At 25.3% G+C, this 57,671-nt stretch carries 54 protein-coding genes and 2 pseudogenes (1 of these 56 only partly in view); 43 read left to right on the top strand and 13 right to left on the bottom strand.

Features of this window, described 5'->3' with window-relative positions:
- The 4 genes from NSA50_RS09870 to NSA50_RS09855 all read right to left on the bottom strand — a co-directional run.
- Window positions 1–23: the start of an alpha/beta-type small acid-soluble spore protein gene (locus NSA50_RS09870; RefSeq protein ID WP_257444810.1), read on the bottom strand. 166 nt of this gene lie to the left of the window's left edge; 23 of the gene's 189 nt are visible here — the first part of the coding sequence; it begins with the start codon at window positions 21–23; its stop codon lies off the left edge, out of view.
- Window positions 24–59: 36 nt separating this feature from the next.
- Entirely contained in the window at window positions 60–248 is a 189-nt protein-coding gene (locus NSA50_RS09865; RefSeq protein WP_257444810.1) for an alpha/beta-type small acid-soluble spore protein, read from the bottom strand.
- Window positions 249–285: 37 nt separating this feature from the next.
- Window positions 286–474: an alpha/beta-type small acid-soluble spore protein gene (locus NSA50_RS09860; RefSeq protein WP_008676833.1), complete on the bottom strand. Its 189-nt coding sequence runs from the start codon at window positions 472–474 to the stop codon at window positions 286–288.
- A 212-nt stretch (window positions 475–686) separates the two neighbouring features.
- Window positions 687–1,313 (bottom strand): ECF transporter S component, encoded by a 627-nt coding sequence (locus tag NSA50_RS09855; RefSeq protein WP_257444806.1) that lies wholly within the window; start codon window positions 1,311–1,313, stop codon window positions 687–689.
- Between the two features lie 261 nt (window positions 1,314–1,574).
- Between NSA50_RS09855 and NSA50_RS09850 the strand changes: the two genes are divergently transcribed.
- Together NSA50_RS09850 and NSA50_RS09845 are read left to right on the top strand one after the other, a co-directional pair.
- Entirely contained in the window at window positions 1,575–2,288 is a 714-nt protein-coding gene (locus NSA50_RS09850) for an ABC transporter ATP-binding protein (protein WP_257444804.1), read from the top strand.
- Window positions 2,281–3,882 carry an ABC transporter permease gene (locus NSA50_RS09845; RefSeq protein ID WP_257444802.1) on the top strand — a complete coding sequence of 534 codons (1,602 nt, stop codon included), beginning with the start codon at window positions 2,281–2,283 and terminating at the stop codon, window positions 3,880–3,882. The genes NSA50_RS09850 and NSA50_RS09845 overlap by 8 nt, the downstream gene beginning before the upstream one ends.
- Window positions 3,883–4,051: 169 nt before the next feature.
- On the opposite strand, the gene NSA50_RS09840 is transcribed toward NSA50_RS09845, so the two are convergent.
- Window positions 4,052–4,249: a PspC domain-containing protein gene (locus tag NSA50_RS09840; protein ID WP_195262628.1), complete on the bottom strand. Its 198-nt coding sequence runs from the start codon at window positions 4,247–4,249 to the stop codon at window positions 4,052–4,054.
- 183 nt (window positions 4,250–4,432) lie between these two features.
- Between NSA50_RS09840 and NSA50_RS09835 the strand changes: the two genes are divergently transcribed.
- The 6 genes from NSA50_RS09835 to NSA50_RS09810 all read left to right on the top strand — a co-directional run bounded on the left by NSA50_RS09835 (window position 4,433) and on the right by NSA50_RS09810 (window position 9,086).
- Entirely contained in the window at window positions 4,433–4,822 is a 390-nt protein-coding gene (locus NSA50_RS09835) for a GntR family transcriptional regulator (RefSeq protein WP_195262627.1), read from the top strand.
- 2 nt (window positions 4,823–4,824) lie between these two features.
- Window positions 4,825–5,955, top strand: a complete 1,131-nt coding sequence (locus NSA50_RS09830; RefSeq protein WP_257444792.1) for a DUF1648 domain-containing protein — start codon at window positions 4,825–4,827, stop codon at window positions 5,953–5,955.
- 28 nt (window positions 5,956–5,983) lie between these two features.
- Window positions 5,984–7,066 carry a DUF5808 domain-containing protein gene (locus NSA50_RS09825; protein ID WP_257444790.1) on the top strand — a complete coding sequence of 361 codons (1,083 nt, stop codon included), beginning with the start codon at window positions 5,984–5,986 and terminating at the stop codon, window positions 7,064–7,066.
- 20 nt (window positions 7,067–7,086) lie between these two features.
- Window positions 7,087–7,887 (top strand): YhfC family intramembrane metalloprotease, encoded by an 801-nt coding sequence (locus NSA50_RS09820; RefSeq protein ID WP_257444788.1) that lies wholly within the window; start codon window positions 7,087–7,089, stop codon window positions 7,885–7,887.
- Between the two features lie 197 nt (window positions 7,888–8,084).
- On the top strand, window positions 8,085–8,549 hold the full coding sequence (locus NSA50_RS09815; protein ID WP_257444786.1) for a GNAT family N-acetyltransferase: 465 nt from the start codon (window positions 8,085–8,087) through the stop codon (window positions 8,547–8,549).
- A gap of 33 nt (window positions 8,550–8,582) precedes the next feature.
- Window positions 8,583–9,086, top strand: coding sequence for a GNAT family N-acetyltransferase (locus NSA50_RS09810; RefSeq protein WP_257444784.1), 504 nt, complete (start codon window positions 8,583–8,585; stop codon window positions 9,084–9,086).
- 130 nt (window positions 9,087–9,216) lie between these two features.
- On the opposite strand, the gene NSA50_RS09805 is transcribed toward NSA50_RS09810, so the two are convergent.
- Complete coding sequence (locus tag NSA50_RS09805) at window positions 9,217–9,984, bottom strand: histidinol phosphate phosphatase (RefSeq protein ID WP_195262621.1); 768 nt, start codon at window positions 9,982–9,984, stop codon at window positions 9,217–9,219.
- Between the two features lie 140 nt (window positions 9,985–10,124).
- Here NSA50_RS09805 and NSA50_RS09800 point away from each other — a divergent pair, with 140 nt between their 5' ends.
- The 14 genes from NSA50_RS09800 to NSA50_RS09735 all read left to right on the top strand — a co-directional run bounded on the left by NSA50_RS09800 (window position 10,125) and on the right by NSA50_RS09735 (window position 24,669).
- Complete coding sequence (locus NSA50_RS09800) at window positions 10,125–10,466, top strand: hypothetical protein (protein ID WP_257444782.1); 342 nt, start codon at window positions 10,125–10,127, stop codon at window positions 10,464–10,466.
- 15 nt (window positions 10,467–10,481) lie between these two features.
- Window positions 10,482–11,729 (top strand): TcaA 3rd/4th domain-containing protein, encoded by a 1,248-nt coding sequence (locus NSA50_RS09795; RefSeq protein WP_257444780.1) that lies wholly within the window; start codon window positions 10,482–10,484, stop codon window positions 11,727–11,729.
- Window positions 11,730–11,746: 17 nt separating this feature from the next.
- Complete coding sequence (locus NSA50_RS09790) at window positions 11,747–13,075, top strand: murein hydrolase activator EnvC family protein (RefSeq protein ID WP_257444778.1); 1,329 nt, start codon at window positions 11,747–11,749, stop codon at window positions 13,073–13,075.
- Between the two features lie 481 nt (window positions 13,076–13,556).
- Window positions 13,557–13,736 (top strand): hypothetical protein, encoded by a 180-nt coding sequence (locus tag NSA50_RS09785; protein WP_195262617.1) that lies wholly within the window; start codon window positions 13,557–13,559, stop codon window positions 13,734–13,736.
- A 77-nt stretch (window positions 13,737–13,813) separates the two neighbouring features.
- Window positions 13,814–14,614, top strand: a complete 801-nt coding sequence (locus NSA50_RS09780; protein ID WP_257444775.1) for a hypothetical protein — start codon at window positions 13,814–13,816, stop codon at window positions 14,612–14,614.
- Between the two features lie 107 nt (window positions 14,615–14,721).
- Window positions 14,722–16,005, top strand: a complete 1,284-nt coding sequence (gene tig / locus NSA50_RS09775; RefSeq protein ID WP_257444773.1) for a trigger factor — start codon at window positions 14,722–14,724, stop codon at window positions 16,003–16,005.
- A gap of 156 nt (window positions 16,006–16,161) precedes the next feature.
- Window positions 16,162–16,758, top strand: coding sequence for an ATP-dependent Clp endopeptidase proteolytic subunit ClpP (gene clpP, locus NSA50_RS09770; RefSeq protein WP_257444771.1), 597 nt, complete (start codon window positions 16,162–16,164; stop codon window positions 16,756–16,758).
- Window positions 16,759–16,793: 35 nt separating this feature from the next.
- A complete protein-coding gene (clpX, locus tag NSA50_RS09765; RefSeq protein ID WP_257444769.1) occupies window positions 16,794–18,089 on the top strand; it encodes an ATP-dependent Clp protease ATP-binding subunit ClpX in 1,296 nt (431 codons plus the stop codon).
- Between the two features lie 193 nt (window positions 18,090–18,282).
- Window positions 18,283–19,971, top strand: coding sequence for an ATP-dependent protease LonB (gene lonB / locus NSA50_RS09760; protein ID WP_257444767.1), 1,689 nt, complete (start codon window positions 18,283–18,285; stop codon window positions 19,969–19,971).
- A gap of 326 nt (window positions 19,972–20,297) precedes the next feature.
- Entirely contained in the window at window positions 20,298–22,628 is a 2,331-nt protein-coding gene (gene lon / locus NSA50_RS09755) for an endopeptidase La (RefSeq protein ID WP_257444765.1), read from the top strand.
- Window positions 22,624–23,229 carry a ribosome biogenesis GTP-binding protein YihA/YsxC gene (gene yihA / locus NSA50_RS09750; RefSeq protein WP_195262785.1) on the top strand — a complete coding sequence of 202 codons (606 nt, stop codon included), beginning with the start codon at window positions 22,624–22,626 and terminating at the stop codon, window positions 23,227–23,229. Before lon ends, yihA begins: the two co-directional genes overlap by 5 nt.
- A gap of 153 nt (window positions 23,230–23,382) precedes the next feature.
- Window positions 23,383–23,739 (top strand): hypothetical protein, encoded by a 357-nt coding sequence (locus NSA50_RS09745; protein WP_195262610.1) that lies wholly within the window; start codon window positions 23,383–23,385, stop codon window positions 23,737–23,739.
- A 25-nt stretch (window positions 23,740–23,764) separates the two neighbouring features.
- Window positions 23,765–24,010 (top strand): hypothetical protein, encoded by a 246-nt coding sequence (locus NSA50_RS09740; RefSeq protein ID WP_195262609.1) that lies wholly within the window; start codon window positions 23,765–23,767, stop codon window positions 24,008–24,010.
- 107 nt (window positions 24,011–24,117) lie between these two features.
- Window positions 24,118–24,669, top strand: coding sequence for a hypothetical protein (locus tag NSA50_RS09735; RefSeq protein ID WP_257444762.1), 552 nt, complete (start codon window positions 24,118–24,120; stop codon window positions 24,667–24,669).
- A 158-nt stretch (window positions 24,670–24,827) separates the two neighbouring features.
- Here the strand turns inward: NSA50_RS09735 and NSA50_RS09730 are convergent, their stop codons facing one another.
- The gene (locus NSA50_RS09730) at window positions 24,828–25,757 is read right to left on the bottom strand and encodes a hypothetical protein (protein ID WP_257444760.1); all 930 of its coding nucleotides are present in this window, start codon (window positions 25,755–25,757) and stop codon (window positions 24,828–24,830) included.
- Window positions 25,758–26,156: 399 nt separating this feature from the next.
- Window positions 26,157–26,357, bottom strand: coding sequence for an ATP-binding protein (locus tag NSA50_RS09725; protein WP_257444891.1), 201 nt, complete (start codon window positions 26,355–26,357; stop codon window positions 26,157–26,159).
- 2,734 nt (window positions 26,358–29,091) lie between these two features.
- Here NSA50_RS09725 and NSA50_RS09720 point away from each other — a divergent pair.
- The gene (locus NSA50_RS09720) at window positions 29,092–29,250 is read left to right on the top strand and encodes a hypothetical protein (RefSeq protein WP_257444758.1); all 159 of its coding nucleotides are present in this window, start codon (window positions 29,092–29,094) and stop codon (window positions 29,248–29,250) included.
- Window positions 29,251–29,865: 615 nt separating this feature from the next.
- Here the strand turns inward: NSA50_RS09720 and NSA50_RS19935 are convergent.
- Window positions 29,866–30,322: pseudogene (locus NSA50_RS19935) on the bottom strand (transposase); the annotation flags it as partial.
- 484 nt (window positions 30,323–30,806) lie between these two features.
- A complete protein-coding gene (locus tag NSA50_RS09710; protein WP_257444754.1) occupies window positions 30,807–30,962 on the bottom strand; it encodes a Spo0E family sporulation regulatory protein-aspartic acid phosphatase in 156 nt (51 codons plus the stop codon).
- A 1,572-nt stretch (window positions 30,963–32,534) separates the two neighbouring features.
- Here NSA50_RS09710 and NSA50_RS09705 point away from each other — a divergent pair.
- From NSA50_RS09705 to NSA50_RS09695, 3 genes are all read left to right on the top strand, one after another.
- Window positions 32,535–33,302 (top strand): tyrosine-protein phosphatase, encoded by a 768-nt coding sequence (locus NSA50_RS09705; protein ID WP_257444753.1) that lies wholly within the window; start codon window positions 32,535–32,537, stop codon window positions 33,300–33,302.
- A gap of 488 nt (window positions 33,303–33,790) precedes the next feature.
- Complete coding sequence (locus NSA50_RS09700) at window positions 33,791–34,567, top strand: EAL domain-containing protein (RefSeq protein ID WP_257444751.1); 777 nt, start codon at window positions 33,791–33,793, stop codon at window positions 34,565–34,567.
- A 348-nt stretch (window positions 34,568–34,915) separates the two neighbouring features.
- A complete protein-coding gene (locus NSA50_RS09695; protein WP_257444749.1) occupies window positions 34,916–35,251 on the top strand; it encodes a hypothetical protein in 336 nt (111 codons plus the stop codon).
- A 701-nt stretch (window positions 35,252–35,952) separates the two neighbouring features.
- Here the strand turns inward: NSA50_RS09695 and NSA50_RS09690 are convergent.
- A pseudogene (locus NSA50_RS09690) lies at window positions 35,953–36,036 on the bottom strand (IS200/IS605 family transposase); the annotation flags it as partial.
- A gap of 764 nt (window positions 36,037–36,800) precedes the next feature.
- Between NSA50_RS09690 and NSA50_RS09685 the strand changes: the two are divergent.
- A complete protein-coding gene (locus NSA50_RS09685; RefSeq protein WP_257444747.1) occupies window positions 36,801–36,962 on the top strand; it encodes a hypothetical protein in 162 nt (53 codons plus the stop codon).
- Between the two features lie 1,263 nt (window positions 36,963–38,225).
- Here the strand turns inward: NSA50_RS09685 and NSA50_RS09680 are convergent.
- Window positions 38,226–38,387, bottom strand: coding sequence for an aspartyl-phosphate phosphatase Spo0E family protein (locus tag NSA50_RS09680; RefSeq protein ID WP_257444745.1), 162 nt, complete (start codon window positions 38,385–38,387; stop codon window positions 38,226–38,228).
- A gap of 588 nt (window positions 38,388–38,975) precedes the next feature.
- On the opposite strand from NSA50_RS09680, the gene NSA50_RS09675 reads away from it, so the two are divergent.
- The 11 genes from NSA50_RS09675 (at window position 38,976) to NSA50_RS09625 (ending at window position 49,695) form a co-directional block, all read left to right on the top strand.
- A complete protein-coding gene (locus NSA50_RS09675; RefSeq protein WP_257444743.1) occupies window positions 38,976–39,596 on the top strand; it encodes a sugar transferase in 621 nt (206 codons plus the stop codon).
- A gap of 173 nt (window positions 39,597–39,769) precedes the next feature.
- Window positions 39,770–40,780, top strand: a complete 1,011-nt coding sequence (locus NSA50_RS09670) for an SDR family NAD(P)-dependent oxidoreductase (protein WP_257444741.1) — start codon at window positions 39,770–39,772, stop codon at window positions 40,778–40,780.
- Between the two features lie 28 nt (window positions 40,781–40,808).
- The gene (locus tag NSA50_RS09665) at window positions 40,809–41,975 is read left to right on the top strand and encodes a nucleotide sugar dehydrogenase (protein WP_257444739.1); all 1,167 of its coding nucleotides are present in this window, start codon (window positions 40,809–40,811) and stop codon (window positions 41,973–41,975) included.
- Window positions 41,976–42,126: 151 nt separating this feature from the next.
- Entirely contained in the window at window positions 42,127–42,846 is a 720-nt protein-coding gene (locus NSA50_RS09660) for a YveK family protein (protein ID WP_257444729.1), read from the top strand.
- Between the two features lie 3 nt (window positions 42,847–42,849).
- Complete coding sequence (locus tag NSA50_RS09655) at window positions 42,850–43,536, top strand: CpsD/CapB family tyrosine-protein kinase (protein ID WP_257444727.1); 687 nt, start codon at window positions 42,850–42,852, stop codon at window positions 43,534–43,536.
- A gap of 9 nt (window positions 43,537–43,545) precedes the next feature.
- Entirely contained in the window at window positions 43,546–44,736 is a 1,191-nt protein-coding gene (locus NSA50_RS09650; RefSeq protein ID WP_257444725.1) for an O-antigen ligase family protein, read from the top strand.
- Between the two features lie 102 nt (window positions 44,737–44,838).
- On the top strand, window positions 44,839–45,372 hold the full coding sequence (locus tag NSA50_RS09645; RefSeq protein WP_257444723.1) for an acyltransferase: 534 nt from the start codon (window positions 44,839–44,841) through the stop codon (window positions 45,370–45,372).
- A gap of 30 nt (window positions 45,373–45,402) precedes the next feature.
- Complete coding sequence (locus tag NSA50_RS09640) at window positions 45,403–46,518, top strand: glycosyltransferase (protein WP_257444721.1); 1,116 nt, start codon at window positions 45,403–45,405, stop codon at window positions 46,516–46,518.
- A 28-nt stretch (window positions 46,519–46,546) separates the two neighbouring features.
- Window positions 46,547–47,650, top strand: coding sequence for a glycosyltransferase (locus tag NSA50_RS09635; protein WP_257444719.1), 1,104 nt, complete (start codon window positions 46,547–46,549; stop codon window positions 47,648–47,650).
- 77 nt (window positions 47,651–47,727) lie between these two features.
- Entirely contained in the window at window positions 47,728–48,975 is a 1,248-nt protein-coding gene (locus NSA50_RS09630) for a sensor histidine kinase (protein ID WP_257444716.1), read from the top strand.
- Between the two features lie 12 nt (window positions 48,976–48,987).
- Window positions 48,988–49,695: a LytR/AlgR family response regulator transcription factor gene (locus NSA50_RS09625; protein WP_257444715.1), complete on the top strand. Its 708-nt coding sequence runs from the start codon at window positions 48,988–48,990 to the stop codon at window positions 49,693–49,695.
- Between the two features lie 312 nt (window positions 49,696–50,007).
- Here NSA50_RS09625 and secA read toward each other — a convergent pair whose 3' ends face one another.
- Window positions 50,008–52,365, bottom strand: coding sequence for a preprotein translocase subunit SecA (secA, locus tag NSA50_RS09620; protein ID WP_257444713.1), 2,358 nt, complete (start codon window positions 52,363–52,365; stop codon window positions 50,008–50,010).
- Between the two features lie 223 nt (window positions 52,366–52,588).
- On the opposite strand from secA, the gene NSA50_RS09615 reads away from it, so the two are divergent.
- The 5 genes from NSA50_RS09615 to NSA50_RS09595 all read left to right on the top strand — a co-directional run bounded on the left by NSA50_RS09615 (window position 52,589) and on the right by NSA50_RS09595 (window position 56,959).
- Window positions 52,589–53,233: a hypothetical protein gene (locus NSA50_RS09615; protein WP_257444711.1), complete on the top strand. Its 645-nt coding sequence runs from the start codon at window positions 52,589–52,591 to the stop codon at window positions 53,231–53,233.
- Between the two features lie 23 nt (window positions 53,234–53,256).
- On the top strand, window positions 53,257–54,009 hold the full coding sequence (locus NSA50_RS09610) for a hypothetical protein (protein WP_257444709.1): 753 nt from the start codon (window positions 53,257–53,259) through the stop codon (window positions 54,007–54,009).
- Between the two features lie 59 nt (window positions 54,010–54,068).
- On the top strand, window positions 54,069–55,034 hold the full coding sequence (locus NSA50_RS09605) for an SDR family oxidoreductase (protein ID WP_257444707.1): 966 nt from the start codon (window positions 54,069–54,071) through the stop codon (window positions 55,032–55,034).
- A gap of 138 nt (window positions 55,035–55,172) precedes the next feature.
- On the top strand, window positions 55,173–56,207 hold the full coding sequence (gene mreB / locus NSA50_RS09600) for a rod shape-determining protein (protein WP_257444705.1): 1,035 nt from the start codon (window positions 55,173–55,175) through the stop codon (window positions 56,205–56,207).
- Between the two features lie 47 nt (window positions 56,208–56,254).
- Window positions 56,255–56,959: a LytR/AlgR family response regulator transcription factor gene (locus tag NSA50_RS09595; RefSeq protein WP_257444703.1), complete on the top strand. Its 705-nt coding sequence runs from the start codon at window positions 56,255–56,257 to the stop codon at window positions 56,957–56,959.
- Window positions 56,960–57,671: the final 712 nt, after the last annotated feature.

Raw genomic sequence — 57,671 nt, 5'->3', positions numbered from 1 at the left:
ACTAATTTTCTGTTACTTGCCATAACAAATCCCTCCTAATATTTGGTTATAAGAATATATTATTTAATTTTTGATTCGTATTGTTCAACCATTCTCTTAACCATTTCTCCACCAACGCTACCGCATTGTTTTGAAGTAAGGTCTCCATTATAGTCTGAGAAAGGCACTCCCATTTCATTAGCTACTTCATTTTTGAATTTAGCTAATCCTTGTTTAGCTTCTGGAACTAGTTTTCTATTACTTGCCATAATAAATCCCTCCTTGTAAATATATCAGATTAAAGTTTTACTTTAATCCAGATTCGTATTGTTCAACCATTCTCTTAACCATTTCTCCACCAACGCTACCGCATTGTTTTGAAGTAAGGTCTCCATTATAGTCTGAGAAAGGTACTCCCATTTCGTTAGCTACTTCATTTTTGAATTTAGCTAATCCTTGTTTAGCTTCTGGAATCAATTGTCTATTACTTGCCATAATAAATCCCTCCTTGAAAACATATAAAATTTTTTATTGGGTTTTCTTTTACAAAGCTTGTTTGACTTTGTACTATTATATTGTGCAGATAAAATGTTAATAAACTATAAAAATTAATACAGTAGAGGAAAAGTGATCTTTATAAAGAATATATTGGTACAAACTATAAAAAAAGGTTATTTGAAAATATTTTTCAAATAACCTTTTATAAATTAATTATTTCTCTTTTGCATTTTTAATATTGCTATAATAACTGGAATTGCAACAAGTGCTGATAAAGCTGCCTCTGCCATACCATTAGTACCTATTATAGATAAGAGTGCAACTGTGACTGCGTTTCTTGATCCAGTTGAAATGGTTCCATTACTAACAAGAATTGATGCATAATCCTTAAAATAAATTAAGTATATACTTCCAAGAACCCCAATAGTATTGGTTAAAGATCCACAAACAGCAGCAATACCTATAGATAGTTTCTTATTTTTAATTTTTGTTTTTAAGAGTTTATAAACATAATAAGATATTACCCCTATCAGTACTCTAGGCAATATAGAAACTATTGGGTTATAAAAAAATGGAGACATTGGAGTTGGAGCAGTTATGTTTTGATAAATTGAGAAAATCCCAAATATGAATCCAATTGTAGCCCCAACTATAGGACCTTCAATTATTGCTCCAATTATTACAGGTAAATGTAAAATTGTTAGTTTAAAGAGTGGTAATGGTATAAAACCAAGACCTGTTAGTCCTAAGAATAAACAAATACCCGATAGCATTGCAACTACTACCATTTTTCTTACATTTTGACGAGAGTTTCCCATCCCTCTAGCATTTAACATTTTAATTCCTCCGTTCTTATTCCTTATAGGATATAATTCGGCAAAAAATGAATTTTTGCGTGAAGTTCGGTTTCTTAAGAATACCGACCAATATTATTTTATCATATAAGAAAAAACTGTAAAGTAAAATATTATATCAACAACAAATAAACAATTTAATCTTGTATTTATGAAATTTAATATAAAAATTGAAAAAGACTTGTCAACTTATTATACTTGTTATAGTATATATATAACAAGTATAATAAGAGAGGTAATAATATGTTAGAGATAATAAACTTTTCAAAGTCATATAAAAATGGAAAAAAAGCTGTGAATAATGTATCGATTAAAGTTAATAGTGGAGAAATATTTGCCTTTATTGGTCATAATGGAGCAGGAAAGACTACAACTATAAAAGCTATTGTAGGAATTTTAGAATTTGAAGAAGGAGATATATTAATTGATGGAGATTCAATTAAAAATAATCCTATTGAGTGTAAGAAAAAAATAGCGTATATACCTGATAATCCTGATATTTATGAAGCTTTAACTGGGATTCAATATTTAAATTTTATTGCAGATATATATAAGGTTTCAAAAGAAGAAAGAGAAAAATTAATAAAGTTATATTCAGAAAAATTTGAAATAACATCAGCTCTTGGAGATTTAATATCATCATATTCTCACGGAATGAAACAAAAGTTAGTTATAATTTCTGCACTAATTCATAAACCTAAGCTTTTAATTTTAGATGAACCATTTGTTGGATTAGATCCTAAAGCATCACATATATTAAAAGAAGAAATGAAAAAGCTTTGTAATGAAGGTGTAGCAATATTTTTCTCAACTCATGTTTTAGAAGTAGCAGAAAAGTTATGCGATAAGGTAGCAATTATAAAAGATGGAAATATAGTATCTCAAGGTAAGATGGATGAAGTTAAAGGAAATAGTTCATTAGAAGATATATTTATGGAGTTGATAGATAATGAGTAATTTATGGAGTTTATTTAAAACAACATTTATTAATTCTATAGGAATTAATAAGATATTTAAGGAAAAGTCAAATGGCGAAAAGTTTAGAAGTATATTAATAGTACCAACAATATTAATTACCCTAATAGTATTTGAAGTTTTAGCAATAGAATATTCTAAGTTACTAGCTGATGGATTAAAGAGTATTGGGTTTATTGATTTATTATTGGTTATGAGCTTTATTTTAAGTGTGGTTATTATATTTTTTACTTCTATGTATAAAGCTCAAGGAATTTTATTTTCTGCAAGAGATTATGATTTACTTATGAGTTTACCTATAAAGAGTAGTACTATTTTGATTAATAGGATGATACAACTATTAGGAATTAATTATTTATTTTTAATAGTTGTATTTATATCTCCAGCTTGCATCTATTTTAGTAGGGTTGAGATTTCTTATTTATTTTTTATATATTTATTTATAGTATTTTTGTTATTACCATTAATTCCTGTAGTAGTAGCATCTATTATTGCATTCGTAATTAGTTATATATCTTCAAGAATGAAGCATAAAAATTTAATTATAAATTCTGCAACATTAATATTTATTTTATTAATAATGATTGCTTCATCTAAAAGTGGAGACTTAGTTCAAAAGATAATAGTAAATAGTGATTCTATAACTTTAGGTATATCAAAATTATATCCTCCAACAATATATGTAGTTAATGCTTTAATAAATTTAAACTTTAAAGATTTACTTATATTTGTAGCTTTATCAGTTTCAATTTTTTCAATATTTATTTTTATATTTAACAAGTCCTTTAAGAAAATAAACTCAAAATTACAAGAGAGTTTTAAAAAGTCAAATTATAAAATAAATGAAATGAATGTATCGTCACAAATAATTGCATTAACTAAAAAAGAAATAAAACGATATTTTTCTTCGCCTGTATATGTGTTGAATACAATTATAGGGCCTGTATTAATATTGATAGCTGCTATATCAACTTTATTTATGGGAAAAGAGATTTTATTTAAGATTATGGAAATAGAAGTTGTTGATAGTATGATTCCTTTATTTATCATTGCTGTGATATGTGGTATTTTATCAATATCTTGTACAACTAATTCATCTATATCAATGGAAGGAAAGAACTTATGGATATTAAAATCTACTCCTATAAGAACAATAGATATATTTAAAGGAAAGATAATTTTAAATCTAATATTAATTATGCCAACAGTTTTAATAAGTGATATTATTTTCTTCTTTTCATTGAAATTATCAATAATTGAATTAATATGGTTAATTATCATAACAACAATATATTGCTTTATAGTATCAATTTTAGGAATAATAGTTAACAATTTCTTTCCTAATTTAAATTGGACTTCAGAAACTGTTGTAGTAAAACAAAGCATAAGTGTCATAATTCAAATGATTATTTCAGTAATAATCATTGGAGTACCAATATTATTATTTATAAAATTAGAAATATTAAATATAGCTTTATTTATTACACTTGTAATATTATATTTAACTCTAATTCTAACTGCGCTATTAATTCTTTTAAATACAGTTAGTATAAAGCTATTTAATAAGCTAAATTAAAAGAAGTTATCATACAAATAAGAGTTGAAAATTAAAATGCAAAATGAAGGTAGCAAACTCTTAAAAGTAGTTTTAAAATAATATAAATTAGATAATTAAGTACGAAATATTACTACAATTTAAAATCTTAAGTTCTAGATTAAGGGGTGTCTTATAGACATCCCCTTATCTACATTATTTCAGATTTATCAGGCATTATAAGAGCACAACCGATATAGAAGATTAATCCTAATGAAAATGAACAAAGTATAAGTAGTAAAGCTAGAACTCTGATTAGAGTTACATCAGCATTAAGATATTCAGCAAATCCAGCACATACTCCAGCTACTCTTTTTTGAGATGATATTTTATAAAGTTTTTTATTCATTATAAACCTCCTATTTATTAATTAATATAATTATATTTTAAATTATAAAGTTAAGAATTATAAATTTTAATATATAATGTAATTATATTATAAGTGTTTTAGGTGAATTTTATATTAATTAAAGCTTAAACAATTCTTAATCTTATATATTGGTTTCTATAAAAGTTAAAACGAGGTGATAAAGTGATTTTAAGGATAGATTTTGATTCTGATACTCCAATATATGTGCAAATAAAAAATCAAGTTATTGAAGGAATTGCTAAATCAGAAATTGAAATAGGCGAGGAATTACCTTCGGTAAGAGGATTAGCAGAAGATATAGGGGTAAACATGCATACTGTTAATAAAGCATATAATATGCTTAAGGATGAAGGATATATTAAAATTGATAGAAGAAAAGGTGCAGTGGTTTCATTAAATTTAAATCAATCAATGGAAAAGTTCAAAGAAGATTTAGATGAAAATTTATATTTTTATATGGCTCAGTGCTTTAATAGAAATATTAGTAAGGATGAAATTAAGTTATATATAGATAAGGTATTTTTAGAGTTTAATAATAAGGAGAATAGTTAATTATGGAAAGAATAATTGTGTGTTCTATGATTATTTTTATAAGTTTAATTTCATTTTTTAGCGGTTTATATGTTAATAAGTTATCTAATAATGGGATTATATTTGGAGTGAGAGTTCCGAAGGAATATGAAAAAGATAATGATATAATTAAATTAGAAAAAAAATATAAAAAATTTTACTTAATATTTAGCATACCAGTTATTTTAATTATTAATGTTATAGTATTTTTCTATCCTAAAGTATCTTTATTTACTTTATTAGTATTAATGTTGTTGGTAATTACAAACATTCCTATTTTTATGTACTGGAAAAAGATGACTAGATTAAAAGAAGAAAAGGGATGGAGAAAATTAGGTAAGAACGTAGTTGTTGTAGATACATCTATAAGAAAACCTAAGAAGAATGACGATTTTGTAGGAGTAAGAAGCAAAAGTTATTTATTACTATTAATTATTCCTGCAATAACACTTATACTAACTCTTTTGTCATATAAGGAGGTTCCAGAACTATTCCCAATTCATTATAATGCCCAGGGGATTGCGGATAGTTTTGTAGAAAAAAGTGGCTTTCAAGGTTTCTTTTATTTAGCTTTATTTCCAGTTTTAATTCAAGTAGGAATGATTTTGTTTTTACTTGCTATGAACAAATTTGCTATTAATGGAAAAAGTGAAATAAATAGTGGGACTTTAGAAGAAATAAAAAAACAAAGAAGAATATTTAAAAGATTTAATTCAATATTTTTATTTATTATTGCATTAGAAATTATTATCTTATTTGCGTTAATGCAATTTTGTACGTTGTATGGATGGAGTATTAATAAAGTAAATATAATTAGCTTAACAGTTATATTTATTACTGTAATTGTTTTTTTAGTAATAAGTTATAAGATAGGGCAAGGCGGAAAGAATATAAAAATCAAAAGTAATGATGAGGAAATATATAGGGATGACGATAAGTGTTGGGTATTAGGAAGCTTTTATTACAATAAAAATGATCCAAGTATCTTTATAGAAAAGAGAATAGGTATTGGATGGGATATTAATTTAGGAAATCCAATAGGAATGATTATCATGGTATTACCTATAATTTTAATATTAATAGTAATAATATATTTAGCTATAAGAGGAATATAATAAAATACAGATGGGAGGTGAATTTATTTTGCAAAACTTTATGATTATATTAACTTCAAATATAGTTATAATAACTATGGTTCTTTTATCATATTATTTAAATAATACTTCTAATAAAGGAATATATTTTGGAGTTAGAATTCCTAAAAAATATCAAGAGTCAAGTGAAATAAAAGCCTTAGATAAAGATTATAAAAGAAAGGTACTTTTTATATTTGTAATTTATTTTGTAATAAATAATATACTAATGATTTTGAATTTAAAAGTTAGTGAATTTATATTATCTATGATAATGACAATATCATTAATAGGAGCTCTTTTAATTCATGCAATTTTATTTGCTATTTACTATAAAATAACAAGGAAGTTAAAAGAAAAAAATAATTGGAGTTATAAAACTAATAATGTTGTTATAGTAGATACTACATTAAGAAAGCCAAAGAAAAATGAAAGATATAAAGCATTAAATGAAAAGTTTTTTTTAGTTCCAATATTAATTTCTATTATAATTTTAGTATTAACTATATATAGAAGAGAATATATTTTAAATATGAATTCTTATGTTATTTATAAAATTCCTATATATCAAATTATAATGTGCTTAGCAATGTATTTGTTAACGAAAATAACTTTAACTTCAAAAGTTGATTTAAATAGTGGAAATATAGAAACAGCTGTAAAAAGAAAGAAAAAATTTAAAAGATTAATTTCTATATTTTTATTTATAACAGAGATAGAAATGGTTGCATTATACTCAGTAATACAGCTAGGTATAATTTATAATTTTTATACTAACTCATTAGAGAATTTTATTAATGTTTTTATATCCATTAGTATGACTTTATTCATAATAATATTCATATTAATAGGTCAAGGTGGACGGAATATAGAAGAAGAAAATGAAGGTGATGACCTATATAAGAATGATGATGACAAATGGATATGGGGAATGTTTTATTATAATAAGAATGATCCAGCATGGATGGTGGAGAAAAGGGTAGGAATAGGGTATACGATTAATTTTGCAAATAAAAAAGCAACAATATTATTAATTTTACTTATATTGTTGATAATTTTATTTGCTATATATGATACAAATTTTAATGTTTAAATTATAAGGGAGGATTATTTATGGTTAGTAGCTTATCAATTGTATTTATGGTATTTAGCTTATTAGTAAGTGTGATAGTACCTATAGGAGGAATTATATTTTTAAAAAGAAAATATAATGTAAGTTTAAAAACATTCTTTATAGGTGCAGCAGCATTTTTTATTTTTGCACAAATTTTAGAAGCTCCTATACATTCATATTTCTTGAAGTTAAATAGTACAACATCAGGATTTTTGTTAAGTACTCCAATAGCTTATATGTTATATGGTGGTCTTATGGCTGGAATATTTGAAGAAACAGCAAGATTTCTATGTTTCAAGTTTATAATAAAAGATAGAGATGTAATGAGCGGGGTAACATATGGACTTGGACATGGTGGAATGGAAGCTATTTTAATCGGGGCAATAAGCAGTATAAATTCTTTAGTTTATTCTAATTTAATAAATAAAGGTGGATTCCAATCTATAATGGAGGGATTATCAGTACCAAAGGAAGTTATTAGTGCTACGTATGACCAATTTGTAAATAGCAGTTCCATCATGTGGGCCATGCCTGGAATAGAAAGAATATTTGCTATGGTGATTCATATATCATTATCAATTATAGTTTTGTATGCAGTTAAAGAAAGAAAATATATCTACTATGTATTAGCTATATTAATTCATGCTGTAATAGATTTTCCTGCAGCCCTATATCAAGTTGGTGTTATAAAAAATATATTTTTAGTTGAAGGAGTTATATTTATAACTGTATTAATTTTGGCAATGTATGTATTTAAGATTTTTGTAAAAAAATTCCGCAATTATAATGAAATATTATAAAAAAACCTTTATAATGTTAATAAATTAATAAATTTTATAAAGGACACTACTAGATGCTTATTTTCTTTCATTTAATCTTAAGTGGATATATATAATTTTGAGTTGCCTTTAAGTGAAGTGACTGAATAAGCAACATTATATATGTCCTCTTTTTTATAAAGATTTATTAATTTACGTATAGATAAGGGGGAAAGTTTATGGAGAATATTTTAGTAAGAAAAGCTAGAAATGGAGACGAAGTAGAAATACTAAATTTAGTAGGGGAGGTACTGAATCTCTATGGATTAGATTTAAATTCAGAAGTAGAAGATTTAGATATAACGGATATATCTAAGTATTATATTCAAAATAATGGGGATTTTGAAGTTATAGAGTTCAATGGAGAGATAATAGGAACATATGGTATTTATAAAATAAATGATGAAACCTGTGAATTAAGAAAAATGTATTTAAAGCAAGATTTCCAAGGGATGGGGCTTGGAAATGTTATGATAGAAAATTCTTTTAAAATCGCTAAGTCACTTAATTATAAAAGAATTACTTTGCAGACTAATTCAGTTTTATATAAGGCTATAAAACTTTATAAAAAATATGGGTTTGAAGAATTTAATGAAGAAGTATGTGATAGATGTGATGTAGCAATGGTAAAGGAAATAGCTTAAATTATTTAGGTGTCTAAAGATAAGGGGGATTTTATGAAATATTATGATACTAACATAAGAAATTTTAAAATAAGAGAAACTTCCCAAGAGGATATTCCATTAATTTTATCCTTAATAAATGAAATATCAGAGTATGAAAAAATGTCAGATGAAGTTATTGCAACAGAGGAACCATTAAGAAACTCTATTTTTGAAAATAATAGAGCAGAAGTTGTAATATTGGAGTTAGATGAAAATCCAGTTGGATATGCATTATATTTTTATAATTTCTCTACTTTTATAGGTAGAAGTGGTTTTTATTTAGAAGATATATTCATAAAAAAGGAATTTAGAGGAAATGGATTAGGAAAAGAAGTATTTAAGTTCTTAGGGAAGAAAGCAAGAGAAGAAGGCTGTAAGAGAATGGAGTGGACATGCCTTAATTGGAATGAACCATCAATAAAATTTTATAAGTCTTTAGGGGCAGTACCTATGGATGAATGGACGATATATAGACTTAAAGAAAAAGAGATAATAAATTTAAGTGAAATGAAATAATGTAAAAAAAGTGTAGTATCAGAAATCTATTTAATATAAAAATTATTCAATTTCAAATATGTTTTATTGCCTTAAAAATTTAATATCTTATTTTTATAAAGGGGCTCGCGAAACGCGAGCCCCTTTCATATTAGAAATACTGAAGTTCTCTTTTACTAAAATAAACTCCTTTTAAACCAATTGAGTCTATAAAGTCTAATGCTATATCAAAATTTCTATAAATACTTTTATGGTTATGAGCATCAGAGCCTAAAGTAACATATTTACCGCCTAAGTCTTTATATAGACTATATATATCAAATAAAGATTCCTTAGCTGAATTTATGTGAAGTCTACTTGAGTTTAATTCTAAAACTTTTTCTTTATTTATTAAAGTAATAAATATTTCAGAAAGAATATCTTTAAAGTCTTGAATTGGTATTTCTTTATTTTCAAAAGAGCAATAACGACAAGGATAATCTATGTGTGATAAGGAATCAAAATTATTATATAATTTTACACAAGACAACATATCTTCTAGATAGTAAGAAAAGAAGTCATGTTTATCATAACCTTGATATATATAATCACAGTATATATCAAGATTTTTAACTGCATGTATAGAACCTAATATAAAATCGAAGTCATGACTAGAAGCTATTTTTTCATTTTGAGCAAAGGTATTCTGTGTTAATCCAATTTCTATTCCTAACTTTAAACTTTCAGATCTGTATTTTTCATATTCTTTAAAGTAAGTAGGAACATCAAACTTGAAATCTTCTTTTACTGGATAGTCTAAATCCATATGATCAGTTATTATAATGCCAATATTTTTTTCTTTACTAGCAGATATTGCATCTAATATCATCATATCACTATCTGTAGAAAATTTTGAATGCATATGGCTATCAAATATCATACAATCCCTCCCCAATAATATAGTCTTATTTTAAAATTATATCATAGATTTATAAATAGTTCCTTATTATGCAAAATATCTTGATAAATAGTATTATTAAATATAAAATTAAATTAAAATATAAATAAAGGTGTGTTTTTATGAAAAAATTATTCGAAATAAAAGATTTAGTATTTTACAAGGAAGAATTTTTAGATAATTTAGATGAATTTGAAGATATATTACCTATAATAGAAGAACTTAGCAAAGATCTTACATACGAGGAAATAGAAGTAGTAGGAGAAAATGAATGTTGTGAAAAGACAAATAAGAATTATATAGTTGAAATACCAGGATTTTTAGACGAAAATGATGAGTTTTTAACACAAGCAGAAGTGAAAGCATTAGCAAGTTCAGGAAAGCAAAAAATGCTAGATTTATTTGTGATAAGAATATATAAATGTGTAGAATGTAAAAAATGGATAATAGATATTTTGGAGTAAAGAGGGTTGATAAATTTGAAGAAATTTGATAGATTATTAAAAAACTTAAAAGAATATATTTGCCTCTTAAAAGAAGACATAAATGGTTTAAGTTTTAATAATATTAAAGAATTTCTAATTAAGCGAAAAATACTACTTAGTACAATTTTAGTTTTTTTTATTTTAATTGGTTTTGGGGTAGGAAGATATAAAGCTTCAAAAGATATTGTTTTGAAGAAGCTAGAGATAGCTTTGAAAGAAAATAAACCTGGAGAAATATATAGAAAGATTAGAGTTGATGATAAAAAAATAAGTAGAAAGGATTTTCAACCTTTATCAGAATATTATTCAGAAAATACTACACAAGTAGATAACATAATAAGGGGGTTAAAAAGTAGTGAAAAAAGTAGATTCTTCACTTTAAAGAATGATAGAGTACTATTTTTTAATAACTATAAAATACAAATAGAACCTATTGATATAAAGGTTAATACAAATTTTAATGAGGCTAAGATTTATGTTGATAACATTCCTATAGATGCGACAAATATAAAAACCGGTCTAATTCCCGGGAAATATATAATAAAAGGGGAATTAGATACGTTATATGGAAAAGTTATTGAGGAACAAGAAATATTTTTGATGCAAAATGAAGAATTTACATTGAATTTGAAGGCTATTAATATAAGTTTATCATCAAACTATAATGATGCAGATGTATTTATAAATGACAAAAAAATAGATGGAAAAGTAAAAGATATAAAAAACTATGGTCCAATACCTATGAATAAAGATATAGATATATATTTGCAAAGAGAATTTCCTTGGGGAGTGTTGGAAAGCGAAAAAGTTAATGTGGGAGACTTACCTAATATAAATATAGATATAAACATGGTTAATGATAATTTATTAACTCAAATAGATAGTTGTACTAATAAGTTTTACAGTAGTGTTTTTAATGCTTTAAATTTAAATGACTATTCTTTAATAGAAAATGCACAAGATTATGCAAAAAATAAAATTTATAACAGTATAAGAAGAGAAAGTTTATTTTTAAAAAATAATTATGAGCTTACCGAATTAGAAACAAAGGTAAAGAGTAGTGAGTTTTATTATGAAGATGAGACTTATAAAGCTAACATAGTTATAGATTTAAATTATAGTGTAAGTAAAAAACTTATCTCGTTTATCAAAAATAATGTTAATGAAATGTTTTTAACTCAAATGGAATATGTTGATGGGAAATGGCAAATAGTCGGTGTACAAAAGTTTAATTTAGAATAAGGGTAGGTGTAAAACTTATGAATAAGAAATTAAGAGCAGTAACCTTAGCTGTTGTAGTAATTTTTTCAAGTAACACATTGGTGTTAGCAGAAAGTAGTAGTTCCTTACAAGATAAAATTGAACAAAATCAAAATGATATAAGTAATTTAGAGAATGAAAAAGATAAAGTTAATGGAGAAATAGAAGATCAATCAAGTGAACTTCAAGGGATTTTGAATCAAATTGATGAAAAAGGTAAGGATTTAGAAAGTGCAAAAGCAGAAGTTGATTCATATCAGGCTAAAATAGATGAGGTACAAAGTGAAATTGATAGAATAAATTCAGAGATAACAAGTGCTGAAAATGAAATTTCTACAAAAGAAGCCCTTATTACAGAAAAAGAAGAAGAAGGTAGAAAGATAAAAGAAGCATTAGATCAGAGAGTAAGAAATTACTATAAAATGGATGTAACTGCAAATTATATTTATATGATATTGAGAAGTGAAAGTATAGTTTCTTTATTTAACAATATTCAAAATGTGTTTAGAATAATGACTTTAGATAAAGGGCTAATGGAATCAGCGAAAGAGATTCAAAAACAATTAGAAAACGAAAAAGTTGAAATTTCAAAAAAATTAGAAAAAATAGAAGCTGATAAAAATGAAGTAATAGCAAAGCAAGATGAGTTGAAAGAAGCTCAAAAGGAATTCATAGTAAAACAAGAATTCCATCAAAGCAAAATGGACGAGCTATATGGATTAGAATCACAAAAGTCAGGATTGATAGCATCTTTATCAGATAAAGAAAAAGAATTAGAAGAACAAATTGGTGATTTAGTTTCATATAATCAAGAGTTGCAAGCAGCTTTAGATAGTATATTTAATGAAATAAATAATGGCTCTAATAATGGTGGAAGTAATTCGGGCGGAGGTAACTCTGGAGGAGATAATTCAGGAGGAAATATAATTCCTGGAGATCCAAGTGGCGAGACGTTTTTAAGACCTGGATATGGTATTGTAACAGATCCGTATGGACCAAGAATTAATCCAGTTACTGGAGAAGCAGGATTCCATACTGGGGTAGATTTAGGCGATCCTTATGGTGCTCCTGTTGCTGCATCAAAAAGTGGTGTAGTTGCATATTCAGGTTGGATATCTGGATATGGAAATACAATTATTATAGATCATGGTAGCGGAGTTCAAACATTATATGGACATAATAGTGAACTTCTAGTAAGTGTTGGACAAACAGTAGCAAGAGGGCAAACCATTGCATATGTTGGATCAACAGGAATGAGTACTGGACCTCATATCCATTGGGAAATAAGAATTAATGGACAACATGTAGATCCTATGGGATATGTTTAAAAAGGCCGAAAGGACTTTTTTTACAATGGACAATTGAAAATGGACAGTTTATAATTAATGAATAAATTCTGAAAAATTTGATTCTTGATTTTCCATTACATATTGCCTATCAATTATTTATTATAAATAATAAATAACCTGTACAAAATTGCACAGGTTAAAGGGGGGCTATGTTCATTTAAGAAAGGGAGTAAATGAACATACGTGGGGTTTTATTAAAACTGATAATAAAAAATTATTATCAGTAATATAGGCTAATCATGTAATGAAAAAAATATGTAATTTATAAAATAATTGTAAAATTTATATATTTATTATATTATATTTTGTCAAAAAATCCAATAGTTTTTAGAAAATTTATCGAAAATAATATTTTTTCAGAAAATATTAGCATTTTATAAAATAAAAATATATAAAAATATATAAAATATATATAGAATTCGGTGAAATACGTTATATAATATAATTTGAGGTGATTTAAATGAAAAATTTTAGAAATGAAGATATATTAAAGTCAACACCTGACTATGAAGATTATACAGAAAATGAAGCTAAGCTATCAGTACAAGAAATGAGAGATCTTGGCTTATTAAAATGTGGTGGATGTTGTAGTAGTAAGGGAAGCGGTTCAGGCTGTGGTTGCAAAAGCAAAGGTAAATAATACTATATGATGTATTTTATAATAAATAAATGTAAAAGCTTTTAATATAAAATATAAATTATGGGGAGGTATTAGGTGTGAGAAAACCTAGCATATTCAGTAGAGATTATGAGAGGAAGATGAAAAAACGTAGAAGACGAATAGCAGCTATTTCGGTTATAGGGGTTTTACTTATAGGTAGTCTTTTTATTAAGATAGCTATAGGTAGTATAAATACGGATACATTAAAAAATAAACTTCAAATGTGGATTGTTGAAGATAAATCTTTTGATAATACAGATAAAGATATTGATGACTTAGAAAACAATGAAAACAAAGAAGTTATTGAAGAAGCACCTAAAGAACCTGAAAGTAAAATTATGGAATTTAAAATTAATGAAAATTCTATATTAAAAGCGGAATATGAAGATATAAATGGAACGATAAAATTTAAAGGTGTAAAAGAAGTTCCAAGTAATATGTATTATACTATAAACCAAGCGAAAAATTTAATTTTAGTTATAGATGAAAATCAAAATATGAAGATTTTTAATTCAAATAAAAAAGAAGCTAATATAACAAAAGATAAATATACAGCTCCAAATGGAGAAATATTTAATAAAGATTCAGTTCTTCAAACATATAATGGATATTTGTGGAATGTGGAAGCTAAGTTTGTAACAGATACAAAGGTTGCATACATTAGCAATGTACCTTACTTTGGATATGATTTAAATAAATATATATGGGTTGTAGATCTAAATAATAATACCCATAGTACTTTATGGAATTCTAAGGGGAGGGAAATAAAATTTGGAGATTTGAAAGAAAAAGGATTAGAAGTTGTAATTGATGGCAATGTTAAATATGTAAATCAAAATAGCTATTTAGTCGATTAAGATAAAATTAAATAAACAAATATTTGAAAGTGTTTGATATAGTATGGTATAATAACCTAGTTATATCAATTATGATAGTATCTTACTATTTTAGGAGGAAGAGTACAATGGAAGCTAAAATGGAAAAAATAGAGAAAAACGTTGTTAAGTTTGAAATAAAGGTTGAGGCTGAAAAATTTCAAGAATCTATAAAAAGAGCTTATAATAAAAACGTTAAGAATTTTAATGTACCAGGATTTAGAAAAGGAAAGGTTCCTATGGCAATAGTTAAAAAATACTATGGTATGGGAGTTTTAATTGAAGATGCAGTTAATTTTGCTATAGATGCATCATATTCAAAAGCAGTAGAAGAAAACAACATAATTCCTGTTGATTATCCAAAGATAGACATAGTGACAGCAGAAGAAGGAAAAGAATTTGTATATACTGCAGAAGTTACAGTTTATCCTGAAGTTGAATTAGGAGAATACAAAGGATTAAAAGTTGAAAAGCCATCTTATGAAGTTACAGAAGATGCAATAAATGAAAAATTAAAAGAAATGCAACAAAAAAATGCTAGAATCGAAACTAAGGAAGATGGAGAAGTAGCTACTGGAGATACAGCAGTTATTGATTTCAAAGGATTTATCGATGATGTAGCATTTGAAGGTGGAGAAGGTAAAGACTATTCACTTGAAATAGGATCAGGTACTTTCATAGATAATTTTGAAGATCAATTAGTTGGAGCGAAAGTTGGAGATAAAGTAGAAGTTAACGTAACTTTCCCAGAAAACTATGGAAGAGAAGAATTAAATAATAAGCAAGCTAAATTCGAAGTTTTAGTAAAAGAAATAAAGATAAAAGAATTACCAGAAATTGATGATGAATTTGCTAAAGAAGTTTCAGAATTTGATACATTAGCAGAATTAAAAGAAGATATTGCTAAGAAAATGGAAGAAGAAAACAACAATAGAGCAGAAAGAGAATATGAAGATGCAATTATAAAAGCTGTTGTTGAAAATGCTAAAATTGATGTTCCAGAAGTTATGGTTGAAAAAGAAATTGATACAATGGTAAGCAACTTAGAACAAAGACTTCAATATCAAGGCTTAAATCTAGAACAATATTTCCAATTTACTGGTACAGACGAAACAAAAATGAGAGAATACATGAAAGAAAATGCAGAAGTCAAAGTAAAGACGGATTTAGTTTTAGAAGCTGTAGAAAAGGCTGAAAATATTGATGTAACAGAAGAAGAATTAAAAGAAAAAGCTAAGGAAGTTGCAAAAATGTACGCAGCTCAAGAAGATGAAAAAATGGTTGATTTATTAATGAATGGCCAAAGAGCAGCACTTCTTGCAGATGTTAAAGTATCAAAGACTATAAAATTCTTAGTTGAAAATAATAAATAGTATATAAATAATAATTGCCAGAATAAAATTCTGGCAATTATTTCAAATATTCATTAACAAAACAAATAAAATTTTATATAATTTAATATAATTAGTTTTTTTAGAATATGGATATATTATAAAAGAAGGTAGATAATAGAGAAGGAGGGAATAAAAATGAGTTTAGTTCCTATGGTTGTAGAGCAAACTAGTAGAGGAGAAAGATCTTATGATATCTTCTCAAGATTATTAAAAGATAGAATAATTATGTTAAGTGGAGAAATTGATGATAACATTTCTAATTTAGTGGTATCACAATTATTATTCTTAGAAAGTGAAGATCCAGATAAGGATATCCATCTTTACATAAATAGTCCAGGAGGATCAATAACCGCAGGTATGGCTATTTATGATACAATGAAATATATTAAGCCAGATGTATCTACTATATGTATAGGGATGGCAGCTTCAATGGGATCATTTTTACTTTCATCAGGAGCAAAAGGAAAAAGGTTTGTATTACCAAATAGTGAAATTATGATTCATCAACCTCTAGGTGGCTTCCAAGGTCAAGCAACTGATTTCGATATACACGCAAAGAGAATATTAAAGATTAAAGAATCATTAAATAAAATATTAAGTGAAAATACTAATCAGCCTCTAGAAAAGATAAAAGTAGATGTTGAGAGAGATTACTTTATGACAGCGGAAGAAGCTATGAATTATGGGTTAGTAGATAAGGTAATTACGAAAAATGATAAAGGTAGCAACTAAGCAAAGTTCTATCTTAATCTAAGCGAGGTGAATTTATGGCTAAGTACGATGAGAAGAAACAACTTAAGTGTTCTTTCTGTGGAAAGAATCAAGAGCAAGTTAAAAGATTAATAGCTGGACCTGGTGTATATATTTGTGATGAATGTATAGATTTATGTTCAGAAATAATAGCAGATGAATTTGAAGACAGCATTGAATTAGATACAACAAGTGTTCCAAAACCAAATGAAATAAAAAATTATTTAGACCAATATGTAATTGGTCAAGAAAAAGCTAAAAAATCATTATCTGTTGCCGTTTATAATCACTATAAGAGAATAAACTCTAACTTAATAGATGATGATATTGAATTACAAAAGAGTAATATACTTTTATTAGGACCTACAGGATCAGGTAAAACACTTCTAGCTCAAACATTAGCAAAGTTTTTAAATGTTCCATTTGCAATTGCTGATGCAACAACATTAACAGAAGCAGGATACGTAGGAGAAGACGTTGAAAATATTCTATTAAAATTAATCCAAAATGCTGATTACGATATAGAAAGAGCAGAAAAAGGAATAATTTATATAGATGAAATAGATAAAATTGCAAGAAAATCTGAAAATCCATCTATTACTAGGGATGTTTCAGGAGAAGGAGTTCAACAAGCGTTATTAAAAATACTTGAAGGAACAACAGCTTCAGTTCCACCACAAGGTGGTAGAAAACATCCACATCAAGAATTCTTACAAATAAATACATCAAATATCTTATTTATTTGTGGAGGAGCATTTGATGGTGTAGATAAAATAATAGAAAAAAGGACTGAAAAGAGTTCTATAGGATTTGGCGCAAATATAACATCTAGACATACTAAAGATGTTGGTAAATTACTTAAAGATATAATGCCAAGTGATTTATTAAAGTTTGGACTTATACCTGAATTCGTTGGTAGATTACCAGTTGTAGTAACTCTAGAATCATTAGATAATGATGCATTAGTGAATATATTAACTCAGCCTAAAAATGCTTTAGTTAAGCAATATAGAAAGCTTTTTGAGATTGATAATGTTGAGTTAGAATTTACTGATGATGCATTAAAGGAAATAGCAAATGAAGCTATTGAAAGAAAAACTGGTGCTAGAGGTTTAAGATCTATAGTTGAGGAAATGATGACAGAAGTTATGTTTGATATTCCTTCTGACGAAACAATTTCTAAAGTTATTATAAATGAAGATTGCATAAAAGAAAAAAATAATCCAGAAATTATTAAATTAGCAGAAGGTGAGGTAAGACCTCAATTAAAGGCTAAGAAAACTAAAAAAAGAAAAGGTATAGAAACTGCATAATAAAAAGACATCTTATTGTTATATTTAACTATAAGATGTCTTTTATTTTTAAATATAACAATAAGATAGCTTCAAGAAAAATAATGGTAATTCCCCCTTTTTTATGGAATATTAACCTTTGATTAAGTTAATAATATTGATATGACTAAAAGAAGGGAGGGAGCATTAACTTTTAAAAAGTAATGCAAAATTTATGACTGAAGTATTAGTGGTATTGCAAATAACGACTATGATAGTATTTATTTATTATATGGTAAATAATAATAAAGCACATAGTAATAATAAAGTTGTTATTGAAAGAGAAAATGTTAAGGAAATGGATAAGTTAAACAGAATGAGGAGCATTCAATTAACCCAACCATTAACTGAAAAAAGTAGACCAACTAAATTTGAAGAAATAATAGGGCAAGAAGATGGAATAAAAGCCTTAAAAGCTGCTTTATGTGGACCTAACCCACAGCACGTTATTATATACGGGCCTCCAGGAGTAGGAAAAACCGCCGCTGCGAGGCTAGTATTAGAAGAAGCTAAGAAGAGGGAGAAATCTCCTTTTAAGAAAGAGGCGAAATTTATAGAAATTGATGCAACAACAATAAGATTTGACGAGAGAGGAATAGCCGACCCTTTAATAGGTTCAGTACATGATCCAATTTATCAAGGGGCTGGCTCTCTAGGAGTTGCAGGAATACCACAACCTAAACCGGGTGCTGTCACAAAGGCACACGGAGGGATGTTATTTATGGATGAAATAGGTGAATTGCATCCTATAGAACTAAATAAGTTACTTAAAGTACTAGAAGATAGAAAAGTATTTTTGGATAGTTCATATTATAGTAGTGAAAATCCTAATATGCCAGATTATATAAAAGAAATCTTTGATAATGGATTACCAGCAGATTTTAGATTAATAGGAGCTACTACAAGAAGTCCAGAAGAAATAGTTCCAGCTATAAGATCAAGGTGTGTAGAAATATTTTTTAGATCATTACATCCTGAAGAAATTAAAACAATAGGTAAAAATGCAGCTAATAAGGTTGGGCTAGAAATAGATGATAAATGTTTAGATTTAATTTCAAAGTATTGTACTAATGGAAGAGATGTTGTAAATTTAATACAGCTTTCTTCAGGAGTAGCAATAAATGAAAATAGAAGCGATATAAATATAGATGATATACAGTGGGTCATAGAAAATGGAAATTATACTCAAATTCCTGATAAAAAAATTAAAGATAAAGCAGAAATAGGAGTAGTTAATGGATTAGCAGTGCATGGAGCTAATATAGGTATATTAATGGAAATAGAAGCAACTGCAAAGAAAGTGGCGCATAGAATAGGAAACTTAAAGGTTACAGGTATTGTTGAAGAAGAAGAAATAAGTAGTAACAATAGAAAAATTAAAAGAAAAAGTACAGCATATTCATCAATCCAAAATGTGCTTACAGTTTTAAATAATATTTTTAATTTGGAATGTGAAAATTATGATATACATATAAACATTCCAGGGGGAATGCCAGTTGATGGACCATCAGCAGGAATAACAATTGCAACTGCTATATATAGTGCTATAAATAAAGTTAAAGTAAATAATAAAGTTGCTATGACCGGAGAAATAAGTCTTTTAGGAGAAGTTAAGCCTATTGGAGGGGTAAATGCAAAAATAAATGCAGCACAAAAGTCTGGTGCAACAAAAGTCATTATACCAATTGAAAATTGGAAGGACGGTTTTAATGATATAGAAGGAATTGAAGTTGTAGCTGTTAAAAGCCTAAATGAAGTGATAAATGAAGCACTATTAAAAGATGTAATTGTTGAAGATATGGCTGTGGAAGATATAGTTGTTAATAACAACATAGATATATTATCAGCCAAAGGAGAGGAGTAAAAATATATATTTAATGATTCAGAAAAAATTATATTAATAAATTTATATTTATATTTTTAATGGGCTGTCGTAAGACGGCTCTTTTAATTATAAAGTGAACCAGTATAAGTAGATTTAATAGTATTACTCATTACTAATATTGTCCATTGCTAAATTTCAAGTTTATATTATAATTATAATAATAAATATAAAATAATAATTAATATTACTTATTTTATATATAAATTTAAGTATTATGTATTGTATAGATTAAAATAGATTGAAAAATAATAATTTTATGTGTATACTATAAAAGTTACATAATAATGTAAGGAGGATGGGAATAAATGAGTGAAAAATTAGTGGCTCTACCTTTGATTCCTCTAAGGGGAATTAGTATTTTTCCTAATATGATAATACATTTTGATGTAGGAAGAGAAAAGTCTAAGGCAGCTATAGAAGCAGCGATGGAAAATCAAACAGATATATTCTTAGCAACTCAAAAGGATTATGAAATAGAGGAACCGGAAATTGGTGATATTTATAATATAGGAGCTATATGTAAGGTTAAACAAATAATAAAACTACCAAATGATGTAATAAGAGTGTTAGTTGAAGGATTAGATAGAGGAGAAATTAAAGAATTAGATTCAAGTGAAGGATATTTAAAAGTATCAGTAGAAAGAATCGAAGAGCCTTCAAATGAAGAATATGAAAATATTGAGGCTTATATAAATTCTTTAAAAAAGAGTTTTAGTAGATATATTAAAGCTTCAGGAAATATGAAAAATAATATTATATCTATATTTGATACAATAGAAAACTATAGTGAGCTTGTAGATGTAGTTGCGTCATATGTAATTGTAGATGAATATAAAAAGCAAGAAATACTACAAGAGGTTAATTGTATTAACAGGATAGAAAAACTACTTGTTATATTAGAAAATGAAATAGATATAATAAATGTTGAAAAGAAAATAGGTAAGAAACTTAAAGAGAGTGTTGATAAATCTCAGCGTGAATATTATATAAGAGAACAAATAAGAGTACTCCAAGAGGAAATTGGAGAAGATGATGAAGATAAAAAAGAAATATCTAAATACGAGGAAAGAATTAAAAAGGCTAAATTACCTAAACATGTTAGAGAAAAAGCTGAAAGTGAACTTTCAAGATTGAAATCAGCATCTGGTCAAGGATCTGAAAGTAATGTAATAAGAAGTTATTTAGATTGGATACTTGATATACCTTGGAGTAAATCAACAAAGGATACTTTTGATGTAAATGAAGCTGAAAAAATACTTAATAATGAACATTATGGACTAGAAGAAGTAAAGGAAAGAATAGTAGAATACTTAGCTGTAAAGCAATATACAAATAGCTTGAAAGGGCCAATATTATGTTTAGTTGGACCTCCAGGAGTAGGTAAAACATCAATAGCTAAATCAATAGCAAATGCAACTAATAGAAAGTACACAAGAATGTCTCTAGGAGGCGTTAGAGATGAAGCTGAAATCAGAGGACATAGGAAAACTTATGTTGGAGCTATTCCAGGTAGATTAGCATATGCTTTAAAAGAAGCTAAAGTTAATAATCCTCTTATTTTATTAGATGAAATAGATAAATTAGGATATGATAACAGAGGGAATGTGGCAGATGCTCTTTTAGAAGTATTAGATAGTGAACAAAACAATACATTTAGAGATCATTACTTAGAATTAGATATGGATTTATCTAAAGTATTATTTATAACCACAGCTAATTCATTAGATACAATACCAGCACCATTATTAGATAGAATGGAGATTATAGATGTATCTGGTTATACTTATGAAGAGAAATATTATATAGCCAGAGATTATCTAATACCAAAATTATTAAAAGATCATAAGTTAACAAATGATCAATTTAAGATATCTGAAAGTGCTATAAAGGAAATAATAAACTCTTATACTAGGGAAGCTGGAGTAAGAAGTTTAGAAAGAGTTTTAGGAAAGCTAATAAGAAAATCTCTTACAGAGATGATAAAGAATGATAAGAAATCAATATCAATATCTTCTAATAGAATTGAGAAGTATTTAGGAAACAAGATATATAGTTTTGATATAAAAGAAAAAGAAGATAGAGTAGGAGTAGTAAAAGGAATGGCATGGACTGCTGCTGGTGGAGATACATTACCAGTAGAATCTGTTACTATGAAGGGAACAGGTAAATTAGTTCTTACAGGACAATTAGGTGATGTTATGCAAGAATCAGCTAAGATTGCATTTGGATTTGTAAGAGCTAATGCAGTAAGATATGGTATAGATGAAGAATTTTATAAGAATACTGATATTCACATACATTTCCCTGAAGGTTCTATAAAGAAAGATGGTCCTTCTGCAGGTGTTACTATAATAACTTCTATTATTTCAGCTTTAACTCAAAAAAAGGTAAGAAGTAATGTTGCAATGACTGGAGAAGTTACTTTAACTGGTAGAGTGCTTGCAATAGGAGGATTAAAAGAAAAATCAATTGCTGCTTATAGAGCTGGGATTGATACTATTATAATACCAAAGGAAAATGAGAAAGATATAATTAAGATACCAAGTACAGTAAAAAATAAGCTTAATATCATTACAGTTGATCATGTTAATGAAGTATTAAATAAAGCTATAATTGGAGTTGATACTATTGATTAAAATTAAAAATTCAGATTTTGTTATATCTGCAGTTAAAAAAGAGCAGTACCCTGTGACAGGATTACCAGAAATAGCATTTGTGGGACGTTCTAATGTTGGGAAAAGTTCTATAATAAACGCTTTAACTAATAGGAAAAAACTTGCAAAGGTTAGTCAAACACCAGGAAAAACAAGATTAATAAATTTCTTCATTATAAATGGTGATGAGTTTTATCTAGTTGACTTACCTGGATATGGATATGCTAAAGTATCTAAAACTGAAAAAGCAAGTTGGGGAAAAACTATAGAAACGTACTTAAATGGAAGAGAAGAATTAAAAAGAGTAGTACTTTTAGTAGATTCTAGACATAAGCCTACAGCAGATGATATACAAATGCACGAATGGATTAAGTTTTATGGGTATGATGAGGTAGTTATAGCAACTAAAAGCGATAAACTGTCTAATAATGAATTAAGGAAAAGTGAAAAAGTAATAAGAGAGACATTAAATTTATCAAAGGAAGATAAATTATATTTCTTTTCTTCAGTTCATAAAAAGGGGAAGGATGAGCTGATAGATAACCTTTTTGGGCCTATAATTGATAATATTGAAGTAGAATAATATATTAAAGAACTTGTAGTGAATACTATAAGTTCTTTTTTTATTTATAAAAATTTAAAATATTACAATAAAAAACAGTGGCAATTATTATTCGAGAGAATAGTATATACTATAAAACAAAAAAAAACTAAAAATCCTAAGGAGGAGTAAGTTATGGAAATGAATGAAATTCTAAATGGTTTAAATTCATGCGGTTGTAGTGATAATATTGCACCCCAATGTTCAAACCAAGGCCCATTTAATAATATAGGATGTGGCTGTGGATTTGGAAGTTGGATATGGATACTATTAATACTATTCTATAGTGGAGGATTCGGCGGAGGATACAATAATAGCTGTTGCTGTAGAAAAGAACGTAAACACGATTGTTGCTGTGATGGCGGATATGGTGGATATGGAGCTGGAAACTGCTCATCTTATCTATTCTTATTAGTAATTCTATTCCTTTGCAACGGTTGCTCAGGATTTGGTAACTGTGGAAACGGAAATATATTTGGCGGATGCTGTTAATTTAAATTAGAAAGGAGAGATAGTTATGTCAAGGAAACATTCCCATAAAAAAGATTATGATGATTGCTGCTGCTGCTGTGAACCAATGCCATGTTGTGGAACTGGAAATATATTTGGTGGAATGAATAGTTGTATTACACCTATAATATTCTTATTAATTGCATGTGGATCAGGGCTTTTAAATAATAACTGTTCAGTTTTAATAATTTTATTATTCTTACTATGCGGAGGCTGTTTAGGAAGCTTATTTGGCGGAGACGCTTGCTGTTAGTATAGAGGATGGAGGGCTTAGCCCTCCAAAAAAATGCCTAAAAGTATAAACATATTTAATTTTTTTACATATAATAAAGCAACAGGAATATAATAGGAGGAACCTAAATGTCAAAAAAGAAACATAGACATAAAGGGGAGAGAGAAATTAATAATAACTCCGGTAATAGGGTGAATAATAATGCGCCATTTGGCATAAACCCTGCTCAACTTATGAGTATGTTTGGCGGAAATATGGATATGGGTCAAATCGGAAATGTGCTTTCATCTATGAAGATGGATGGATTAGATTTAAATAACTTTAATTTAGGGCAGTTTGGAAATAATCAACAGGGGAGAAGTGGGATAAATAATAGAAGTGGATTTGACTTAGGAGCTTTACAAGGTATGATGAATAATTTAGGGATGGGAAACTTTAATTTAGGAAATAATAATACTAATTTAGACAGCAATTCAAATTTTGCTTCTTCTAATGATAATAATTTTGACATAACTGATATAAAGAGTGACACTTCTGATAATAGCTTACTAGATGATGATTTACTAGATGATGAGAACATACAAATGTTAATAGCTATAAAAAGTATAGTTGATTCAAAAAAAGCTAAATTTATAGATAAAGTTATAGAAGCTTACAATAATGGATATTTTAAGGAATAATGAAATTTATTAAGGAAATGTATAAAAAGGTAAGTCTATGTAAATAATATTATTGTACCGGAGAAGTATTCTCCTATAGCAAGCGATGAGAAATCTTCGTTTAAGCTAAAACCCCCCCCCATCCCCCTTTTAAGGCCGCTTATAGCGGCCTTTTAATTTTATATTTTCTTTATTGAAGATATTTTAAGAGAACCATATCCATCATCTTCTACTGATAAATACAATAATAGCTCTTTATCAGGAGAAGAATCATTTGTATTTTTTACAGATTCAAATGATAATGTCCAATTTACCCCTAATATATTTCCATTTGCATCCCATTTAAAATCTGAAAAATAACCAGTTTGGAAGGAATATCTTGTATTATCCTTATCTAATCCCCATAATATTGCAAGTTCAGTACTATCTATATTAGGAGTGAAAATGTTAGGTGCCTCAGATAATTCGTAAGGAGCTTCAATTACATCTATAAATCCTTGAATTGCAGATAATCCAGGAACTTTTATTTTTGAAAATGTTATATCTTTTATGTTATCTCCTAGGAAAAGAATACTTTTGGTAGAACTATCACCTTTGCTCGAAGAAAGAGAGAGCAGTTTAGGCGTCTTGTTATTGTTGGAATCAAGTATCCCTATTATATTATCACTTGAAAAAAATGTATTTACAAATTTAGATCCATTCCATGAAAATACATAATTTACAGGAGATTTATCTTTGGATAACTGTACAATTATTTCTGGAAGGTTATTTCTGGATAAATCTATAATATTCACTTTGATAGGCCATTTAATAAGTGAATCTCCAAGCAAATTTGATTCGTCATTATTAACAAGAGGATAAGTTTTATCTTTACTTTTTATATTTAATATGTAGTTATTATTTTCCTTGGATATTTCAATCTTATCATTTTCACCATCTCCATTTAAGTCAAAATCATTATAATTTTTTGAAGTAATTGGTGTGAGTGTTTCTATAGAATTATTATTAGTAAGAAAAAAATAAGTAGATAATATAAACACAAAAAATATAAGGAAAGCTATTATATAAGAGAGTACAACATTCTTTTTTATAATTATAAATCTTGACATATAATCACCTCAATTTATTATATGAGTCTTATTAGCGATTAATACAAAATAAATAAAAAGGAGCTGTATCAAAATAACTTTTGATACTAGCCGTTAAAAAGGAATATTCGAATTTTAATCCTCCTTTTTGCAGTTGCCTAGCATGGGCACCTACTAATCGGTGAAAGTTAGTAATGGGGGCTTAGAGTACCAACCATTTAGCTGATGCCAAGGGTGTCCATCGTGAGGTTGAATCTGAAGGAAGTCTAATGTAAAACCTTGGTATGAAGGATACGAATCACATTCGAGGTTCAAAACTATGAGTAAGCTTGCCGTACAAAGTAAAGCTCAATAACTATCCGAAACTATTAATGTCAAGATTTTTTGAACAATTGTGCCAATATTTTTATGTACAATTGTTCAGCTATTTTTATCAGCTATTTTGGATAATGCAGTAGCTGTTCTATAAGAGTTTCCTAGAATATTAACAATAGTAGAAGGATGGATAAGTCTATTCAAAATAGCACTAGATAACATATTATTTACAAATATTTGATTCCAATCGGACAGGTGTATATTTTTAGTAATTATTGTACTTTTCTTTTCATAGGGCTTATCTATAGAATATAAGGAAGATACGTTAAATAGTATTTAAGAATTGAGTAAAAGTAGATATAATTTAAATATACTACTAAATATTTATGGAATCAATTATATTACTATGTAATAGCACTCAGTTTATACTGGGTGCTATTTTTGTATATTGAATTCGTGAAATAATAATATAAGTACGCTAAAGGTTATTTCAGGAAGTAGGAAATTTGGTTATAATTAAGTTATAATGTTTATTAACTAATTATAAAGCAATAATGATTTATATTGACTCAATATATCATTCATACATATTCTCAATTATAACTTAAATATACAGACATTAATTGTTAATAAGTATTATAGAGATCTTAACATTTATAACTTTTATCACGTAGCACTCAGTTTATACTGGGTGCTTTTCCATGTCTAAAGGCAATGAGAAGCAACGTACAATTAAGTATGTTGCTAAAGGAAAAATGGATATAAAATTATATTATTTCAATTAATACTTCTATATTAATAGTATTTCCAAAAAGTAAATTTAATATGCATATATATCTAAAAAAAGCAACATATCAATATAAATATGTTGCTGATGACAAGGGGTGAAAGAAAAATACTTTTCACAGTAATAGTATGTCTTAAAAATAAGCTGATATACATATAATTTATTTCAAAAGAAAAAAAGCCATCATAAGACGGCTTTAAATGATTGTAAGAATTTATTTTCAAACAAAAGGTTAACAAAAGACCAATGATTAATATAAGGTTAACATAGGATTTAATATATGTCAATAATATATTTAGTATCATTATTATTTAAAACATGCAAGATATCCAGTAAAAAGAGAAATAACAATTTAATCGAAAAAATGATAAAAAAATATATTTATACATTTTAGCAATAATACTATTATCTTAAGATAGTATATTATACATATAATTTATTCAGAAAGTTAATTAATGTGAAGGATATTATTTAATTTGTGAGAAGGTAAGAAAGATACGTAAAATAGTATTTAAAAGTTGAATAAAAGTAGATATAATTAAGAGGAAAATACATCGTAGTAAAGATTATTTCATTTTTACTAGCACCATTTGTTATGTATAGAATAGCACTCAGGTTAACTGGGTGCTATTCTTGTATATTGAATTCGTGAAACAATAATATAAGTACGCTAAAGATTATTTCAAGAAGTAGGAAATTTGTTTATAATTAAATTGTAATACTTATTAACACATTATAAAGTAAGAATGATTTATGTGAATTTAATATATTGCTCATACATACTTTCAACCATAATTTAAATTATAGATATTAATTGTTAATAAGTATTATAAAGTTACTTAACATTTATCATGTAGCACTTAGTTTAAACTAAGTGCTATTTTCGTATTATAGTTTAAAATATACGTTAAATGGTATTTTAGAAATGAATAAAAGCAATTATAATTAAAGAAGACTTATCATTATATTTTGTTGAATTAAACTTATTATTGTGGAATGGCACTCAGTTTATACTGGGTGTTATTTTTATGTCTAAATATAATGAAAAGCAACATACAATTAAGTAAGTTGCTAATGATAATGTTAAAAATAATAGAATGCCTTTACAATAAAAGTATGTCTTAAAAATAAGATGATATACATATAATTTATTTCAAAAAATATAGTACCTATTGAAAATACATCTTTTTAGACACTCGGTATACAAAGAAATTAGGTATCTTTATTTGCCTAAAAATTGAGATGGTGTTAAAATAGTACGTGTATAGAATTGATTTTAAATTATTTAGAATTTATAATTTAGTTAGTTTCTCAGTAATACTATATCAATATAGGGTAATAGTGTTATCTCCTCTAATGATTTTAGAATAGAGAAGAATAGAACTTAGATTAATCGGGGTTCTATTTTTTGTCTAAATATAATAAAAATTAATATATAATTAAGTATATTGCTAATGATAAACAAATTTAAAAAATATATTAATTTCAGCAATGCTTCATATAATAGTTTTTCTAAAATAATATATCAATACAAAGAAAAGTTATTAAAATAAATTTAACAATATGTGAAGTATATTGATTTTTAAATTTATAGAATTTATAATTATTATGCTGATACTTAATAAAATAGGTGTGAGATATTTTTTGATAAGTATTTAAAGTGTTTGACCATGAGCAGAACCTCATAAAAATTTTTATAGCAGTTAGAATAATAACTGCTCTTTTTTTGTAATTATAAAGTAAAATATTTAAAATATAAAAGTATCAAAATAAACTTTTTAAAAGGTAAGCATGAACTACAATCTATATATATAATTATTTAGAATTAATTTATTAGATTATATATTAGTTAATGTAAACGTAAATATAGGAATGTTGAAAAATTCCAACATGAAAATGCATAATTATTTGATAGTTATTTATTTTCTTGTTGGATCATTTCATATACATCCTTTGTTCTTTAAAATGTAAAAAAAGAGGTTGCTACAAAATTATTTAAAATCATTTTGCGACACCCTCATATTTATTGTAAAGAAAAATAAAAAAGGCAATACATAATTAAATATATTGCTAATGATAAGGATTAAAATAATAAAATATTTTGAATGTACTTTACACTAATAGTAGGTATTAAAAATAATGTAGTAAGTGCTGTGAAGCACCAAAAAACGCAATAGACTTATTAATTTACTATATATTTTATATATAATAAATTTAACATATGATTCAAGTTTTAAATTGCAAGGTTTATAAGTGATAATAAATTTTATATTACAGAATTTATTTGATGATTCAGGATGTCAGAATATAAAAACAACTCTAGTAGAGCTAAATAGAATAAAGAACTTTGAACTTATAGGAATTAAAATGGCAAGTATAGTTGGTGTGGTGAGTTTTATAGAAGCTATATAGATGTAGAACTATATAAAAATTAAGATATGATAAAATAGAAACAACGATAGTTGAAGAGTAGTAATAAAAATAGAAGTAAAGGTGAACTATGATATGCTATGATATGAAGAATTATTAACTTATTAAGAAGATGAAGGTTTATTTTCAACAGGAATGATATCATAATAAATAGTTATCATTTAATTAAAGTATAAGATTATAAAGTAAGTGAAATTAAAGCAGATTAAGTAATACAAATAAATGATAAACAAGAAGAAAAAGGTGTTTATGATTATGTCAAAGAGAGTAGTTTTATAGTATCTAGGTATTATAGTACCTAAAAATAGAAAATATATTAAAATAATGCGTTAATATAGTTGATTTAGTATATATTAAAATTTATAATTATTTTGTGCTTACATAGTAATACATGCTAGCAGTGTTATTACGAAATATATAATTTCAAAAGTAGCTGTATAAATTGAATTAGTAAATTCAATTTAAATATAGCTACTTTTTAATTTTAAAAATTCTTATACAATAATTTTTATGTAAATATTTATATTAATTTTATTTTTTTACATGACAAAAAGAAGATTAGATGTCTTCGGCTATAATTTTTATATAAAGTTTTTATTATGTACCTTTCGGTTCATGTAATAGCTCTCTGTTTCGAATTTGCAAAATTTTATTGTGTAATTTATTAACATTATCGGCAAATGAGATTATCAATAGTTCTATTCTTATTTTTTATTTCCTCTCATTAAAAATCTTCTAAATCTATAATCTTGTTTAATTACTGCAAATGCACCTTCACATTGAATTGCTCTATTTATTCTTATACTCATAATCTAAATAGAGTTCGCATTCGTAGATATTTATAATTGATTTAAAGTTTGATTTTGACTTTTTTGTAGTAGATTCATTAGGAAACGATTTCTTGCTAGCAACACAAATATAGTAATCTTTATCTAGGTTATATTTCATATTTTCCCTTTTGCTAATATTATTTTTAAACTTTTTAGTTTTTGATTTTTCATATATTTGAGGTTTAATAAAAAGCTTTTTGATTATTATTCGTATAATTTAAGTGTAAATTATTATATTAACTTTATGTATTAGGTTAATTAGTTTGAAGGAGCTTTCAATTTAATAGGTGGATATTTTCGTATATTGATACAAAAGATACGTTAAATAGTATTTTAGAAATGTATAAAATTAAGTATAATTAAATTATAATACTTATTGATGAATGATTTGTTTTCAATAATTTCTTGAGATTACATATATATTTATGTTTGATAATTTGGGATGGATTTAAAGAATAGTATAATAAGCGATAAGTAGTATATTAATAGTTATCTTTTATCATGTAGCACTCGGCTTAACTGGGTGCTATTTTGTGATTAATAAAAATGAGAGGTATATTATTATTAAATTAGATAATAATACTTATTGATAAGTTGATTTAGTACAGAGTTACTATAAAGATGTTTTGTAATTTTTGTTTGATAATTAAAAGCAGCTATCTTTTTATCAAGGAACACTTGCTTAATTGGGGCTATTTTATAATAATATTAGTCTTTATTTTTTTTTAGGTCATTTAGTTTTTCTTGTTGAAGTTTTACAATTTCTAAATCTAGTTCTCTACTAAGTTCTAAAACTTTGTCTGTAAGCCCTTCAAGTATAAAAAGTTCTTCAAGTTTTTGTTTTAATTTGTTTATTTTATCCATAAATACCTCCTTATAAGTATTATAGAATGGAAAAGAATTAAAACAATAGAAAGAAAATGAAAATAATAAAAACTTAAGGTGAAATGAGTAAATTTAGAAATTGAATATGATTATAATAATGATTACATTAAAATATATTTAATTTAAATTAATTTTATAATCGGCTATAATTTTATAAATATTATTTTTTAAAAGCTAGTAGTTGATGTTAATATATAAATAGTTACTTTTATATGAGATATTCGTTTTATATAGAGTGTTTTTGTTCGTAAAATTGAATTAAAAGAGCGTTAAAGATATTGAACTAGATTTTAATAGAAGCTATAATGATTTAAAGATTTATTAAGAAGTAGCTGAGTTTATTTCTTAATAATGAGAATTGTTTTTTATTTCAATTATGGTGTAGGGTTGTATAAAATTTTTGAGTGAGTACTTAGAATTTTCTAAGTACTCTTTTTACTTAAAAATATGGAAAAATCGTTTATATATATTTTAGAGCTTACGAGTAAATTAACATAGTTACGTTTGAGGAAAGTAAAGGAGAATGAAATTATATATAATTTAACAAAGTATAATGTATATATTTAATTCGATAATAGTGGAGATATTTAATAAAAAATTAATAATAGTCATTCACATTATATTTAATAATTGTTAAATTTTTTTTCAAACAACAATATTAATAATCATCTTCTTTTACGTCAGAATATCTAGTAAGATTAGGTTTATCATTGGATATATGAAAAAAAGATCTATAAGCTTTTTTTAATAATCAAGCTTTTTTAAAGCTAAATAAAGATTTTTATTTATGCTACTTTAATAGAATTATATTCATTATAGTATAGTCTATGGATACTATCACCAAAGACATACTCCTGCTCAATGATTTTATTTAGGCAAGACTCATAATTATCTCTAATTTAACTTCTGAAGAGATGTGTATATCCATTTTAATTGATAAAATATTATAGGGGTGAAATTTACTGGATTTCTTAGATAAATTAAAAATATCTATTGCATGAAGTAGGTTTATAGGGACTATTTGAATAAGGGTATCAAAGGATGTACTATTAAGATAAATTGATTAAGCTTCTTAATAATTAATGAATAATACATATCAATAAATTCTTTCTTAGAAATAACAGTATTATTTTTAGTTTTACTTAATAAATAGTTCATAAAACTTTTCCTGTATTTTTAAAATTTAGCTCATTAATTAAATATCATAGAAAAAGAGAATTAAAGAAAAAATATAGTCAAAAAATAGCAAATGACTTATCGATTTATTTGGATAAAATGAATTTTATTATATGTAAATAAAATTTTTGAATAATGTAAGGGCATTTATTAAGGATAGATATTAATCAATAAAATATCTAATTATTTCAATTTGGGTATTTACGAATAATTTGAATTTATTAAGGAAATTTTTTTCAGCTTTATTTTAATAAAAGTTAGAATGTTATATAAAATATTAGAAAAAATCAAAAAAATTTTAGAGGACTTTAACCTCAATTAAGTTTTTATAAATAGTTATTAATTATGAGTATATGTTAGATATGGAGGGATTTTATGGTAGACTTACATTCTCATTTGATTTGGGGGATTGATGATGGATCTAAATCTAGGGATATGTCTTTAAATATGTTAAGACAAGCTGTTAAAGGCGGAACTACTAAGCTAGTAATTACGCCTCATTATATGCCAGGATATTTTAATATGCCTATAGATGAAGTGAAGAAAAAAGTAGAAGAAGTGAATAGTTTAGTAAAAGAAGAAAATTTAAATATTGAGGTGTATCATGGGCAGGAGGTTTATTATACAAGAAATATATTTGAAAATTATATAAATAATTATATAGGAACAATAAATAATTCAAGGTATATGTTAATTGAATTTAATATGAAGGATTTTTCAATTCAAGAAGTAATTGAAAGTATTTATGAGTTACAACTTATAGGAATAGTACCAATTATAGCTCATCCAGAGAGATATCAAAAGTTTGTAAAAAAACCTTCATTAATAAATGAGTTTATAAAAGAGGGGTTTCTTTTTCAATTAAATATAGGAAGTATTACAGGTGATTTTGGGAAAGCGGTGAGGAAAACAGCTAAAATATATTTGAAAAATAATATATATAGTTTTGTTGGTTCAGATGCCCATAGGGATACAGTCCGAAATACAGATATGAGTAAGGGGGGGGAATTAATAAAAAGTATAGATAGAAATTACTTTAATTATTTAATTGATGGGGGAGAAAATGTTTTAAATAATAATGGAATAAAATTTATAGGAAATTTAATAAAAGATAGAAAAGGTATCCTTGATATATTTAGATAAATTATATAATTCAGATTTACTTATAGTAGATATAGAAATGATTTTGAATGATGAAGATTAATTAAGCTGAATAATAATAGAGAGGATGAAAAATAAGTTGAATCTAAGAAGATAAATTAATTCAGAAACTTTTTATAAATTTAATCTTACTTATATAAGAAATGAACAAAATTATTATAATAAATTAACAAAATTATGAAATAGCTATTCAGATAAAGCTTTATTCATAATGCAATAATAGAAAATTAGTATTTGGGAAAGTGGATTACAAAATAAATATTATTTAAATTTTATGCGTAATTTATTATATTTTGTGAATAAGCAAAGGTTATTTATAATAATTTAATATAATTTAGTGTAAACTAAGTATGTTAAAAAGAGTAATTAATATAATAGTTTTAATTATAGCTGATTATTTTAATAAATTATAATGAAGTTAATATAAATTTATAAAATGATGTTAAATATTATTAATAAGGAGCATTTTAATGGAGAAAAATAAGAAAAAAAATGAAAAGTATATAAAACAATTAATAGATAAAGAAAAATTTAATTATTTATATCAACCAATATATAATAATAAAGCTAATAGATATACTAAATTCGAAGTGCTTACAAGATTAAGAGATGACGATGGATATGAAATAGAACCCGAGATTTTTATAAAAATTGCTGAAAAATTTGATATTGTTTATAAGATTGATTTGTTGGCTTTAAAAAATGCATGTGAGATATTATTATACTTAAAAGATAATAATATAAATTTAGAACGGATATATGTAAACTTTTCATCTTCTACATTAAAAATAGAAAATATAGTTTATGAAATTGAAAAATATTTAAAATGTTTCGGAGTAGATCCTAGTATGATAGGAATAGAAGTAACAGAATTTATGCCGATAGTAAATATAGATGAGTTTAATGAAACGATAAATAAATTAATGAATTTAGGAATAGAGATATCAATTGATGATTTTGGTAAAATGAACTCTGATATACATAGAATTATTGATACAAAATTTAATTGTATAAAGTTAGATAAATCAATAATAACTCGAATTAGTGATGAAAACAATTCAGGTATAGTAATCAAAATGTTAAGTAATTTAGCGAATGAAATGGGAATAGTGTTAGTAGCAGAAGGAATTGAAAATAAATATGAAATGAATTTTTTAAAAGAATACGGTATAAATTACTTTCAAGGTTTTCATATAAGTAGGCCTATGAGTATAGAAGAAGTTATAAAGATAAAAAGTTATAAGTAGAAATGAAAGGTGTCTTATATAAATTGTATAATTATCAATTAGAGTTGTATATTTTGTAAATAATTGCTGTATTATAAAAATGATATTTAATAGAGAAATTGATAAATTAGTATATGTATTTTAAATTTTAAATCGAAATAATGATTTACTTTAGAGAAAAAATTACTATTGTATTTTTAATTATAATAAATGTTATTAAATAAATATAGAGATAATAAAACTAGAAATTTGGAAGAAGTGTATTATTGATGTATATAAAAATGCTGATTTTTGTATAAATTGTAATAAAGCAGAAATCGAAAATAGTAAAAGTAAGATAAAATTATAAAATAAAGTGAGGGTGAGTTGGTGAGGAAAGTTAGTCTTATATTAGGAGTTGTAGGTGGAATATTAGGGGGTATAAGTTGTATTATTTTATTATTTTCAGTATCTATACAATCCACACATCAGTATAAAGTTGTATTAGAGATATTAGATGGAATAGGGATAGTGGTAAATATATTAGTTTTAATTGGAGCGTGTATAAAAAATAAGAATTATCTGACAGGGGTGTTTATGTTAGCAGGAGCATTAGTAAATATACCGCGTATAATTATAAGTGACGGAAATATTTTTATATTATTTTCTATAGCATCAATGTTGATATTAGTGTCTGGAATAATAAGATTGAATATGAATGAATAAGTGGGGATAAAGTGATGGGAATGATACAATAAAAAAGTTTTGAGAGTAAAAATATGATTTCTATATTGTTTAGGAATCATTTTTTATTTGTATTTATAATAATTGTAATATAATCATCAATAGCATTGTTTCTTTAACTGAGTTATAGATCTTTAAATTAATTTTATATTATGCAACAAGGAAAAATTTTAGAGATAAATTGTCTCCAAAATATTCTTTTCTTTTCATTGGATAAATTATTATAAAGTTTAATCCAATAAAAAGAAAAAATCTGAGGTATAAGAAATAGTTTTATTTTTAGGAGTCTATTTTTTATACTTTTCTTTAATTGACTATTATATTTTTCATAAGTAGCTTTATATTCATCTAAAGAGATTAAAACATTTAAATATAACTCTTTTAATTTAGATAATTTTCTTTTAATTAAATTCTTATCTATGGTTTTGATTTTATTTTCATTTTCGTTATTAAAATTTATATTTGCTAAATTATTATTAATCAGAGTTGATATATTAGCAATTAAATATTTTTTGTGATTCGTTAATAAATAATAGATACTACTCCAATTATTAAATCTGTTTTGGGGAGTTAAAATGTTATTGTACATTAAATTTGACGTTTTATTTTTTAATTAGTATAAGTATAGAATTCTTTCTTGAAATTTTCCCTATAGCTGCTTTTATTTTTCCATAAATTATTTAGATTCTATATTTGTATGAAAATACTATATGATATTTACAATTCCATTTGCTATGTGATAAACTGTTATTGTTAATTTTGAACATATCTCCTTTTGTATTATAGTTTGGTTGGCAAACTCATATTATTATTTATAAATGGGGTATTTTTTATTCATTCATAGCTAGAAGATTTTTGTAAGCACAAGTAGGGTATGTGGTATTCTAAATGCAATAAAAATCGGTAACATACAAATATTAGTATGCTACAGATAAATAAAAAAACAAAATGATAAAAAATATATTTACATATTTTAGCATTAGTAGTATTATCTTAAAGAGAGTATATTATATGTATAATTTCTTTAGAAAGTTAATTAATGTGAAATATGCTATTTTATTCGCGATAGTATAGAAAAAATACGGTAAGTAGTATTTAAAAATTAAATAAAAGTAGATATAATTAAAAACGAACTATTGATACATTAGTTTGAAGCAAAGTTATTGTTGTAAAATGGCACTCAGTTTAACTGGGTGCTATTTTTGCGTATTTAATTCGTGGAACAATAATATAAGTACGCTAAAGATTATTTCAAGAAGTAAGAATTTTTGTTATAATTAAATTGTGATACTTATTGACTAATTAAAAGTGATAATTATTTGTATAGATTTAATTTATTACTCATACATATTCTTCGACCATAAGTTAGACATATAGACATTAATTGTTAATAAGTATTACGATTAACCCTTTAATATTATGAAATTTATTTAGAGCACTTAGTATAAACTAGGTGCTACTTTTGTATGATAGTATAAAATATGCGTTAATAGTATTAAAAAAATGAATAAAAGTAGAGATATTAGATAGAATGATAAAGTATTCATTAAATCAAAGTTATTTATTAGGGAAAAGTATTCAATTTAATTGGGGGCTATTTTTTTCAGATTTAAATAAAATAAAAAGCAACATACAATTAAGAATGTTGCTAATGACAGGATTTAAAGAAATAAATGGTACTAATGTACTTTAAATAGTATTAATTAAAAATAAGATTGATATGTATATAATTTATTTCAAAATAAAAAGTCGGTATAAGACAACTATGATATAAATAAATCTTATTAATTCCATAAAAAAGAATAGTATTAAAGTTAAAGGAGATAAATTTTAATAGGGTGTATCTTTGTTATTCTAATAGAACTTATAAAATAAATGGAGTGATATACGCTTAAGTAAATTAAAAACTTAAATATAATAGTAAATACCTATAAATATAAAAAAATTAAATATATACAAATAGTATTGGGGGAAAAAGGAATAGATATTATATTTAATATTGTGAAAGGGGGGAGCATTTATAAAATACATTTTGTTAAAAACATCTAGTATATAAGTATATTGGATGGATTGATTAAAAAATTAATACTAAAATTAAGTTGTATAAGATATACAATTTAATGATGATTTAAAATAAATCAGAAATGACAAATTAATAACATTTATTATGTGATATTATAAGATGTTATTGTTAAAAAAATGCTTGAAAATGAAGAAAGTATTAAAATGTTACGTGGAATGAATTGATTATAAATTATTTAGAATTTATAATTTAAGTATGCTCTTTAAAATACCATGTCAAAGTAAGGTTATATACTATATCTTCAAAGGATTCTAAATCAAGAGAAGGGTATATACTATATCCTTAAATAATTCTAAAATGATTGTAAAATAGAAAGTAGCACTTAGATTGATATAGGTGCTATTTTCTATTTTTTATAATGGTAAAAATGAAAATCGCTAATATAAAAATATCAGTATGTTACGGATAAAAATGAAAACATAATGAAAAATGAAAACATAATGGTAGATAAATAGTTTTTAATACTTTATTTGATAGTATTAACTAAAAGAGAAGATTATATATAGAAATTATTATAAGGAATTTAATATATGAAAGGATATTGTTTTATTTGTGATAGTATAGTAAAAATATGTTAAATATATTTTTTGAACAGAATTAGGTGTAATTTAAGTGTAAATCATTAAATTAAGTATATTCATTGAGTCATAATATTGGAAGTAGCATTCAGTTTAACTGAGTGCTATTTTTATTTTACAGATTATAAAATAAGAAGTACGTTATTATTAAATTAAATAATACCTATTAATGAATTGATTTGTTTTCAATGTAGAGTTTATACAAAGTATTTTGTAATTTTGTTGTTTAATAATTTGGAAAATTTTATCTTTTTATCAAGTAGTACATGGCTAACTAGAGCTATTTCATATAATATTAATTTTTATTTTCTTTTAGGTCGTGTAGGTCGTTTAGTTTCTTTTGCAGTTTTACAATTTCTAAATCTAGTTTTCTGCTTAATTCCAAAACTTTGTCCGTGAGCCCTTCTTCTATAAATAGTTTCTCAAGTTCTTTTTTTAGTTGTTCAATTTTATCCATAAATACCTCCTTATAAAAAATTATAAAAGTGCAAAATAGACAAAAACAATAGGTAATTGGAGGAAAAATATAGAATATTTTAGAAAATAAATAAAAGTGTATTATCTATAATAAGGTAGTGAACTTAAAATATATACAATAAAAATTTAAAGTGAGTACTTAGAATTTTCTGAATAATATTTTTGGAGTTTGGAAAGTCTCATAGAAAACTTTTAAAAGGTCTAATATGAATTACAATATATATTCATAATTAGATTATTACATTTATATAGTATCTAATACACTTTAATAAATAATAAGACATAGTATCCATAGATTTTAACTTTCTATTATTTATTAATTTTTATTATCTATGACATTTATTAAATATAATAATTTGATCATGAAATTATATTTACTAATACTATAATTTAGATAGTGAATTTAGCAATAAAAGCTATAGATAAAGATATTTTGACATTATGTTAGAAAATTTAAGAAAAATATAAGGAGATTTACGCATATTTTCTTTTTTTTTGTATATTTAAAGTAATATATATTTAGAAAAGCTTAGTAACTATGAGTAGGTAAATAAAGGAGATGGTATTTTTGGAACATTATTTGGTAAAGAAGTATTTTATGAGAAAAAAAGTATATTATGAGTTTACAAATAGAATACTGGATGTGGTTTTTTCTATTACATTATTAGTAGTTACTTTTCCAGTGATATTACTAGCTTGTTTGGCTGTGATGATAGAATCTAGATGTAATCCAATATATACTCAGAAAAGACTTGGGAAGAATGGACGAGAATTTACTATATATAAAATAAGATCGATGAAAATAGATGCAGAGAAAGATGGGGCGAGGTGGGCAAATAAAAATGATGATAGAATTACAAGAGTAGGTAGAATAATTAGAGTAACAAGAATAGATGAGTTACCACAGTTGATAAATATTTTTTGGGGAGATATGGCGTTTATAGGACCTAGACCAGAGCGAGAGATATTTATAAAAAAATTTGAAGCAGATATAGTTAATTTTAGAGATAGATTGATTGTTAAACCAGGATTAACAGGTTTAGCTCAAGTATCAGGAGGGTATGATTTATCACCAAAAGAAAAGCTGGAAATAGATTTAGAATATATAAGGAATAGATGTTTTTTATTGGATATTAAAATAATTATAAAAACAATTAAAGTTGTATTAAGTGGGGAAGGAGCAAGATAGTAAAATTAAAGTAAAGAGGAAATATAATAATATTTATAATTAATTGAGTATAGGAAAAATATATACTTGATATTTAGATAGATTATAAATTACTTTTCTTTACAGAAGTAAACTTATGCAGTGGAGATTCAATTAAGATTAGTTATAAAAATAATTATAGAAGGAGATAATTTATGAAAAAAATAGTATTAATAACTGGGGCATGCGGATTTATTGGATTTCATTTATCAAAATTTTTAATAGGAAAAGATTATAAAGTTGTTGGGATAGATAATTTGAATGATTATTATGATGTTACACTTAAGGAAGCTAGGTTAGATATACTAAAACAGTATGAAAACTTTACTTTTTATAAGATAGATATAAAACATAAAAAAGATGTAGATGATATTTTTAATAAATATAAATTTGATTATGTAATTAATTTGGCGGGACAAGCAGGAGTGAGGCATTCTATAATTGATCCTTATTCATATATAGACTCTAATATAGTTGGATTTATTAATATATTAGAAGCATGTAGATATAATGAAGTAAAGCATTTACTTTATGCATCATCAAGTTCTGTTTATGGAGGAAATAAAGTTGTTCCATTTTCTGAAAATCACAATGTAGATCATCCAGTAAGCTTATATGCAGCAACTAAAAAATCAAATGAATTAATGGCACATTCATACAGCAATTTATACGATATTCCTACTACTGGATTAAGATTTTTTACTGTTTATGGGCCATGGGGAAGACCAGATATGGCATATTTCTCTTTTACAAAAGATATTATTGAAGGAAATGCAATAAAAGTTTTTAATCATGGGAAAATGGAAAGGGATTTTACATACATAGATGATATAGTAGAAAGTATTTATAGATTATTACCAGTAATACCTAAGAAAATGGATGGAGAGCAAGAGGGAAATGGAGAAATAAGTTCGAGTTTTGCTCCATATAAAATATATAATATTGGTAATAGTAGTCCTGTTAAATTAGAAAAATTTATATCTATTTTAGAAAAGAAATTGGAGTTAAAGGCAAAAAAAAATTATATAGAAATGCAAGACGGAGATGTGAAAAACACTTATGCAAATACTGAAGCATTGGATAGGGCTATTAATTATAAATCAAGTACAAGTATAGAAGATGGATTAAGTAAATTTATTGATTGGTATAAATTATTTTATAAATAATAGATAGTTATTTTGGAGGGCGATTTTAATGAAGATAGTGGTAGTTGGAGTTGGATATGTTGGATTAGCTAATGCAATTTTGTTAGCTCAAGATAATGAAGTAGTAGCGGTAGATATTGAAGATAAAAGAGTAGATATGATAAATGATAAAATATCACCTATAGAAGACATAGAAATTAAGAACTATTTATCTAATAAAGAATTAAATTTATATGCTACAACTAATTCATATGAGGCTTATAAAAATGCAGATTTTATAATTATAGCTATACCAAGTAATTTTGATTCTAAGTTAAATAGTTTTAATACAAATGAAATAGATAATGTAATTGAGAAAATATTGCAGGTTAATAAAAAAGCATTAATAGTTATAAAATCAACAGTTCCAGTAGGATATACAGAGAGAGTAAAAGAAAAATTTAATTCGAGAAATATTATTTTTTCACCAGAATTTTTAAGAGAAGGAAAAGCATTATATGATAATTTATATCCTTCAAGAATAGTGGTAGGTGATAAGTCAGATAAAGCAAAAGAATTTTCAGAGTTAATGCAAAAAGGAGCTATTAAAAAAGATGTGCCTATAATATTTACAAACTCAAAGGAAGCTGAATCAATTAAGTTATTTTCTAATGCATATTTAGCAATGAGAGTAGCATATTTTAATGAATTAGATACTTTTGCAGAGGAAAAAGGATTAGATGCAAGAAGTATAATTGAAGGAATTGGATTAGATCCTAGGATAGGTAATTATTATAATAATCCTTCTTTTGGATATGGAGGGTATTGTTTACCGAAAGATAGCAGGCAATTGATATCTAATTTTGAAGATATACCTAATAGTATAATTACTTCAATTGTTACCTCTAATAAAGTTCGTAAAGACTATATTGCAGAAAAAATATTTAAGATGAATCCGAGGAGAGTTGGCATATATAGACTTGAAATGAAATTATCCTCAGATAACTTTAGATACTCGGCAGTAAATGGAATTATAAAGAGATTAAAGGAAAGAGGGGTAGATGTAATTATATATGAGCCATTAGCAGTTAATGATAATATTTATGGATGTAGTGTGATAAAGGATTTAGATAGGTTTAAGATGGAAAGTGATATTATAATAACAAATAGATTATACTTTGAATTAGAAGATGTCAAAGGTAAAGTATATACAAGAGATATATTTAATGTAAATTAAAATAACACATGTCAAAAAAATGAAATAGGTATAAATTAGGAAAAATAAAAATAGTAGAAAAAGAGTGTTTGAGAATAAAATATGTATATTTATGGTTTGAAAAAAAGTGGATTTATACCATTAATTGTTAAAGTATTAAAGGAGGTCAAGTATGGATAGAAATACAGGAAGTGATAGATTCATAGATTTTCAGGAATTACTATATTATATAAAAAAAAGAAAACAAGTGATAATATTTATAATAATACTTATAAATATTATTGCACTTGGAATAAACATTATTGCAAAAAAAACTCCATTATATCAAGCAGAAGCAACTTTATTTATTGGAAAGGATATGAGTACAGAATATCAAAATAGTGAAATAAATATGTATGAACGACTAACTTCTACATATGTGTATTTATTTACAAGTAGAGATATAGTAAGTAAAGCTATAGAAAAGGGAAAAATAAGTAAAACTAATGAGGATGCAAAAAAAAATACTACGGTTAAAGCACAAAATGATACTCAAATTATCAAAGTATCATATATTAGTTCTGATAAATATGAAGTTGTAAAATATATAAATAGCTTGTATGAAGTTTTATCTGATGAAATTTCAAATATAATAAAAAATTCAAGTGTATATATGATAGAAACACCTGTAGTACCAAATGAGCCTATAAATACTAGGGATAGAATACCTTTACCATTAGCATTAATATTTTCGATTTTTATTGCAGTTATAATATCAATATTATTAGAGAAAAAAAATAATTTTATAAATTCTGCTGAGGAAATTGAAAGATTAATTAATAAATCTGTGATTGGGGAGATACCTAATATAAAGGTATATGATATTTCATCAATAGTATACAAAGGGGAGTAATAAATGTTAAAAGCAAAAAATAAAAAAAGCAAAAAAAATAAAATTAATGATGAGCACAAGATTGATATGCAAATAGGAGAGGAAGCATTTAAAGTCTTAAGAAACAATCTTCAATATTCATTAGTAAGTTATGATAGTGCTAAAATTATAGTTGTGACTAGTCCAGAAAAAGGAGATGGTAAATCGACAGTATCGGCAAATTTGGCTAAATCTTTAGCGTTAGCAGGTAAGAATGTTATTATAATAGATGCAGATTTACGTAGACCATCATTACATAGGAAATTAGGGACTATAAATGGAATTGGGTTAGTTGATATTATAGTAGGAGAGAACAGATTAATAGATGCACTGATAGATATAGAAAAGAAATTATATGCTATTACTTCAGGGAAATCAACAACAAATCCAGCTGAATTATTAATGTCAAAGAGAGTTGCTAATATAATAGGTGAATTAAAACAAAAATTTGATTACATAATTATAGATACGCCACCGATAAATCTAGTATCAGATGCATTACCTTTGTTATCATTGAGCAATGGAGTAATATTAGTAGCTAAATATAGGAAAACTAAGAAGAAAGAATTATTAAAAGCAGCTAAAACAATAAAGAATACAAGTAATAATTTGCTTGGTGTTGTACTTAATTCAGTAGAGGTGGAGGAAAAAGGATATTATACTTATTATTAGAGGAGAATTATGAAAAGTTTAGTACAAATAATAAGGTTACCATTTTATATAACAATGATATTGGCTTTTTTAGGGAAATTTATATTTGAGATAAATTTAATAATTGCAATTATCGCTATATTTATGATAAGTATAAATATAAGCATGTATAAAGAAGTTAAAATAAGCTATATAAGTAAAACCGGAATAACGTTTATTTGTGTAGCTGTTTTATTTTGGTTAACATATATTCTGATTGGAAATGAAAACAATAAATTGATAATATTAATAGATAGGATGGAGTATTTTAAATATGGTGTAATAAGTATTTTAAATATAATTGTATTTATACTATATAGTTTATATGATGAAAATTTAAAGAAACAAATAACATTGATTGTTTTAGTAGTTATGTTTTTTTTGATATCTATGGTTATAATTGAAGTAATTACAGAAGTTATCCAAAATGCTGGTAGATTACCAAGAATTAGAGGATTTGATGACAATCCAAACTTAACAGGGTTCAAATTGAATATATTATTGTTTACAATTTTTTCATTAATAAAACATGATACTAAATATAGAGTTTATTTTATAATTATTGATGTTTTGGTAGCTGTATGTATTATATTTACAATGTCTAGAGGGAGTATGTTAATATATAGCATAATACAAATATTTATCTTTAATGATATTGCTAAAAAAAATAAAAAAGAGTTAATAATTATATTAATACTGTTTATTTTAGGGAGCTTTATTGTAGGTAAATTTATTGGAAATTTTGAGTTGCGAAGTGATAGATTGACTATAGGAGGATGGGAAAATCAAGATTATTCAAATGGTAGACTTGATTTGGTTAAAAATGGAATAAAAACATTTATGGAAAATCCACTTTGGGGAGTTGGTTTAGGAAATTCAGGGGTGTATGGTGTTATGTATGGTACTTCAGAAAAGGCTTTAATGCCACATAATACATTGGTATATATATTGGCAGAAACTGGTATAATACCAGCAACAATACTACTAACTTCATTAATTGCATTATTTTTTAGGACAAGTAGTAAAGAATATAATAGTGTTGCTAAACTAATAATAATATTAGCAATAGCAAATTTTTTTAATCATAATTTACATCTTTTTCCAACTGTATATATATCTCTGTTTACTTTACTAATATTTGATGAAAAAAATACTATTAATAAACTTAACTATTATAAGTAGAGTAAAATATAGTTAACTTTATAGCAGTTGTAATTAGTATATTTAGTATTATTATATATTGATGATAAAGAAAAGAACATATGGTTAGAGGAGATGCAGAAATTGGAGAAAATAAAAAAGATAGTTAATATTTTAATTAAAATAAGGCGATGGTGTGCTTTAAAAAAGATGAAATTTGCTATAGTAATTTGTAGGGTAAAGGGTGTTCAAATTGGTGAAAGATGTAGATTTACAGGAATACCAGATGTGGGAAGTGAACCTTATCTAATAAAGCTTGGTAACGATGTTATATTAACAGATGGCATAAAATTTTTAACTCACGATGGAGGTATTAGAGTTTTTACTGGGGAAAAAAATTTTTCGCATGTAAATAAACTAGGGAAAATAGAGATTAAGGATAATTCTTTTATTGGAGCAAATTCAATATTATTGCCTAATATAGAAATTGGTCCTAATTCAATAGTCGGAGCTGGATCAGTTGTTACAAAATCTATTCCACCTAATACAGTGTATGCAGGCAATCCAGCTAAATTTATATGTACTTTGGAAGAATATATAGAGAAATGCAACTTAAATACTATAGATATTGATGTAAAAGATAAAGAAAAGATAAAGAATTATTTTTGGAATGAATAAAGAAGAACATTATAAATGGGGATGATAATAATGAAAATATTAGATATAGCATCTACTGATATAGGTGCATATAGATTATTAAAAAATAGAGTGAAATTAGTAAATCAATTAGAAGAATTTGATAATATAATTTTATGTCCCGACGGAAAATGGAGAAGTATGATAGAAAAGGAGGGAATTAGAACAGTAGAGTATAAATTTACTAGAGGAATAAGTTTATTAAATATAATAAAAGAAATAAAGTTGCTAATGAATATATTGAAAAAAGAAAAACCTGATATAGTTCATTCTCATAATTCAAAGAGTGGGGCTATCGCTAGAATTGCAGTAAAATTAGTTAATATAAATTGTAAAAATAAAATAAAGTGTATTCATCAAGTACATGGTTATCATTTTACTTTATATAGTGATATACGAAGAATAATATATATATCAATTGAATTTGTACTATCACAATGGACAGATTTACTATTGTTCCAGAATAGATATGAATACGAATTAGCGAAAAAATATAAAATGGATAAAAGAGCTAAATTAGAGTATATTGGGAATGGCATTGATTTAGATGAAATAGAAAATATAGAGAATATTTCATATAAAGAGAGTAATAAATGTCAATTAGTTTGTGTTGCTAGAATTGAGCCTGTAAAAAATCATATAATGTTAGTAAAGGCTATAAATGTTTTAATAAATAAATATAATGTGAAGAATTTAGAAGTTATTTGTGTAGGAGAAGGACATGATGATGAAGTGATTAAATATATAGAAGAGAATAAATTAGATAAATATATTAAATTTACAGGTGTTTCGACTAAAGAAGAAGTTTTAAGAATAATAAAAAAATCGAAACTTTTAATATTAACATCTAAGAAAGAAGGTAAGCCACGAGCTATAATGGAAGCAATGAGTTTAGGCGTGCCTTGCATTGGAACAAGAGTTATTGGAACAAGTGAAACTATTTTGGATGATGAAACAGGGTATCTAGTAACCTTAGATGACCATTGTGAGTTAGCATTAAAAATAAATAAATTGATAAATGATGATGAATTATATAATAAATTTTCATATAATTCAAGAGAATATTCTAAAAAGATGTTTGATGAAAAAGTTATTGTACAAAAGATTATAGATATTTATAGATCTTGACTCTAATGTAGAACAAGGGGGAGTTGATATGAAAAAGGTTATTTTTTTTATAACAGGATTAGACATAGGAGGAGCAGAAATACAGGTATATAGAATATGTAAGTATATTGATAAAAGTGATTTAGATATAAAACTTATTTCATTAACTGATAATGGTAAAATAGGGCAAATGCTTAAACAAGAAAATATAGAAGTATTTTGTTTTAATATAAAAAAGAATAAAATTAAAGGAATAATAAATATATTTAGATTTGTAAGAAAAGAGAACCCAGATGTAGTTATAGGTTTTTTATTTCATGCAATTATTATAAGTAGAGTGATTGGTTGGTTAAACTCTGTACCTAATATTATCTCATCAATTAGGAGCTTTAATACAGGTGGGGTTTTTCGTGAAACTTTATTAAAGATAACAGATTATATGTCAAATACGACTATAGTAAATAGTTATATAGTTTATGATGAAGTGTTGAGTAAGAGGATAGTTAAAAAAGAAAAATTAAAGGTCATTAGAAATGCGATAGATACGGAGCACTTTAAATTTAACAAAGAGTATAGACATACATGGAGAAAAAAAATTAATGTGGATAATAATACATTTGTTTGGATGGCTGTGGGAAGATTAGTATATGAAAAAGACTATATTACTATGATTAAAGCGTTTAAAAAAGTTTTGGAGCAAGATGAGAATGTTATTCTTTATATTGTAGGTGATGGTTATATGAAGAATGAAATAAATGACTTAATAGCTAAATATGGGTTAAGTAATAATATAATAATAAATAATAAAAGTGAAGAAATAAATAAATTATTGTGTGCATGTGATGGAGTAGTATTAACATCAAGATGGGAAGGTATTCCAAATATTATAATAGAAGCAATTGCTTTAAATAGAATAGTTGTTGCAACTAATGTAGGAGGAGTATCTGAAGTTATTAAAAATGAAAACTTTTTAGTTGAAAGTGAGAATGTAGATAGTGTAGTTAAAGGAATGATAGAGGCAAAAAAAGAATGGGAAGTTTTAGGCGGAGAAGAGTTTGGTTTAAAATCAAGGAAGAGAATTGAAGAAGATTATGATGTGAGAAATATAGTAGTTAAATGGAAAGAAGTTATTAATGCAGATTATAAAAAATAAATATTTTAAAGTTAGGAGTGAGAAAAATAATGAATATAAGGTTTATAATTATGGAGCTACTATATAATGTTTTTGAGATGGCAAGCATTTTTTTCTTTCTTAATAGACTTACTTTAAAAAAAGAAAGAAATACGATTTATGTTATATTATATTTTATATTCATATATTTACTTCTAGCCTATATAACCTTTGTTAAGATACCTATATTTTATCAAATGATTTTTGTTTTAGTAGAAGTAATAATTTATTTAATTCTTTTTAGAAAAGGTCAATTATTATTTAAAATATTTTGTGGAGTATTTATTAATACAATGCTGACATCTATATATTTTTCTACAGAATTATTGGTAGCTTTGATTAAAAATACTTATATGGTTAAAACGTTTGCTATAACTGATGACTTTAGAATACTGGTATTGATTATATCTAATACCATTAAAATGAGTTTATTTTTTATAATATCTAGGAATAGAAAAATGAATTATATTCCAAATAAGATATTAAAAAATCTTATTATACTGTGTATTTCAACATGTTTAATAATTAATTTAGGTTTCGTTAATATCGAATTTATTGAGGAAGATTTATTTAATATATTAGTATATTCAGTTATTAGTATTACAATAAGTTTAATAATAATAAAACTTTATTTTATTAGCTTAGATGAATATGGTGAAAAGCTAAATATAGAAAATAAGCTAAATATAAATAGTAATTTATATAATTATAGAGTTGAAGTTGATAAAGTTAATAGTGAAATGAGAAAAATTAAGCATGATTATAGAAATCATATACAAGTAATTTATACTCTTTTTAAAATGAATCAACTAAATAAAGCTAATGAGTACATTGAGTATATAAGTGATAAATTTGATATAATTCCAAAAACTTCATATACTGATAATGAAGTAATTGATGCAATTATTTTTAATAAGGAATATATATGTAATCAGAAAAAAATAAATATAGATATAGAATCATGTAGAATAAAAGAAATAGCGATAGAAGATTATGATATTTGTACATTATTAGGAAACTTATTAGATAATGCAATTGAGGCTAGTATGTATTTAGAAGAGAAAAATAGGCAAATTAATGTAATAATATCTAATGTAAAAGGATGCTTGTGTATAAGGGTAAGTAATAATACCACAAATAATTATAAAGTTAAAAATGGGAGGTTTATTTCTATAAAAAAAGAAAAGGGGCATGGTATTGGTATTTCGCAAATTGAACATGTTGTAAATAAGTATTCTGGAAACATTTTTATAGGGGTTGAAAATAATAAATTTACAACTGATATTGTATTAGTGAATAATGTATAAGGAGTGAGAATTATGTTTAAAATTGCAGTTTGTGATGATCAAAAGATTTATCATTCATTAATTAACCAATATATATTAAAATGGGCTAAAGAAATAGAAGATAAGGTAGAAATAACTAACTTCTATTCTGCTGAAGAGTTTATATTTTATTGGAAAGAGGAAGTAGAATATGATTTAGTAATTTTAGATATAGAATTGAAAGGAATGTCTGGATTAGATTTAGCATTTCATATAAGAAAAATAGATAAAGATATAAATATTATATTTTTTACAGGATATAGTGAGTTTGTTTTTGAAGGGTATGATGTAAATGCAATTAATTACCTTTTAAAACCTATAAATGAAGAAAAGTTAATTAAATCATTAAATATTGCAAATGAATTTCGAAAAGCAAGTAGGTCTTCAGATGAGGTGATAGTATTTAAGTCAGGAAAAGATTTGCTTAAGATAAAATTGAATGATATAAAATATTTTATAATGTTTTCTCACTATTTAGATGTAGTAACTATAAATGGAACATTCAAATGGAAAAAAAAGATAAGCGACTTAGAAAAAGAATTTAAAGATAAAGATTTTATAAGGTGTCATAGATCGTACATAGTAAATAAAAGATACATAACAAAAGTCAATAAAGATTCTATTATTTTATTTGAGAATATATCAATACCAATAAGTATTAGTAGAATGAAAGAGGTAAAAAAAGCTTTATTAGAATTCTAAAATAGTAAATAATTTTAGAATAAAGTTGTATTTTTATAAAGGATACAACAAAAAAAGTTATTAAACTAAAAAAGATGATTTCTATATTGTTAGAGGTCATCTTTTTTGGTTTTTTACTTTAATTAGAAGATGGGGTCTTTAAGTAGTTTATTTGATAAATTTTATTTTACTATTGCACTATTTATCTAAGATAGTAAATATTATAAAAATACCTACAAACAAAATACTTTTTTAGTGTCCTGTTTATAGGTAAAATTTTAGAATATGATATATTTAATTTTAGTATAATTTTTAGATAGTTTGAATATAAGATTAATAGGTTAAAGAAAAAATATTTTTTATTATATCCTCTTTAGCGAAATTAAGCATATCAATAAATAAAGTTGAACCTTTAAGTTTATATGAACATAGAGGGTCTTCTTGTTTTAAATAAGATAATGCAGCGTTTTGTTTTAATAATTGCATGTTATTTAAATGTTCTATCCAATTTTTATCTAATGAATTTAAGAAAATATTTTTTTGAACTTCATAAAATCTGTCTATTTCAAAATTTGATTTTAAATTAGAATAAGAATTATTAACTAAATCCATAATTATATTCAATAATTCTTTATTTTCTAGAGTATTTAAATTTGGAAAAGAATCATCATTTATAAAAATATTTATAGATGATAAATATTCTTTTATAAGTTCATAGGTTTTGGAAATATCACTTGTAGATTGAAAATAATCTATAAATTTCGTTGAAATAATATTTTCAATTATATCCAATAACGAACTTTCAAGCTCACTGTTAGTATAAGATAAAATAATGTCTCTTTGTTTATAAATAAATTCTCTTTGATAATTAGTTACTTGCTCAAATAAATTAAGATTTTTTCGAATGTCATAATTATCACTTTCTAGTTTAGTTTGAATTTGATTTACTAATCCATATAATTTATTATCATAGTCATTAATAGGTAATTCAGAAAATAGATGACTTCTTGTTTTTATTATATCAAGCTTAGGATTATCAGATAGTTTTATAATATCATCATCTAAAGAAATAATAAATACAGATTCACCCACATCACCTTGTCTGCCAGCTCTTCCCCTAAGCTGGTCATCTATTCTTTTAGATTCATGACGTGTAGTACCAATTACTTTAAGTCCACCAGCTCGTATGGAATCTTTTGAAAGCTTTATATCAGTACCCCTTCCAGCCATATTAGTGGATATAGTAATGCTACCTAACTCACCAGCTTTAGAAATTATTTCAGCTTCTTTTTTATCATTCTTAGCATTTAAAACATTATGAGAAATGCCGAGGTTAGATAATAAATTAGATAATTCTAAAGTATCTTTAATTGAATGAGTACCAATTAAAACAGGTTGCTTTTTTTTATGAGATAAATCTATTTCTTTTAATATTCCATAGAGTTTATTTTTATGAGTGCTATATATAATATCCTTTCGATCTAACCTTTTAATTGGATTATGTGTTGGAACAACAATAACATCAAGACTATAAATATCTTTAAATTCCTTTTGAGATGTAAATGCAGTTCCGCTCATTCCAGAAAGTTTTTTATACATATTAAAGAAACTTTGGTACGTAATTGTAGCAAGTATATCAGATATACTAGATATATTTACGTTTTCTTTCGCTTCTAGTGCTTGATGAAGCCCATCAGAAAATTCTCTACCATCTAAAATTCTACCAGTAGAAGAATCAATAATTAAAATTTTATTGTCAGACACAATATAATCTATATCTTTTTCTAATAAAAAATTTGCTCTTAGACTTTGATTGATGAGATGATGAATATTATGATTATCTAACTCAGAATAATCATTCAAATCATAAAAAATCTCAGCTTTATTAATTCCAGCATTTGTGAGTGTTATTGATTTCTGAGAATAATCTATTGATATATCATCATCCACAATTAATGATTTTACAAATTCATTTGCTTTTATATATTCTGAAATGTTATCAGGGTTTTCATTTAGTTTTGAGATAATAAGAGGAGTTTTAGCATCATCAATTAATATAGAATCGATTTCGTCAACAAGGGCAAAAGAATGTCCACGTTGAACTTTATCATTTATGTTTTTAACTAAATTATCTCTTAAATAATCAAAAGCAAACTCACTGTGAGTACCATATGTAATATCAGAATTATATGCATGAAGTTTTTCATCTTTAGTTGCTGAGTGTCCAGATAACAGATAAGAAACAGATACACCTAAATATTCAAATAAAGGTCTAGCAAACTCACAATCTCTTTGTGCAAGATATTCATTACTGGTTATAATATGAACTCCGTTTCCTGTTAATGAATTTAAATATAAAGGTAAAGTAGCAGTTAAAGTTTTACCTTCGCCTGTTTTTATTTCTGCAACTCTTCCCTGATGAAGAAGAATACCACCTAATAGTTGTTCAACAAAATGAGACATTCCCAGAGTTCTTTCTGAAGCTTCCTTAACTAAAGCAAAAGCTTCAGGGAGTATTGAGTCTAGAGATTCACCAGATTTTAATTTATCTTTAAACTCAGAGGTTTTATTTTTGAAGTCATCATCGACAAAATTTTTATATTGTTTTTGATAGTAATATATTTTAGGAATAAGATAAGAAATTTGTTTTAATTCTCTATCATTATAAGATTTAAATATTTTTTTTATCATATATAACTCAAGCCTTTCATATAAATTGATTTACATAAATAAAATAATATAAATAAATATTAGAAATATGGGTTTTACGTATAATACAATATTTTTTACGTATTTATTAATAGTAATAAGTTTTAATAAGTATAATTTTAATTGTAATTGAAAAATGATTATTAAAATTATTCAAAAGACATAAGGGATATAAAGTTTTATAATATTTTAAGGAGGGATCTTTTTGAAAAAAAAGGATATATTTGATGTATCTATGATAGGTGGCTTCAATAAAGTAGAGGTAATAAAATATATGGATGAAATACATAAGGAAAAGGAAGACTTATTAAAGGAGCTATACAAGGAAAAAGAAACAGGAAAATTTTTATTAAATGAAAAAACAGAAGAAAAAGCTAAGTATGTGACAAAGCAAAATTTATTGAAAAACAAGCAAAAGGATATAACTATCGAGAGATTAAATGTAGATGAGTTGCAAAATAAAATAAAGAGAATAAGAGAAAAAAGAGATAATTTGAAGAATAAAGTTAAAGAGAGAAACGATCTAGATAGTAATCATAAAAATAGTGAGGATGCAGAGCGTTTGTTATCAGAAACAAAAAAAATGGCAACTTTTATAATTGATGAAGCAAAGAAAAAATCTGAAATGAGAATACAAAAGGTAAGCTTTGAATGCGAAAAGATTAAAAAAGAAGCACATAAAAAAGTTGATAAAATTAATCAGGATTTACAGAAGTTTATTGAAGAGAAAAAATATAAAGCAACAAGTATAAAAAGTAAATACAACGTATGTAATAGTGAATTAATAAAATGTTTGGAATCGATAGAAAATTCTATAAGTAATATTAGTGGCGATAGAGAGATAAAATAGAGGGGTTTTAAGGAGTAGAGAAAATGATAAGTAAAGATATGTTTGAAACAGTTGTTGTTGGGGGATTTAATAAATTAGAAGTTATAAAATATATTGAAGTAGCAAATTCAGAAAAAGAATCAGTAATAAAGAAGTTATATGAAGAGAAAGAAAATAATAAAAAACTTTTAGATGACATAAATGAGGTTGTAAACAAATCTTCAGAAGTAGAAGAAGAAATCAATAAAAATGAAATAGAATTACAAGAACTTCAAAAAAAAGTAAGTTTATTTATGAAAGAAGAGGAAGAAATACTTGAAGAGATAAGCTTATTAGAAGCAAAAGTATCTACTAGTAATAATAATCATAATGATATGATTTATTCTACAAGTGAAGATGTAGGGAAAATAATAATAGAGGCTAATGTTATTGCAGACAAGATGAATGAAGAATGTGATTTAAAAACACAAAGCATGCTCCAAAATGCAATGATAGAAGCTAATGATATGATTGAAAATGAAGAGGAAAAAGCAGAGGAAATAAAATTTAATATAAATGAAAACTTGTCTACAATACGATTATTGGCTGATGAGATAAAAGATGAATATGACAGAATGAATCTATATTTTAAATCTGTATTTGAAAATGGATTAAAAGCAATTGATGAGATTATAGAATTTAAAACAGATAAAGTAGATGATTCCATAGAGGAAATAGTGAAAGAGCCATTAGAACTTATTGAACTTCAACATAATGAATTAGTAGAAAAACAAGCTGAACTTATTAATATTATATAACTAAGAGTATTAAGAAGCATTATTTGATTATAAAATTAATAACCTAGGAGGAGAATGAAGTGAAGAGTGAAAAAGATATAGTATTTTTAGTTACTGGAGGAGCTGGATTTATAGGGTCAAATTTATGTAAAGAGTTATTATCAAGAGGTTATAAAGTAAAGTGTTTAGACAATTTTTCTACTGGAAAAAAGGAAAATATAGTTGAGCTAATGGAGAATCCTAACTTTGAACTTTTTATAGGTGATATTAGAGATTTTAATATATGCGATAAGACTTCTAATAATGTTGATTATATACTGCACCAAGCGGCTATGGGATCAGTTCCAAGAAGCATTAAAGAACCTTGCATATATGAAGAAGTAAATATAAGAGGTACATTAAACATATTTGAAGCTGCAAGGAAAAATAATGTTAAAAGAGTTATTTTTGCTTCATCATCATCAGTATATGGAGATGTAAAAAAGTTACCACAAAAAGAAGGTGAAGAGGGACAAGTTATATCTCCATATGCACTTACAAAAAAAGTTACGGAAGAATATGGAGACTTATATAATAGAATTTATGGATTAGAGACAATAGGGCTTAGATACTTTAATGTTTATGGGAAAAAACAAAGTCCAGATGGGGAGTATGCAGCAGTAATACCGAAATTTATAGTTGCACTTTTAACAGGAGAAAAAGCAAGAATTAATGGTGATGGGCTTCAGTCTAGAGATTTTACTTATATTGATGATGTAGTTGAAGCTAATATTAAAGCATGTTTTGCTTCAAAATATGCAGTAGGAAAAGTTTATAACATATCAGGAGGTGGAAGAGAACAAATTATTGATGTTTATGAAAAAATAAAAAAATGCTTAGGGATAGACAGGGAACCAGAGTTTTTTGAAACGAGAGCTGGAGATATAAAAAATTCAAATGCTAATATCGAAAAAGCTAAAATAATGTTAGGGTATACTCCTAAGTATGATTTTGAAGAAGGAATAAAACTTACAATTAATTGGTACAAGGAAGTATTGAATAAATAGACCTTTATAGAGAGATTATAATATAAGAATGGTTAAATATGCTTCATTAAGTTGATAGGTACATTTTAGCTATTATCAAAATAGATAATTATATTTATAAGTAAAAATAAGTGTACTATGAAATTATGAGGTGAAAGTATGAAGTTCATCAAAAGAAAAATTGAATTAGGAATAGATATGGGAACAGACACTATATTAATATATGAAAAAGGTAAAGGGATAATTCTGAAAGAGTCTTCCGTAATAGCTATAAATGTACTCACAAATAAAGTATTAGCATTTGGAGAAGAGGCTAAAAAGATGTTGGGAAAAACGTCTAAATATATAAAAATTATAAAGCCAATAACCAATGGGGTAATTTCAGATTATGACTGTGCAGAAAAGTTATTGAATGAGTTACTAAAAGGAATTATATTAGGTAGAAAACTAGTAATAAAAAATGTAGTAATGTCTATACCGTCCAATGCAACAGAATTAGAAAAGATGGCTATGATCGAGGTAGCAAAAGTTTCGGGAGCTAAAAACATATTATTAGTTGAAAAAACATTAGCAGCAGCAATAGGATGTGGAATTAATATTTCAGAATGTAAGGGAAGTATGATAATAGATATTGGTGCAGGAATGACGGAAATAGCTATTATTTCTTTAGGTGGTAGTGTTATTAAAACTAATATAAAATATTCTGGAGAAATTATAGATAGAGAAATAATTAAATACATAAAAGATAAATATGAAGTTATAATAAGTTTAGCACAAGCTGATGAGTTAAAAAGAAAGATAGGAAGTGTTGGAAAAGAAAGTAAAGAGATGAAGGAAACTATAACGGTAATGTGTTTAAAAAAGCTATTACCAATTAAGATAGAAATAAAATCTAGTGATATTAGGGAAATAATAGAAAAGAATATATTTAGTATCATAGATGAAATTAGAAATATAGTATCTAATATTACACCAGAACTTAGAAGAGACATTTTAGAAAATGGAATAACTATAACTGGTGGAGGAGCACTTATAGCTGGAATAGGTGATTTCATTCAAGAAGAAATTGGAATTAAAATTTATATTCCCGATAACTCATTAGAATCTGTATGTGAAGGAACAGGAAAAATTCTTTCAATGTTAGATAAAATAGATATAGATAAAGATATAAATGAAATTTCTGTTTTGATATAGTTTAAAAATTTAGAAAGATAATTTTGATAGTACTGATAGGTGATTATATGTATAAAATTGCAGTTTGCGACGATGAAATATTACATCATGAATTAATAAGTAACCTTCTTAACATATGGAGAGCTAAGAAAGATGAGAATATTGAAATAGTATATTATCAGTCAGCAGAGGAATTTTTATTTTACTGGGAAGAAGGCATAGAATTAAATATTGTTCTTATAGATATAAAAATGAGACAAATGTCAGGGATTGAGCTAGCTAAGAGAATAAGAAGTAGGGATAAAGTAATAGATATAGTTTTTTGTACAGCGGATAGTAGCTTTGTATTTGAAGGATATGAAGTGAAAGCTATGGATTATCTATTAAAACCTCTTAATTATAAAAGGTTAGAAAATATTATGGATAAATCATATAATAAATATAAGGACTTAAAAGAAGAGGAGTATTTAGTTATGGACTCCAAAAAGAAAAAATTAAAAATAAACATAAATGAAATAAAATATTTTATAATGTTTTCACATTATATAGATGTGGTAACTCTAAATCAAACAATAAAGTGGAAAAAAAAGATTAGTGAACTTGAAGAAGAGTTAAAAGATAAAAGATTTGTTAGATGCCATAGATCTTATATAGTAAATATGGACTATGTAAAAATAGTAAAGAAAAGTAGTTTGGTTTTAGAGGATAATACAGTTATTCCTATAAGTATAAGTAGGTTAGATTCAGTTCGAAATAATATGTTGATTTGTTGAAAATATTAAAGATAATAAAAATACATAAATTAGTAAGCATAAAGCTATATGTTATAGATTATTAGAAGTAAGTTAACTTAGAAGATGATTTCTATATTGTTTAGGAATCATCTTTTTTGTTTTAAATTTACAAAAAAATCCTTTGGTATATTATCTTAATAGTTTATAGGAGAAAAATTGAATTTTTTTATTGCCTGAAAAGTGTGATATAAATAATATTTTATGGAATTAGTTTTTTGATTTTTTAGAGAAATTAAGCTAATATTAAATATATATAAATAGTATCTTAAAGAAATTATTCAGAGAACTATTAGGGTAAAATTATGAGATTTTTTATTTTATAATTGTGGAGAATTATATTAAGTATGTCAAGTATGGGAGGTGCGAATATATATGAATGATGATAGATACGCGGAGTTGGAAAAGAGGATTATAGCTCTTGAGAAAATGGTAAAAGAGCAAAAAGGGTTAATAGAAAAATTAACGTCGCTAATAATAAAGATGTTTGATTAAATTAATAATTATAGTAATTTAAATAACGAAAATAAATTTACAAAATATAATTACAAAAAGCATTTTCTCAAATTTAAGAAAATGCTTTTTGTTTAGAATCTGAAGATTATTATATTATAAGTTTTTTTATGCAATGAATTAAATATACGAATAGATTTATTTTTATAGTACTAATGTTAATAAGACTATAACGGAAAGC

It is taken from the genome of Clostridium mucosae (assembly GCF_024622765.1).
In the GTDB taxonomy this organism is placed as follows: domain Bacteria; phylum Bacillota; class Clostridia; order Clostridiales; family Clostridiaceae; genus Clostridium.
This window is presented reverse-complemented; position numbering and strand designations above follow the sequence as displayed.

Coding starts and splice junctions, on each gene's coding strand:
- secA (WP_257444713.1), bottom strand. CDS start 52,365: ATGATAAAAAAAATATTTAAATCTTATAATGATAGAGAATTAAAACAA.
- NSA50_RS09595 (WP_257444703.1), top strand. CDS start 56,255: ATGTATAAAATTGCAGTTTGCGACGATGAAATATTACATCATGAATTA.
- NSA50_RS09740 (WP_195262609.1), top strand. CDS start 23,765: ATGTCAAGGAAACATTCCCATAAAAAAGATTATGATGATTGCTGCTGC.
- NSA50_RS09705 (WP_257444753.1), top strand. CDS start 32,535: ATGGTAGACTTACATTCTCATTTGATTTGGGGGATTGATGATGGATCT.
- NSA50_RS09855 (WP_257444806.1), bottom strand. CDS start 1,313: ATGTTAAATGCTAGAGGGATGGGAAACTCTCGTCAAAATGTAAGAAAA.
- NSA50_RS09670 (WP_257444741.1), top strand. CDS start 39,770: ATGAAAAAAATAGTATTAATAACTGGGGCATGCGGATTTATTGGATTT.
- NSA50_RS09625 (WP_257444715.1), top strand. CDS start 48,988: ATGTTTAAAATTGCAGTTTGTGATGATCAAAAGATTTATCATTCATTA.
- NSA50_RS09820 (WP_257444788.1), top strand. CDS start 7,087: ATGGTTAGTAGCTTATCAATTGTATTTATGGTATTTAGCTTATTAGTA.
- NSA50_RS09790 (WP_257444778.1), top strand. CDS start 11,747: ATGAATAAGAAATTAAGAGCAGTAACCTTAGCTGTTGTAGTAATTTTT.
- NSA50_RS09830 (WP_257444792.1), top strand. CDS start 4,825: ATGGAAAGAATAATTGTGTGTTCTATGATTATTTTTATAAGTTTAATT.
- NSA50_RS09865 (WP_257444810.1), bottom strand. CDS start 248: ATGGCAAGTAATAGAAAACTAGTTCCAGAAGCTAAACAAGGATTAGCT.
- NSA50_RS09860 (WP_008676833.1), bottom strand. CDS start 474: ATGGCAAGTAATAGACAATTGATTCCAGAAGCTAAACAAGGATTAGCT.
- NSA50_RS09665 (WP_257444739.1), top strand. CDS start 40,809: ATGAAGATAGTGGTAGTTGGAGTTGGATATGTTGGATTAGCTAATGCA.
- mreB (WP_257444705.1), top strand. CDS start 55,173: ATGAAGTTCATCAAAAGAAAAATTGAATTAGGAATAGATATGGGAACA.
- NSA50_RS09640 (WP_257444721.1), top strand. CDS start 45,403: ATGAAAATATTAGATATAGCATCTACTGATATAGGTGCATATAGATTA.
- lonB (WP_257444767.1), top strand. CDS start 18,283: ATGACTGAAGTATTAGTGGTATTGCAAATAACGACTATGATAGTATTT.
- NSA50_RS09680 (WP_257444745.1), bottom strand. CDS start 38,387: ATGGATAAAATTGAACAACTAAAAAAAGAACTTGAGAAACTATTTATA.
- NSA50_RS09635 (WP_257444719.1), top strand. CDS start 46,547: ATGAAAAAGGTTATTTTTTTTATAACAGGATTAGACATAGGAGGAGCA.
- NSA50_RS09800 (WP_257444782.1), top strand. CDS start 10,125: ATGAAAAAATTATTCGAAATAAAAGATTTAGTATTTTACAAGGAAGAA.
- NSA50_RS09630 (WP_257444716.1), top strand. CDS start 47,728: ATGGCAAGCATTTTTTTCTTTCTTAATAGACTTACTTTAAAAAAAGAA.
- lon (WP_257444765.1), top strand. CDS start 20,298: ATGAGTGAAAAATTAGTGGCTCTACCTTTGATTCCTCTAAGGGGAATT.
- NSA50_RS09735 (WP_257444762.1), top strand. CDS start 24,118: ATGTCAAAAAAGAAACATAGACATAAAGGGGAGAGAGAAATTAATAAT.
- NSA50_RS09850 (WP_257444804.1), top strand. CDS start 1,575: ATGTTAGAGATAATAAACTTTTCAAAGTCATATAAAAATGGAAAAAAA.
- NSA50_RS09660 (WP_257444729.1), top strand. CDS start 42,127: ATGGATAGAAATACAGGAAGTGATAGATTCATAGATTTTCAGGAATTA.
- NSA50_RS09745 (WP_195262610.1), top strand. CDS start 23,383: ATGGAAATGAATGAAATTCTAAATGGTTTAAATTCATGCGGTTGTAGT.
- NSA50_RS09610 (WP_257444709.1), top strand. CDS start 53,257: ATGATAAGTAAAGATATGTTTGAAACAGTTGTTGTTGGGGGATTTAAT.
- NSA50_RS09700 (WP_257444751.1), top strand. CDS start 33,791: ATGGAGAAAAATAAGAAAAAAAATGAAAAGTATATAAAACAATTAATA.
- clpX (WP_257444769.1), top strand. CDS start 16,794: ATGGCTAAGTACGATGAGAAGAAACAACTTAAGTGTTCTTTCTGTGGA.
- NSA50_RS09730 (WP_257444760.1), bottom strand. CDS start 25,757: ATGTCAAGATTTATAATTATAAAAAAGAATGTTGTACTCTCTTATATA.
- clpP (WP_257444771.1), top strand. CDS start 16,162: ATGAGTTTAGTTCCTATGGTTGTAGAGCAAACTAGTAGAGGAGAAAGA.
- NSA50_RS09785 (WP_195262617.1), top strand. CDS start 13,557: ATGAAAAATTTTAGAAATGAAGATATATTAAAGTCAACACCTGACTAT.
- tig (WP_257444773.1), top strand. CDS start 14,722: ATGGAAGCTAAAATGGAAAAAATAGAGAAAAACGTTGTTAAGTTTGAA.
- NSA50_RS09655 (WP_257444727.1), top strand. CDS start 42,850: ATGTTAAAAGCAAAAAATAAAAAAAGCAAAAAAAATAAAATTAATGAT.
- NSA50_RS09710 (WP_257444754.1), bottom strand. CDS start 30,962: ATGGATAAAATAAACAAATTAAAACAAAAACTTGAAGAACTTTTTATA.
- NSA50_RS09805 (WP_195262621.1), bottom strand. CDS start 9,984: ATGATATTTGATAGCCATATGCATTCAAAATTTTCTACAGATAGTGAT.
- NSA50_RS09810 (WP_257444784.1), top strand. CDS start 8,583: ATGAAATATTATGATACTAACATAAGAAATTTTAAAATAAGAGAAACT.
- NSA50_RS09845 (WP_257444802.1), top strand. CDS start 2,281: ATGAGTAATTTATGGAGTTTATTTAAAACAACATTTATTAATTCTATA.
- NSA50_RS09815 (WP_257444786.1), top strand. CDS start 8,085: ATGGAGAATATTTTAGTAAGAAAAGCTAGAAATGGAGACGAAGTAGAA.
- NSA50_RS09685 (WP_257444747.1), top strand. CDS start 36,801: ATGATAAAGTATTCATTAAATCAAAGTTATTTATTAGGGAAAAGTATT.
- NSA50_RS09650 (WP_257444725.1), top strand. CDS start 43,546: ATGAAAAGTTTAGTACAAATAATAAGGTTACCATTTTATATAACAATG.
- NSA50_RS09840 (WP_195262628.1), bottom strand. CDS start 4,249: ATGAATAAAAAACTTTATAAAATATCATCTCAAAAAAGAGTAGCTGGA.